The following is a 56331-nucleotide window of genomic DNA, read 5'->3' on the forward strand; positions in this document are numbered from 1 at the left end:
GAGGAAGTGCGCGACATCCCCGAAGACGAGCTGCCCGAGGAAGGGGCCACCGCCGAAATCGAGTTCTCCGGCTCCGGCGTGACACAGAAATGCGCCGAGACCGATACGGTTCTGGCGGTTGCCCGTCAGGCGGGGCTGAATATTCCTTCGGGCTGCACCTTCGGCGTCTGCGGCACCTGCAAGATCAAGAAGGTCTCGGGCGAGGTGCATATGGTCCATAATGGCGGCATCACCGAAGACGATATTGCCGAAGGCTACATTCTCGCCTGCTGCTCCAATCCGCGCGGGCATGTCATTGTTGACGCCTGAAGGCCTGAGGGCCTGAGCAACGGCAGATCAACCTGTCAGGCCGTGCGGCAGTGCCGTGCGGCCATTTCACGTGAATCATCGCAGAAAATGCGACGCCGCGCCCAAAAGATCATCAGCCACGATCACAATTTTCCTTCCGGTCCGGCGAAAACTTGCCACCTGCCCCGAATTTTTGCTACCTTCTGCTTATACCAAAAGACGATAACAAAACGGACCCGCAGATCTGCCATGCGCGTGGCAGAGATTTCGGCATCATGCCCTGCGCAATCCGTTATCAGGCACGAAGCAACCAGTGAGGCGTTCCATGAACGGACGGACGCTTGCGCGCGGCATTCTTTTGCCCGCGATCATATTCGGGATCATGGCTGCTCCTTTCGGGGCGACAGCCAGCGAGGCCGATTGGCCGACGGCGCGCGAAACCTCTGTCGCGCTTGCGGGATTGCAGAAGATGCGTCAGGACAGGCTTCTGGCGCGCCAGCCCAATGTGCTGGATTTCATGTTTGAAAACAGCAAGGACCGGATCTTCGATGCCCATCTGACCGATGATCTCGGCACTCTGAAATTCAATACCGCCAAGGGGCGGCGCAGCTGGGCGGTGGTCGAGTCCAACTGGACCCGCAGCGATGAGACCGCGTTGCAATACAGCTTTGTCGCCTTTGGCGGGCATACCAAGCTGAACGAGCAGATCTATGTCGGCGCGATGGCCCAGCTGGATGCGGCAGAGCGCCGTATCGATGATGGGGCCTCGGGCGAAGGCTATGGCTTTCTGGTCGGCCCCTATCTGGCGGGCAAGGTGCCACAGACCGAGCTGGACTGGTCGATGCGGCTGCTGCACGGGGCCACCAACAACCAATTCGCGCCCGACGGTTCGATCCAGCGCCGTGCCCGCGCCGAACGCACGCTGTTTCAGGCCCGTATGGAAGGCCGCTTTGAAATGGGCACAACAGAATTGACGCCGAATATTTTCGCCAGCCATGTCAATGAGGTGGCCCACCAGTTCAAGATTGCCAGCGGTGCGCTGGTGGATGGTGACCGGCTGTCCCTGTCACAGCTTTCGGCTGGGGTGGAGTTCTCGCATCCGCTCGAAAGCAACTGGGCCAAGATGGGGCTGACCGGACAATTCGCGCTTGTGGCCCAGCACAGTGTCGGCACCGGTCTGCTGGACGAGGCCTACCCCTCGACCGACTGGTTTACCTCGCGCGTCGAGCTGGGGCTGGATCTGGACCGCAAGGGGCTGGGCAATCTGAGCACCCGCATCGGGCTGGACGGGGTCGAGGGGGATCTGACCGACCAGATCCACCTCTCGCTGAAATTCGAGCGCAAGCTGTAATCAGATCCCGATCGGGATCAGGTGGTTATCCCATGCCACATCCGAGCGCTTGAGCGGCACGATACCCTGAGCGGTGATCTGCGACACAAGCCCCGCGCCATCGGTTGCGGTGAACCCGCCCTGCTTGCAGACCCCAAGGCCGCAGACATCGGCACGGCGCACCGACCAAAGCGCCTCGCCTTCCGCCGAATAGGCCTGCACCATGCCGCCACGCGGGCTGGTGATCGCCACCTCGCGCCCGCCCTGCCCGAAAGCCACCGATCCGGCATAGCCCTTCATGGCAAATTCCTCGCCCGGCAGGGGGGCGGCCAGAACCACCTGCTGGCCGCGGTCATGCAGGCCCAGCAAAGGCACCGGCTCCATCAGATCGCCCTGCCACTGCATGCAGAACGCCACCCGCCCGTCACCACGCACCGACAGGTGGCGGATCGAGTTCTGCCACAGCTCGGGCGCAAGCTCGACGACCTCCAGCACCTCCCCCTCGGGCGAAAGATAGCTCAGGTTCGGGCGCATCGTGTCGATATTCAGCGGCGTGCGGTCGCTGGGGTCGGTCTGGATCCCGCCATTGGCCACCACCAGAACCTCTTGGCCGGGAAGGCGCAGGATTTCATGCGGGCCGATCCCGTTCGAGGCGAACTCCCCCACCCGCACATAGCCGCGCGCCACATCCCAGATGCCGATCCGTCCTTCGGAGCCTTCGGCCACCACCTCGGAGGTATAAAGCCGCGCCCCATCCCCCGAAAACGCCCCATGACCGTTGAACTGACGCCCCTCGGGCGGGGTCAGCCGCGCCACAAGCCCGCCCGTCACACAGTCGATCACCAGCGCGAAGGTTCCCGGACGGCGGGCAAACGCCACGGCCTCGGGGCGGTCGGGATGGGCGGTGGCGGCATGACCACGACCGGGCAGCGGTTGCGTGAAAAGCGGTGCGCCTTCTGCCGTCAGCCCCCAGATCGCATAGCTGCCATCGGGCGATTTCGCGGCGGCCAGAAAGGCGGGGCTGCCCGCATCGGCCCAGCTCAGACGTGGAACGCTCACCGCTGCGGCAAGGCTTGCAAGAAAATGACGCCGTTTCATCTTAGTCTCCATCCGCTGCGTTAAAGCCCACATTCACCCCCAGCAAAGGCCCCAGCTCGGCCTGCATGGCATCGACCGTCAGCCCGATCTGCTGTTGCACGATCTCGACCTTCAGCCGCGTCATCGGGTCGGCCACTCCGGCGAAAACCGGATCATCCAGATCCTGCGCCAGCTCGATCGCCCTTGCGAAGGCCGCATCGGTCTTGGGGGTCTCGCCCATGCCCTGCGCCAGTTTATCGGCAAAGCCTTTGAGCGCCTCCAGCGACAGGATCACATTGCGCAAAGACCGCCCCGAGGCCAGCATCTCGGCCCGTTCGGGGCGCGGATGCTCGAAGCTGCCCAAAGGACGCCCCAAGCGGATATCCTTGTCAAATTCGAGCCCCGTCACAAGCTGGGTATAAAGCGCCTGCCGCGCCTCGGATTCGGTCAGATACAGGCTGTGCCCCTCGGCACCGGGGGTAAGCAGTTCGTCGGCAAAGCCGTTCTGCCAGCCGACCTCGGTGTCAATCGCCATCTGCGCCAGATCGGCGGCCATCGCGGCGCGCAGCTTGCAGGTATACGCCTCATCGCTTGCCAAGGGGCCATAAAGCAGATGTTCCAACCCGAAGAACCCCCGCACCCCGATCGAGGCCTTGCCCAAGGCGGTGGCATCGGTGAATTGCGGATCCTGCGCCTTGATCAGCGCCGAAAGCTGGCGGCGGCCCGTGGCTTTGGCATCGGGCCAGAACGCAAAAGCCAGCGCCCGCCCCTGCTCTTCCACCGGCCCCAGACGCAGGAAACTGACCCCCATCCATGCATCGAAGGCCGTGTTCCAGAGCGGTTGCATCGCCGCAATCGAGCAATCCGCCTCGGCCCCTTTCTGCAGGGCAACCGCCGCATCCGACAGCGCGGCATATGCGGGCAGCACATCATCGGTAACCGTCGCGCGCACATCGGCCACAGCAGGCAGCGCCAAGGCAAGAAACGGCAGGGAAAGCAGGACAGAACGCATTACAGGGTCTCCAGAAAACGGATCAGGTCGGCGCGGGATGCGGCAGGCAGCGCCAGATATCTATCACGGGCAGCCCCTGCCTCGCCACCATGCCAGCGGATTGCCTCGTCCAATGTGGCCGCACGGCCATCATGCAGAAAGCGCGGCGCATGGCCGGTATTTTCCTGTGTCAGCCCGATCCCCCAAAGCGGGGCCGTGCGCCATTCGTGCCCCGAGGCCACCCCTTCGGGGCGGTGATCGGCCAGCCCCTCGCCCATGTCATGCAACAGCAGGTCACTATAGGGCCAGATGAGCTGATGAGAGGTCACCGGATCCTCGCTGGTCGCGGTGACGAATTTCGGCACATGGCAGGCATGGCATTGCGCCTGATAGAAGGCCTGCTTGCCGCGCAGCACCTGCGGGTCCGCCACATCGCGGCGCTTGGGCACCCCCAGCCAAGTCACGTAATCAGTGACCGCTTGCAGCGCCTCGGTGGAGACTTCGGCATTGTCGCGCAGCCCCACATCGATGCCATCGGGCAGCTCCAGACAGTCCGTCTGCGTCAGGGTGCAATCGCCCGAGCCTTCGGCGAAAAGCACGCTCGACAGGCCCATATCCTGACTGAACGCCTGCGCCGTCATATCCACCAGCCGCGCCATGCCTGCCTTATGCCCGAACCGCCCCAACCGGACCGCACCATCGGGGCCAGGGGCATATTGCGCCCGCCCCGAGATCCCGTCGCCATCGGCATCCTCGGGGTCGGCATGCATTAGAATATCCGCCTCGGGGATCGCCTCCAGCAGCCCCAAGCCGATGATCTGCGGTGCCACCCGCAGCGAGGTCAGCACCTCGGGCGGCAGATCAATGCGCGGCGCGGGATAGCGCAGGCCGTGGGCCTCGATCCACTCCAGCTCCAGCCGCCCCTCGGGCTGCAGCGATGGCACCGCCCGATCCTGCAACTGCCAGCCGAAGTCATAATCGGGGATCATCCCGTGCCAGCCCTCGACCCCGAAGGCCCCGTCTTCCGCGCGGTAACGCCGCGAGAGTTTCAGCACCATGCCCGAAATCCCCTGCCCGTCCTCGGGGCGGCCCCGCCCGTTGCCCGGATGGCAGTTGGCACAGGCGCGGGCATTGAACAGCGGCCCCAGCCCGTCCGAGGCGCGCGTGCTGGAGGGTGCGGGCACCCAGAGCTTTTCAAACAGCGCCTCGCCCAAGGTGAAGGTCATGCGCTGCGCAGCGGGCAGACTGGCTGCAGGCCTGTCAAAACGGCGGGTCGCAAGGCTGCCCGCCCCGCCCGGATTGGCCTCGTAACGCTCGGCGGTCGTGAACTGGCGGGCAGGCTGCACAACCGATATCGCCTCCGTCCCGCCCGCACAGGCGGCCACCGGCAGACACAGAACGGGCACAAGCACGGCCGGTGCAATAAAAGCGGACAACAAAGACCTGATCATGACCCTCACATCACAAAAGCCCGCGGCATCGCTGCCGCGGGACATTCAGGACCGTGATGCCGGAAAATATGGGCCTATCTTCCGGCAACCCTGCCCTTTTACTGGAACACCGCATCGGGATTATCGAGACTGTCCGACCCTTCGATCTCGACCTCGGCCCCCAGCACCGTCACCGCCCGTTCGATGGTACGGGTCTGGGCAACCAGCGCATCCACTAGGCCGGTCACCAATGCCGCCCCCTCGTCATTGCCCAGAGCGATCATCTGGTCATAGGCCATGCCGCTTTCGGCTTTGGCCTTGATCGCGGCAGCGGCCGCCACCGACGCATCAAGATCCTTGGTCAGCTGCGCATCCACATCCGCATCCTTGGCCGCAACCAGCCCCGAAAGCGATGCCCCTTCCACAACCGAACCATCCACGCGGGTATACTGGCCGGTATAGACGTTACGAATCCCGACAGCATCATAGTAATGCGACAGATGGGTCATATCCGAGAAGCAATCATGCTCTTCTTCCGGATCATGCAGCATCAGGCCCAGCTTGGTCCGCTCGCCCGCCAACTCGCCATAAGACAGCGACCCCATGCCGGTCAGAATCGTCGTGATCCCCGCCTCGGCATCGTCGGTCAGGGCCTTGCGCGCCGCCCCGTCCTCGTCCCAATGACCGACCATCTCTTTCAGATCCGCGACCAGCAAGACGGAAGCGGCCTGCAGATAATCGGCACGGCGGTCGCAATTCCCCCCCGTGCAACCCTCGCCCTGAACATAGTCGGTATAGGGGCGCGCACCGGCCCCTGCCTCGGTGCCGTTCAGATCCTGCCCCCAAAGCAGGAATTCGATGGCGTGATAGCCGGTGGCCACATTGGCCTCGACGCCCTCGGCCTCCTGCAGGGTCTCGGCCAGAAATTCGGGCGAGATCGTGCCGGCATCCACCGGCTGCCCGCCAATGGTCAGCGATTTATTTGCAATCACATTGGCCAGCGCCAGATCGTTTTCCTCGTTATTGGCGGCGGAATCCTCATCGACATAATCAATCAGCCCCTCGTCCAGCGGCCAGGCGTTCACACGGCCCTCCCAGTCATCCACCAGCGCATTACCGAAACGGAAGGCCTCGGTCTGCTGATAGGGCTTACGGGCGGCGATCCACGCCTCTTTCGCGGCGCTCAGATGCGCCTCCGTGGGGGCCTTGACCAGCGTGTCCACAGCCGCTTCCAATGCCTGAGCCGTCGACAGACTGTCTTCATAGCCCGCCTGTGCGATATCGGCATAGGTCTTGATCACCGCCTCCGCGCTTGGCGCGTCCGCATAGGCCGTCACCGGAGCCATAAGAGGGGCCACAACAAGAGCAGTACTGGTGATCAGCGCGTGCAGACGACAGGACATAGGATTCCTCATATCAGTGAAACTTCTACTTCACGCATAAGTGACCTATTTTGTCAGCTTTGTAAATCCGATTATTTTACTCGGGAAGCGCCAGCACCTCCGGACGGAATGTGCCTGCCGCCCGAGGTCGTGCCTCGTAGGGCGTGGCATGGCCCAGCCCCGCCGCCACAATCCGCCGTCCCAAAGCCTAGCCCAGCCAACGCGGCAGCCCCCTCCCCATGAACCACTCCGAAGGATCATAGGCACGGCCAAACCCCTCCAGTTCCCGCGGAATATAGGGTCGCTGCTCGGCCTCACTCACTGCAAATTCTCACGGCGCAGGCAGCACATCCAGCACCTGATGCACGAAAAGCTGCGCCAGCCCTTCGCTCACCAGAGCTTCCTCCAGACTGCGGCCATAGCTCGGACCGTCCCCGCGCAGGACGTGGTGATATTCACGCAAGAGCACCCGCAAAAGATCGCCCCGCAAGGCCGCAGGATCCTGTAACACTTGGGGATGCAGATAGACCTCGATCAGACCGGACGCCGGAGCAAAGCCACTGCAACGGAATCGCTCCGGCAGCCAGTCAACCACACGCATGACGACATCCGCCGAAGAAACCGGCCGCATGGTGCCAGAAGCGCCTCGGCCTGCACCAGCGCCGATAGAATCGGCTCCCGCGCCGCGCCACACGCATCACGGGCATCCAGAAAATGGGGCGCAAAGGCGTCGGGCATCCTGCCAGACTGGACCAAAGGCCCGCCCCCGCAAGACCCCGCCCCGCCAAACAGCAAAAAGCCGCCCGAGGGCGGCCTTCGCTTCGTCAGAAAGACAGATCTTACTTGATCTTGCCTTCTTTATATTCGACGTGCTTACGCACAACCGGGTCGTATTTCTTCACGACCATTTTCTCGGTCATGGTACGGGCATTCTTCTTGGTCACATAGAAGTGCCCGGTGCCCGCCGTCGAGGTCAGACGGATCTTTTGCGTCGTCGGCTTCGCCATGTTTCATCTCCTGAGCCAGGCAGCCAGCATCGCGCGACCACCATCGAAATCCTTGAAGCCCGCCTTTTAGTCAGACTCACCCCAGAGTCAACAGCCAAATGCGCGATCTTCCCGAAATTCGACATAACACATCCCCAAAGCCGCTCTCTCACGACATGCCCCCTCTGGCAGACGGCGGAAAAGGGCAGAATTTGCGCAGGCGGTCTATAAGCCGGATTCTGTTCAGGGGTTACCCCCGTCGATGACCATTCCTCTAGGCCTGCAGTTGCCTGCAGGCTCAAGCTGCCAACCCGGATCACTCGGGGCGAAGCTCCCCTACCGTCAGACAGATGCCTGCGGCACGCGATCCCTATTCGGCGTTGCTCCCGGTGGGGCTTGCCATGCCGGTCCTGTTACCAGTCCCGCGGTGGGCTCTTACCCCACCGTTTCACCCTTACCCGTGCCAAAGCAGGGCGGTCTGTTCTCTGTGGCGCTTTCCCTGGGGTTGCCCCCGCCGGGCGTTACCCGGCACCGTCACTTCATGGAGTCCGGACTTTCCTCGGCGATCCGGCTGTCTGCAGATACAGAGCTACGTAATCGCCGCGGTCATCCGACCCCCTGCGCAAGCCCGCCATATGCCGGATCGCGCAACAGCGTCAAGCAAAACCGCCTGCATTCCAGCTGCCCGAAATATCCTGGGGTGAATTCGACGCAGTCGAAGAGGGGCAAAGCCCCTTGCCCCGCCCCCTATCGCCGCGCGGCAAAGAATGCACGCAACAGCGCCTCTGCCGGCGCCGCCGAAATCCCGTCATAAACCTCGGGCGCATGATGGCATTGCGGATGCGAGAACACCCGCGCGCCCTGCGCCACCCCGCCTGATTTCACATCCGCCGCACCATAATACAGCCGCCCGACCCGCGCCGCCGCAATCGCCGCCGCACACATCGGGCAGGGTTCCAGCGTGACATAGAGATCATACCCCACCAGCCGCTCCGACCCAACGGCATGACAGGCCGCGCGCAAAGCCAGAATCTCGGCATGGGCGGTAGGGTCACAGAGTTCGCGCGTGCGGTTTCCGGCGCGCGCCACCACCTCGCCCGCAGGCGAAACGATCACGGCCCCCACCGGAACCTCGCCACGCAAAGCCGCCGCCCGCGCCTCTTCCAGCGCCTGATCCATGAAACTTCTGAACATATCTCCTCTTGGACGCGAAGCTTCTTATATGCAAGGCTCTTCCCACAGGAGATAAGACACTATAGAGAGGCGCCTTCAAGACCGCCTCGGGAGCCGCCTGCCATGACCAATGATTCCAACAATACGCCGAAACCGGACAATACGCCCTCTGCCGCAAGCTCTGGGGGCGAGCGTATTGCCAAGGTCATCGCACGTTCGGGCGTCGCCTCGCGCCGTGATGCCGAAAAACTGATCCTTGCAGGCCGTGTGGCGGTCAATGGCAAACAGGCCGCATCTCCGGCGCTGGATGTCACCCCCAAAGACAAGGTCACCATCGACGGCACGCCGATCGATGCACCGCAGGAAACCCGCGTCTGGCTCTATTACAAGCCGCTGGGTCTGGTGACCACCGAGAAAGACGAGCAGGGCCGCCGCACCATCTTTGACGAGATGCCCGAAGGCATGCCGCGCGTGCTGAATGTCGGCCGCCTCGATCTCAACTCCGAAGGCCTGCTGCTGCTGACCAATGACGGGGCGCTCAAACGTCGCCTCGAACTGCCCGAAACCGGCTGGCTGCGCAAATACCGCGTGCGGGTCAATGGCCGCCCCACGCCCGACACCTTCAACCCGCTGCGCGCGGGGATCACCATCGACGGCACCGAATTCCAGCCGATGGACATCACGCTTGACCGCCAGCAAGGCGCGAATGCATGGCTGACCGTCGGCCTGCGCGAAGGCAAGAACCGCGAGATCCGCCGCGCCATGGCCGAAATCGGCCTGACGGTGAACCGCCTGATCCGCGTCAGCTACGGCCCCTTCCGCCTCAACGAAATGCAGCCCGGCGATGTGATGGAAATCAAACGCCGCGTCCTGCATGACCAGCTGGGCAGCCTGCTGGAAGATACGCCCGGCGCACAACCTGCCGACCGCAACAAGCCCGCAGGCCGCCGCGACGACGGCGAGCGCCCGCGTGGCCGGTTCGGGGAGCGGGGGGATCGCGGGGAACGGGGTGGCAAACCCTTCGACCGTGCACCGCGGGACAACGAAGACGGGCGCGGCGACGGGCGCGGCAAACCCGAACGCAGCTTTGGTCGCCAGAAAGATTTCAGCGCCCGTGGGGACCGCCCCGAGCGCGGCGACCGTTTCGAACGCGCGGACCGTGGCCCGCGCGCCGAAGGGGAAGACCGTCCCCGCAAGCAGCGCTGGTCTCCCGACAAGCGGCAGGAAGAGCGGAACGCACCGCGCGAAGACCGCGCCGACCGCCCGCGCCGCGACGGCGATGATCGCAAGTTCGGCGAGCGCAAGTTTGGCGACAAGAAATTCGGGGACAAGAAATTCGGGGATCGCCCGCGCCGCGACGGAGGCGAAGGCCGCAGCTTCGGCGAGAAGAAATTCGGCGAGCGCAGCGAACGCGGCGAGCGTGGGGACAGAAAATTCGGGGATCGCAAGTTCGGCGAGCGCGACGACCGCGGCGGACGGACCTTCGGCGACAAGAAGTTCGGCGAGCGCAAGTTTGGCGACAAGAAGTTTGAGGATCGTGGCCCGCGCGGCGATGGCAAAAGCTTTGGCAAGCCGCGTCGCGAAGAAGGCGAGGCCCGTTTCGGGGACAAGCCCCGCAAACCGCGTTTCGACAACGGCGACGACCGTGGTCCGCGCCGTGACGGCAACCGCGATGGTGGCAACAAGCCGCGCAGCTTCGGCGGCGGCGACAACGAGCGCGGCGGCTTCAAAGGCGGCCTCAAACGTGACGGCCAGCGCGGCGAGCGCAACTTCGGTGGCAAGCCGGGCGCAAGCAAATTTGGCAGCAAGTCGGGGGGTGGCTTCAAGGGCGGCCCCAAACGCGACGGCCAGCGCGGCGATGGCCCCAAAGGGCCGCGCAAACCGCGTAGCGAATAATCCTGTTACGGCGCCAAACCCGATTTGGCGCCGTTTCTTTTTGGGCAAAGCGCAGGTTCTTTCGAGGCAAAGCGCTGGGGCCACGCCGCAATGCCGGTTTCTTGCAGCCCCGGTACGCGCTTTTCTGCCACCCCCCTCTGGCAGAGCCGTGCCATTATACCTATTCTTCGCTTAAGATGAGCGTCGCTGATGATCGCTTGACCGAACCTGCTGAACCGAAGAAAAGGGGGCCCTATGTCGCACAAAGCCATTCAGCGCATCGCATTCCTGCTGATGCTGGCGCTGACGCTGAAAATTGCGATGACAGGCAGCGTCTGACGATGGCCCGCCGTTTCTCTGGCAAATACAGCCCCGAAGCCCCGCACCATCCCGACCGTCTGAACGGGCAGGAAGACATTCCGACCGAGCGCCTGCCCAGACCGGAACACCCCTATGAGGGCCGTCCGTTCTGGGTGGCCATCTGCGCCCTGCCCTTTTTGTTCGGGGCATTCGGGGCGGGGCCTGTGGCTCTGGCGCGCGCGATCATGGCATTCGGCCTATGTGCAGGCGCCGCGTTCCTGATCCGCGAAGGGTTACGGGCGCAGGCCGCCTATGAGGCGCGCCGTGTGGCCCGCCGTCCCGCCCTGCCGCGCAAGATCCTTGGCGCGATGGGCATCGGGCTGGGTCTGGCGCTCGGGGCGCAGGAGATGGGCCTGCTGGGTGCGCTTGGCAGCGGCCTTATCGGCACCGCGCTGGGAATCGTGGCTTTCGGGTTGGACCCTTTGAAAAACAAGGGCATGGATGGTATAGACCCGTTCCAGCAGGAACGCGCCGCCGAGGCGGTGGCGATTGGCGAGGAGCATCTGGCGGCCATGCGGGCGGCCATTGCCCGCGCCCATGCCCCCCAGCTTGAGGCCCGTGTGGAAATGTTTGCCACCCGCGCCCGCGATCTGTTCCGTGCGGTCGAGGAAGACCCCAACGATCTGCGCGCCGCACGCCGCTACCTAACCCTTTATCTGGAAGGCGCACGTGATGCGACCATCCGCTTTGCCGATCTCTACGCCCAAAGCCCCGATCCCGCCGCCCGCAGCCGCTACGAGAGCCTGCTCGACGATCTCGAACGCAATTTCACGGCCAAATCGCGCCAGCTGATCGAAAGCGGGCGCGAAGGGTTGGAGATCGAGATCGACGTGCTGCGCGAACGGCTGGAACGCGACGGCATCGCCCCGACCTTTTCCCGACATCATGACTGACGCTATTACGTCCTGCCAAGGAGACCGATAAGATGAGCGACACGACCCGCGAAGCGGCCGCCAAGAATATCAGCGAGATCGAACAGGTTGCGGCCCTGCGCCTCCCCGATCCGCAAGAGGTCGGTCTGGCGCTCGACAAGGCCGAGGCCCCCACCGCCATCGAGATCCGGTCACGGATGAACGAGGTCGACCTGACCGATTCCAACACCATTCTGCGCTTTGGCACCCGCGCCCAGTCGGAGTTGCAGGAGATCAGTCAGGCGATGCTGGTGGATGTGAAAAACAAGGATACCGGCCCTGCCGGTGATAGCCTGCGCCAGATCGTCACCACGTTGCGCGGGTTTTCGGTCAGCGAGCTGGATGTGCGCCGCAAGCAAAGCTGGTGGGAACGGCTGATGGGGCGCGCGGCGCCCTTTGCCTCGTTCCTTGCGCGCTATGAACAGGTGCAAAGCCAGATCGACAAGATCAGCGATGTGCTGCTTTCGCATGAAACGAAGCTGCTCAAGGATGTCAAATCGCTTGATCTGCTTTATACCAAGACGCTGAAATTCTATGATGAACTGGCGCTTTATATCGCGGCCGGGGAAGCCAAGCTGGCCGAGGCCGATGCCACGATCATTCCCGCCAAAGAGGCGGAAGTGGCGCAGGCCGCCGAGGGCGACAAGCTAATCCGTGCCCAGGAGCTGCGCGATATCCGTGCCGCACGCGATGATCTGGAGCGCCGCGTGCATGACCTGAAGCTGACCCGTCAGGTCACCATGCAGTCGCTCCCCTCGATCCGGCTGGTACAGGAAAACGACAAGGCACTGGTCTCCAAGATCAACTCGACCTTGGTCAATACCGTGCCGCTGTGGGAAACCCAACTGGCACAAGCCGTTACGATCCAGCGCTCGGCGGAGGCCGCAGGCGCGGTGAAGGCCGCCAATGACCTCACCAATGACCTGCTGACCGCCAATGCCGAGAACCTGCGTCAGGCCAACCAGACCGTGCGGCAGGAAATGGAACGCGGCGTGTTTGACATTCAGGCCGTGAAACAGGCCAACGAGACCCTGATTGCCACCATCGAGGACAGCCTCTCGATTGCCGATGAGGGCAAGCGCCAGCGCGCCGAGGCCGAACGGGAACTGGTGGAGATGGAGGGGCGTCTGCGTGACACGCTGGCCTCGGCCCGCAGCCCGCGTCCCGCCGCGCAACAGGGAGCGCGTTAAGAATGACCGGCGGCGCAAGCGAGACCTTCCGGCGCGGTGCCCTATCCCGCCTGCCCCATCCGCTCGGGGCGGTGGTCTCTTCGCGCCATAGCCGCATGTTGCGGGCGATGGGTGTAGGGCTTTGCCTGCTGGCCGTCGCCGGATGTTCGACCCTACCCTTTTCCGGCCCTGCCGCGCAGGGCCCGCGCAAGACGCCCCGCCCGCAAACCGCCCCGCAGGACCTGAACGGCGCGAAGGTCGCCCCGCGGTCCCCCGACAGCATCGCGCTGGCCGCTTATTTCCAGCAGGTGCAGGACAATCTGCTGTCACAAGGGCTGATGCGCACCGATGTGGCCCCCCGCGATGCCCCGTTCCACCGCAGGCAGCTGATCGACAATTTTGTCAATATCGCGCTTTATGATGAATACGAGCATCGCAATGGCGCCTTTGTTGCAAAGCAGACCGCCTCGAAGCTGCGCCGCTGGGAAGAACCGGTGCGGATGGATCTGCATTTCGGGGCCTCGATCCCCGAGGCGCAGCGCCAGAAAGACACCGCCACCGTACGCGCCTATGCCGGAAAGCTGGCGCAGATCACCCGCCATCCGATCAGCCTTGTGCCCGATCGGGGCAATTTCTCGGTGCTGGTGCTGAACGAGGACGAACGCGAGGGCTCTGCCGCGCTATTGCGTAAGATGGTGCCGGGCATTGATGACAGTTCGGTCAATGCGATCACCAATCTGCCCACCACCACCTTCTGCGTAGTCTTCGCCTTTTCCGAGGGCGACAAATCCGCCTATTCGCGCGCAGTGGCCATCATCCGCGGCGAACATCCCGATGCGCTGCGCGAGAGCTGCTTTGACGAAGAGCTTGCGCAGGGCCTGGGGCTGGCCAATGACTATCCCCGCGCCCGTCCCTCGATTTTCAATGATGACGAGGAATTTGCACGGCTGACCCATCAGGACGAGCTGATGCTGAAGATGCTTTATGACCCGCGGTTACGACCGGGCATGACACAGGACGAGGCGATGCCCGCCATCCGCGAGATCGCGGCAGAGCTGACCCCGAATGACTGACCTATCGGGGCAGGCCGCCAGCCCGCCCCGTCGATTTTATGAACCGGAGACCGGATAATGGGTATTCTCGATTTCCTCAGCGGCGAATTCATCGATGTCATCTCCTGGGTGGATGACACCCGCGACACGATGGTCTGGCGGTTTGAACGTCAGGGCCATGCCATCAAATATGGTGCCAAGCTGACGGTGCGCGAGGGACAGGCCGCCGTCTTCATCCATGAAGGCCAGCTGGCCGATGTCTTCACCCCCGGTCTCTATCTGCTGGAAACCAACAACCTGCCGATCCTGACCACGCTCCAGCATTGGGATCACGGGTTCAAATCCCCCTTCCAGTCCGAGATCTATTTCGTCAATACGACCCGTTTCACCGATCTGAAATGGGGCACCAAGAACCCTGTCATCACCCGTGATCCCGAATTCGGGCCGGTGCGGCTGCGCGCCTTCGGCACCTATGCCGCCAGAGTGAGCGATCCGGGCAAGTTTATCACCGAGATCGTGGGGACGGATGGCGAATTCACCTCGGACGAGGTGAGCTATCAGCTTCGCAATATCATCGTTCAGGAATTTTCGCGCGCACTTGCGGGGTCCAATATTCCGGTGCTGGACATGGCGGCCAATACGGCGGATCTGGGCCAGCTTGTGGCCGAGGCGATTGCCCCGACCATTGCCGAATACGGGCTGAGCCTGCCCGAGTTCTATGTCGAGAATATCTCGCTGCCGTCCGAAGTGGAGAAGGTGCTCGACAAGCGGACTTCGATGGGCATCGTGGGCGATCTGAACCGTTATATGCAGTTTAATGCGGCCGAGGCGATGGGGCAGCCGGGCTCGGGGGCCGCAAGCGGCATGGGCGCGGCCATGGGGGCGGGCCTTGGCGCGGGAATGGGCATGGCGATGGGCCAGCAACTGGGCAGCCAGCCTTTGGCCGGACCTTGGGGATACGGGCAGGCAGGGCCGCTTCAAGCAGGGCCGGCGCAGACACAAACGGGGCCGTGGGGCCAGATGCCAGTATCGCAGCAAGGGGTTGCGCCCGGGCAAGCCCGCGCGCCCCAGGGCGGAGGCGGCGCGGCTGTCGCCGCGCCGCCTCCGCCCCCACCTCCCGCCGTAGAGAAGGTGTGGCATATGGCCGTCAACGGACAGACACTCGGGCCTTACGGGCGCGGGCAGCTGGCCCAGATGAAAACGGACGGACAATTCTCACGCAGCTCGCTTGTCTGGGCCCCCGGACAGGATGGTTGGAAAACGGCAGAAGAGATCGCCGAACTGGCGCAGCTTTTCACGATCGAGCCGCCACCTCCCCCGCCCGGTCACTGAGCGAACGTCCTGCCAAGAGAAAAGGCCCGAGCCGATGAAACTGCCCCGAGTGGCCCGCGCGACGGCAGACAAGCCGCGTGCAAAGGCCCCCCAGATCTATCCCTGCGAGGCCTGTGGCGCGGATCTGCGCTTCAATCCCGGCGAGACACGGATGGTCTGTGACCATTGTGGCCACATGCAGGACATTCCCGCCATTCTCCATCGCGGGGAGAGCGGTCTTCGTGAGCTCCCGCTGGCACCGGTGCTGGCCAATGGTCTGCCCGAAACCCAAAGCCATGAAAGCCGCCATCTGTCCTGCCCCAACTGCTCGGCCCAGATCGAGCTGGGGCCGGACCAGCACGCCACGGAATGTCCGTTCTGCGCGACCCCGATCGTGACGGATGCCGGCGATATCCGACAATTCCGCCCACAGGGGGTCCTGCCCTTTGCCGTCACCGAAACGGAAGCCCGCGCAGCCCTGACCAAATGGCTGAAGGGGCGCTGGTTTGCCCCCAATGGTCTGGCCGAATTTGCGCGAAAAGGGCGTAAGATGACCGGCGTCTACGCGCCGTTCTGGACCTTCGATGCCCGCACCCGCACCCGTTATTCCGGACAACGCGGCGATTATTATTACGAGACCCGTCTGGTTACCGTCAACGAGAACGGCCAGACCGTGCGCCGCGAGCAACAGGAGCGCCGTATCCGCTGGACACCGGTGGCCGGTCAGGTGGGGCGCGATTTCGACGACGTGCTGGTCTATGCGGCACGCTCCCTGCCCGCCCCGCATGTGGGAAAGCTGATGCCTTGGAACCTCTCGCATGTGGCAGGCTATGATGCGAGCTTTCTGGCGGGGTTTTCTGCCGAGAATTATACCGTCGAAGTGCCGGAAGCGCATCATCAGGCCCAAGCAAAGATGCTGCAGGTGATCCAGAGCGATATCCGTCGCGATATCGGCGGTGACACACAAAGGATCGCGGCAATGGACCCGCAATTCTCTGACGAGACCTTCAAGCATATCCTGTTGCCAATCTGGTCCGCCGCTTACCGGTTCCAAGGCAAAAGCTACCGGTTCATCGTCAATGGCCAAACCGGTTGCGTCTCGGGCGACCGGCCGTGGTCGGTGTGGAAAATCGCGCTTGCGGCCGTCGCGGTTGCAGTGATTGCGGGGCTGGTGCTCTATTTCTCGCGCTAGCCTGTCGCATCCGGCTGCCGAATGCCGCATGCAGGGCACGCGTGACGGCGCGCGCCCTGCAGTATATCCCAGAACACACCTATATGAAGGTCAAACCCATGCGCGCCCTGCTGCAACGTGTCACCCAAGCCAAAGTCGAAGTGGAAGGCCGGATCACCGGCGAAATCGGGGCCGGCCTGCTGGTGCTGGTCTGCGCGATGGAGGGGGACCGCGAAATCCAGGCCGAGAAACTGGCCGCGCGTGTCGCCAAGCTACGGATATTCAAGGACGAGGCGGGCAAAATGAACCGTTCCGTCAGCGATATCGGCGGGGCCTGCCTTGTGGTGAGCCAGTTCACGCTGGCTGCCGATACACGCACAGGCAACCGCCCGGGCTTTTCGACGGCAGCCGCCCCCGACACCGGCAAACATCTGTACGAACATTTCAGCAAGGCACTGCGCGCGTTGGGGCTGCCGGTGGAAAACGGCATCTTTGCCGCCGATATGGCGGTCAGCCTGACAAATGACGGACCCGTTACCATCTGGCTCGACACGGCGGATCGCGGCTGAAACACGCCACACGGGTCACACATCCCTGCAGGGATGTGGCGGGGCCGCGGGGGTTCGATACCCGCGCGGCCCCGCATCCGCCGTCCGGCACCGCCCTGCGTCCTCTTGCCCCGCAGCCCCCACAGGGCTATCCCCCAACTATGGCCAAGCTGTATTTCCATTATTCAACCATGAATGCCGGCAAAAGCACGATGCTGCTGCAGGCCTCCTACAATTATGTCGAACGCGGGATGCAGACGCTCTTGGTAACGGCCAAGCTGGATACCCGCGCGGGTCAGGGCCGCATCGGCAGCCGCATCGGCATCGGCGCGGATGCCGCCTGCTTCACGCCCGAAACCGACATGTTCACCCTGATCCGCGACCGCCTCGAAGAGGGGCCCTGTGCCTGCGTTTTTCTTGACGAAGCGCAGTTTCTTACCCGCGATCAGGTCTGGCAACTGGCCCGCGCCTGCGACGATCTTGACATTCCGGTCATGTGCTACGGACTGCGCGTTGATTTCATGGGGGAGCTTTTCCCGGGCTCGGCTGCGTTGCTGGCTCTGGCCGACGACATGCGCGAGGTCCGGACAATCTGTCATTGCGGGCGCAAGGCGACGATGGTGGTGCGGATGGGACCGGATGGACAAGCGCTGAAGGGCGGCGAGCAGGTACAGGTCGGGGGCAACGAAACCTATGTCTCCCTCTGCCGACGCCACTGGCGCGAAAAGATGGGCCAATAAAACAAACGCCTTCGGCAGGTTGCGCGCGAGCGCGGCGAAGCCGCGCCTCGCGCGCGCGGGCGCGCCGCTTCGCGGCGCGCAACCCTTTGGCAGGCCATGCACTCGAAGCGAAAGATCAGTGGAGACGCCCCCCGAGAGGCACAGCAAGATCCGGCCCGATCAGCACCACGCCGCCCTCCTTATCCGGCACCCCAAGCACCAGCACCTCCGACTTCACCGGACCAATCTGGCGCGGCGGAAAATTGACAACCGCCAGAACCTGCTTCCCGACCAGATCCTGTGGCTCGTAATATTTGGTGATCTGCGCCGAAGACCGTTTTTCCCCGAGCTCTGCCCCGAAATCGATCCAGAGCTTGATCGCGGGCTTGCGGGCCTCGGGGAAAGGCTCCGCGCGGGTAATCTGTCCCACACGGATATCAAGCTTCAGAAAATCGTCGAAGGTCGCGCTCATGCGCCGAGTTCCCGCCCACGGTCGGCAGCGGCTTTGACCGCCCGCTCCAGCAATGCCGGAAACCCCTGCGCCTCGTCCATCAACACAGCCAGAGCCGCCGCCGTCGTACCACCCGGCGAGGTCACATTGACCCGCAACTGGGCCGGATCCTCGGGCGAGTCTTCTGCCAGTTGCCCTGCCCCGCCAACGGTTGCCTTGGCGAGCGTCATGGCCAGCTCCGCCGGAAGCCCTTGCGACACCCCCGCCGCCGCAAGCGTTTCGATCAGATGGAAGACATAGGCCGGACCGGATCCGGACACAGCCGTCACCGCATCCATCTGCCCCTCACTCTCCAGCCGGACGACCTGCCCGATTGCCCCGAGCAACCCTTCGGCAATCCGGAGATCGGCGTCCTGCGTCATCGCATTCCCGCAAATCGCGGTGATCCCCCGCCCGATGGCGGAAGGCGTATTGGGCATCGCCCGCACGATCGGGGTCTTCTCCCCAAGAATCGCCTCATATTTTGCCAAGGTCAGCCCCGCCGCGACCGAGAGAAACAGCGTATGGCCATTTCCCAGCGCGGCCAGTTGCGGCAAGGCCTCACCCATCTTCTGCGGCTTCACCGCCAGCAGCACCACGGCGGGCGCGACCGGCAGCGGCGCATTGATCCGCACACCGGTGCTTTTGACCCAGTCCGAAGGGCGCGGCGCGATTACGGTGACCGATTGCGGATCAAGCCCGCCTTTCAGCCAGCCCGCCAGCATGGCCGACCCCATCTTGCCACAGCCCAGAAGCACCAGACCACGTTCGGAAATATCGGAAAAATCCATTTTGCCCCCTTCTTTATCGGGGCAAAGATTAGGCGCGTCCGTAGGCCTCTGCAATGGCCACCTGAATGGCATCTGCCGCCGTGCGATTGCCCCAGCACCCCAACTGGAAGGCCGGATAGAAACGCTCGGCCGACATCAGCGCGGTGCCGATCATCTCGTCGAGTTGCTGGATCGAGGCGCATTGCCCGCCGGTCAGCACCAGACCATAGCGCCATGCCATCAGACGCTGTTCGGGCCAATAGACAAAGCCCCCCGACCAGACCTGATCATTGGCACGGTTGAGCATGTCGTAAAGCACCGGCAGACGCTCGGCAGGCGGGTCCATCTCGAAGGTCATGATCAGGCGCAGCATCTCGTCCTGATCGGACCATGCCAGCGTCAGCGAATAGCTGCGCCACTGGCCCTCGACGACCATTGCGATCTGGTCATCCGTCACACGATTGAATTCCCAGGCATGGGCCTCGGCCAGATCCTCGACCACATCGATCGGGTGGGCGTCGTCGCCGATATAATCGTCGCTGAGTGCCATATGTCTGGTCCTTCTGCTCTTGTTCATTCCCCTGCGATGAACCGCAACGGGTTGTCGTGCATACTAGAAGCGGCGGGGCCGTTTCCTATTCATACCAGATATCGTGACTTGTGTGAAACAGGGTGTAAACGAGATAGTAGTGGATAACTTCCGCTCCGCCTACGATATCTGGGGATAAAAACCCTTACCCCCCGCATATCTGGACGAATCCCGGTGCGAACCTGTGGATAACTCCACGCGGCCTTCTCCGGAATGTTTCACGGGACTAGGGATCGCCTGACTCGCGGGGGATTCGCAACCACCGAATCGTTTTTTTATGAAACTTCAAAAGCTTGCCGATTCGCCTGTGACGAATCCGCCACCTCTCCGCCTGACGGAACACGCCAGGGTTCCACGCGGCACATCACCAGCACGACACAGGATCAGAGCGCCTGTCACTTTTTCGTGCCCCGTTTGAAACATCGCCCCTTTCGGCTTTGGCCGAACGGGACCCGCCCGATGCACAAGGCCGTAGCACATGCAAAAGCCCCCGAAACCTGTTCGGGGGCTTTCAGAAACATCCATGCGGTCGTTACGCTTACGCGCGGGCGCGCACCTTGTGCAGCAGCGGCATCAGCTCGCCCATATCGGGACCATGATCCATGCCGGTGATCGCCTTGCGCAGCGGCATGAAGAGGCCCTTGCCCTTCCGGCCCGATTTCTCCTTCATCGCGCCGGTCCACTCTTTCCAAGTGGTCTCGGTGAAGGGGCCTTCGGGCAGTTCAGCCAGTGCCTCGGCCACGAACGCGCGATCCTCCTCGGCAATCATCGGCTCGGCACCGTTGAGACACAGATCCGCCCAACCCGCCAGATCGGACAGCTTGTCGATATTCTGCGAGGCGACCTTCCAGAACTGCTCGGCCTGCTCGGCAGGAATGCCCAGCGCAAGGATCTGGTCCTTCACATCCGCAAAGGGCAGTTGCTGATTGCGGGCGCGGGTCAGCGGGATCAGATCGGCGCTGTCGAATTTCGTCGGTGCCGACCCGAAATGGCTCAGATCGAAGCCGTCAATCAGCTCTTCCATCGACATTTTCAACTCGACCGGCTGGCTGGAGCCCAGACGCGCCATCATAGACAGAAGCGCCTCGGGGGCCACACCGGATGCCCGCAGATCGCGGATCGACAGCGCGCCCAGACGCTTGGACAGCTCTTCGCCATGCGGACCGGTCAGCAGCGAGTGGTGCGCGAAATTCGGCGGCGTGCCACCGATGGCACGGATGATCTGGATCTGCGTCGCCGTATTGGTGACGTGGTCGCCCCCGCGCACGATATCGGTGACCTGCATATCGGTGTCATCGACCGAGGATGCGAACGTATAAAGGATCTGCCCCGAGGCCTTGATCAGCACCGGGTCCGAGACCGACGCCGCGTCGATCGACAGATCGCCCAAGATGCCGTCATACCATTCGATGCGTTCCAGATCCAACCGGAAGCGCCAATAGCCTTGGCGGCCCTCGTCACGATAGGCCTGTTTCTCGGCTTCGGTCAGATTCATCGACGCGCGGTCATAAACCGGCGGCTTGCCCATATTGAGCTGCTTCTTACGCTTGAGGTCCAGCTCGGTCGGGCTTTCGAAACATTCGTACAGACGCCCTGCAGCCTTCAGCTCTTCGGCCACGGCATAATAGCGGTCGAAGCGCTTGGACTGGTATTCCTCGCGGTCCCAGGTAAAGCCCAGCCATTCGAGATCTTCTTTCAGACCATCGATATATTCCTGTTTGGACCGTTCCTGATCGGTGTCATCAAGGCGCAGAATGAACGTGCCTCCCTGCTTGCGGGTGATGAGATAGTTCATCAGCGCGGTGCGCAGGTTGCCGACATGGATATAGCCGGTGGGCGACGGGGCGAAACGTGTAACGGTCATTCAAAGTCTCCTGATGCGGCTTCCGTCTTCCATAAAAGTGCGAATTTGTCCATATCCTCAAGACAAACCATAGCTCAAACCCGCCCTGCGCCCCACGCCTTAACAGACATCCAGACCACCCAGGGTTAAGCGCCCCGGAAAGGCTTCGCCTTTTTGAATGCGTCACGCAGGCGTGAGTCGCAATTCAGCGCCGCGCCTCTAAGTTGGTCATGCAACTGGTTTTGAAGGAAAAGACCCATGAGCACCCATTTGACACGCCGCAACGCCTTGCTGACGGTCGCGGTAGCGCCGGTTGTTGGTGCAACACTCACCTCCACAACAGCCTTTGCCCAGACAGACGAGGCCAGCATGCCCAGCCAACCTGCGGCCATTCCGGCCTATCGCCGCTTCGTGATCGGCGATCTGACCGTCACCACGCTTCTGGCGGGCACCAAGCTGCTGCCGGAGCCGCATGGCACCTTCGGCCTGAATGCCTCGGATGGGGAATTCACCGCCCTGTCCGAAGCCAATTTCCTGCCCACGGACCGCGCGCTGAACAGCTTTACGCCGGTCGTGGTGGAAACAGGTGATGCAAAGATCCTGTTTGACACGGGGCTGGACGCCGAGGGCCTGACCGGCGCCATGAAGGCCGCCGGAATTGCACCGCAAAGCATCACCCATGTGGTGATCACGCATATGCATGGCGACCATATCGGCGGGTTGATGGGAGAAGACGGACCGACCTTCCCCGATGCAACCCATATCACCGGTCAGGTCGAATGGGATTACTGGTCGCAGACCAAAAATGCCGGATTTGATGCAAAGCTGCGCCCGCTACAGGATCGCTTCCAGTTCATCAATCCTGACGATGAATTCCTGCCCGGTTTCAAGGCCGTCGACGCCTACGGGCATACGCCCGGAATGCTGGCCTATTGGATCACCAGCGGCGAACAGCAGCTTGTCCTGACGGCGGACACGGCCAATCACTATGTCTGGTCCCTGCAACGCCCCGACTGGGAGGTGCGGTTTGATATGGACAAGGAAAAGGCCAAAGAAACCCGTGACCGGCTGCTCAAACGCGTGGCCGAAGCCCGTGTCCCGTTTATCGGCTATCACATGCCCTTCCCCGGCTTGGGCTTTTTGCACCCCAAGGACGAAGGCTACGAATTCGTACCTGCGAGTTACCAGTTCAACCTGCCGAAAGACGTCTGAACCCGATGGCCTTGGGGGCAGCCTTATGGGCCGGACATCCCCCGCTCGAAAGGTAAGGGGCCCTTCAGGAGCCAATGCGAAAGGCCCGCCAGTCCGGCGGGCCTTCTTTACGTTTTCTCTCAGGCAGCGTCGGTATCGGTGATATCCATACGCACCAGTGTCTGGTTGAGAAGGATATAGGCAATCTCGCCGAAGGTGACCGGACCGGTGAAATTGCCGGTGCGCTGGCCTTCCAGCTCGCCATAGAGATAGTTGAGGATGCAATTACAGGAATACTGCCCCTCTCCCGCATTGCCCGCGCCATCGGCAAAGGCCTGCGCATAGCTGCCAAGCGCATTGGCCATACGGTATTCCACCCCTTCGACCACCGGCGCGTAGAACTTCACCTCGCCGCTTTGCGTATCGACCGACTGGATCGAGACATTGACCATCGCACCGGAATAATTGGCCACCAGAGGCAGACGGGTATCGATTTTATTGTCTTCGATATATTGCGCGAAATCGACCTGCTGACCGTTCACCTCGGCGGTTACCGCCGAGAACCCGTCTTTCTGGAAGCGGAAGGTCAGGTCTTTCTGGTCGCCTTGCGCAAAGATATTGAGGATATCCAGATCGGCCTTGGCATCCGCCGGCAGGCCCACATGCAGCAGCACCGCTCCTTCGTCATAGCCCTTACCCGTCGCACCATCGAAAATCATCGGGGCCTTCTTGCCCAGATCATCCAGATGCACGCCGGTAATCCAGCCCGCCAGAGGCTGGTTGAACAGGTTGTCATAGGTCTGGCCTTCGACGGCAAAGTTCGAATGCGCCACCGAGAAGGCCGGAATCATGATCATCGTGAACCCATTGGGCTTATAGCCTTCGGCAATGGTGTTCAGCCCGTCGACCCCGACATAGCGCACAGCCACTTCGGCGGCGCGATCGAAGGTTGTGCAGAACAGTTTGTCACGCACCACGGCGCCGCCTTGATCGGTGACAAAATACACCGTCGTCCCGCCGATCCAATTCCCCTTGGGCAACTCGCGCAGAAGCTCTTCCGCCCCGGCGATGACCATCGTGGCACCGTCTTCGATCCGTGCGGCAACATCTGCCACAGTCAGCATTTCATTTTTCATGGGAGGCTCCAGCTTCAGAATTTCGCCATATCGGCAGTAGCAAAGGGATTCTTCGCGACGAAATCACGCAGTTCCCCGATTTTGGCCGCCAGAGCAGCGGGACTTGCGGCAACTTCACGACGCAGCCGCGAGACCATCAGACGGGTCGCCAACGAGGTCGCAGACAAATCGGACTCGGAAGTCAGAACGCGCTTCCAGCGCGGGTCATTCGTATCAGGGATCATAACGTCTCTCCTCAACCTTATGCCGCCATGTAAACCACACACTCTTAAGTTTTGCTTTCGCAAGGTAAGCTCAGCTATGAATCGCCCCATTTCCCAGAGGGTTTTCTTGTTTTAAGGTAAACGCTTCAATCATCAGGAAATTGCCATGACCCCGATCCTGACCGTGACGCTTAACCCCACCGTGGATCTGTCCATCGCCACGGCCCATGTGCAATCCGAACGCAAGCTGCGCTGCACCAACCCTGCCGAAGATCCGGGGGGTGGCGGCATCAATGTCAGCCGCGCGATTGCCGCGATGGGCGGCCAGAGCACGGCCTTTGTCGCGCTTGGCGGGGCAACCGGCACGAAGGTCGCCGCGCTTCTGGCGGCACAAGGCATCGGGCTGGTGCCCTTTGCCGCGCCGGGGGAAACGCGCCAGAGCCTAACGGTCACGGATGAAAGCACCGGCGAGCAATACCGCTTTGTCATGCCGGGGCCGGACTGGTCGGCGGCGGATGTGGGGCAGGTGCTGGAACAGATCGCCCGAGCCATGCCCGAGAGCGGCATTATCGTACTGTCGGGCAGCCAGCCGCCGGGCTTTCCCGAGGACTTTCCCGCCCGCCTTGCCTCGCTGGTTGCACCACATCATGCGCGCGTGTTTCTGGACACCTCCGGCCCTGCCCTGCGCCAGCTTCTGGACGGGCGGCATCAGGCAGCGGATCTGCTGCGGATGGATGATCTGGAGGCCGAAGACCTTGCAGGCCACCCCCTTCCCGCCCGCACGGATACCGCAGATTTCGCACAACACCTGGTGGCCAAGGGCTTGGCCCATGCGGTTTTGATTGCCCGTGGTGCAGAGGGCAATGTGCTGGCAACGGCCAGCCATCGCTGGTTTGCCACAGCGCCAAAGGTGCCGGTCGTGTCGAAAGTCGGCGCGGGCGACAGCTTCGTGGCAGGTTTCACCCTTGCGCTATCTCGCGGGGCCCCCCTGCCCGACGCCCTGAGATATGGTGCCGCAGCCGCAGCGGCCGCTGTGATGACCCCTGCAACGGAGCTTTGCCGTGGCACGGATGTCGAGGCGCTTCTGGATCTGGAGGTATCGGCCCTCTAGCGGCCATCCGCCTGCACCGCGCAGCAGACCCGAAGCGGACAGGGCGCGCAGGCGCGCACCCTATCGCCTGCTGTCCGGCGGCTACTGGCCCGACTGGTCGCGCCAGCGGTTGACCATCGGATAGCGGCGGTCGAGCCAGAAGGCTTTGCGCGTCAGCTTGGTGCCAGGCGCTGACTGGAAGCGTTTCCATTCGGAAATATACAGCAGATGCTCGATCCGCTTGACCGTCTCGCGGTCATGGCCTGCCGCCACAATCTCGGCCACGGATTGATCGCCCTCGACCAGACGTTCAAGGATATCATCCAGCACCGGATAGGGTGGCAGGCTGTCTTCATCCTTCTGGTCAGGGCGCAGCTCTGCCGAGGGCGGCTTGTCGATGATGACGGTCGGGATCACCTCGCCCTCGGGTGCCTTCATCCACGGGCGGTGATTGGCATTGCGCCAGCGGCAGGTCTCGAAGACGCGGGTCTTGTAGAGATCCTTGATCGGGTTATAGCCGCCGTTCATATCGCCATAGATCGTGCAATAGCCCACGGCCATCTCGGATTTATTGCCGGTGGTCAGCAGCATGGCACCGAATTTGTTGGAAATCGCCATCAGGATCGTGCCGCGCAGACGCGACTGGATGTTTTCCTCGGTGACATCGGGGGCCATGCCCTCGAACACATGGGCCAGCGCCTTGGTCACGCCGTCCCGCGCGGGTTCGATATGTACGGTGTCAAGCTTCGTGCCCACGCGCCGCGCCAGCTCTGCCGCATCATCCAGAGACCCTTGGCTGGTGTATTCCGAGGGCAGCATCACGCAATGCACATTCTCGGGGCCGAAAGCATCGGCGGCAATCGTCGCCACAATCGCGGAATCGATCCCGCCCGACAGGCCCAGCACCGCCTTTTTAAACCCCGATTTCGCCAGATAATCATGGGTCGCCATCACCATCGCGCGGTAATCCTGCTCCCAAGCGTCGGGCTGCGGGTCAAAGCGGCCCTCGGCGGCGACCCAGCCCGAAGGCGTCTCGGTAAAGGTGATATGGTCGATGATCTCGTCGAAGGGCGCGAATTGCGCCGCCAGCGAGCGGTCGGCATTCAGAACGAATGTCGCCCCGTCAAACACCTGATCGTCCTGCCCGCCAACCGAATTCAGATAGACGAGCGGCAGGCCGGTTTCCACGACCCGCGCCACCATATGGTTCAGCCGCACCTCATGCTTGCCGCGATGATAGGGCGAGCCATTGGGCACGATCAGGATCTGCGCGCCGGTCTCCATCAGCGTCTCGGCGACATCCGCATGCCATGCATCCTCGCAGATCGGCAGGCCGATACGCGCAGGGCCAATCTGCACGGGGCCGGAGATCGGACCCACATCATAGATACGATGCTCGTCAAAGACCTCCTTATGCGGCAGGTCATGTTTGAGAACCCGCGCCGCAACCTTCCCGCCCTTGAGCACCCAATAGGCGTTATAATGGCCGGTCGCGTCCTGATAGGGCGCGCCGATCCCCAGAGCCGGACCATCGGCCAGACGGGCGGCCAGAGCCTCGATCCGCGCCATGCAATCGGCAATGAAGGCGGGCTTCATCACCAGATCCTGCGTCTGGTAGCCGGTCAGGAACATCTCGGGCAGCGCCACGAAATCGGCCCCTGCGGCACGGCCTTCCTCCCAAGCGGCCACGGCCTTGGCGGCATTGGCATCAAGCGCCCCCACCGTTGGGTTCAGCTGGGCAAGGGTCAGACGGAAGGTCGCGGCCATAGGACAGATCCTCATAAAGTACGGGGGATGGTGTATCGGGAAGCGCGCGCAAGGGGAAGAGCATCGGGAAAGAGTATGGGGCAAAATCACAATGGCTTGCAGGCCGCGCCTGCCCTTGTCTCACCATGCACATCCACGTAGTTTGGGCAGGCCGGTCGGGAAACAGACCACCCGAACGCCTATCTTCAGGAGAGCCGCTTCCATGACCCTGCCCCAGCTTCGCAATCTTGCCCTTGTCATCGCGATCGGTCTTGGCACGGCCAGCGTGGTGGTGGCACAGGAAGAGGCAGGCGATGTCGCCACCAAGGAATATGACGATGGCGGCATCTATACGGGGACATTCCGCAACGGCAAACAGGACGGGCACGGAACATATAGCCTGCCCTCGGGCTATGAATATGAAGGCGCGTGGGTGGCCGGCCAGATTCAGGGCGAGGGTCGGGCGCGGTTTCCCAATGGCTCGGTCTATGAAGGCCAGTTCACCGCCGGAAAGCCCGATGGCACCGGCAAGATCACCTTTATTGACGGTGGCACCTATGAGGGCCAGTGGCAGGCAGGCGAGATTACCGGCGAGGGTGTGGCACGCTATGCCAATGGTACAACCTATAAAGGCCGTTTCAGAAATGCCCGCCATGATGGCAAAGGTGTGCTGACCGGCGAGAACGGCTATCGCTACGAGGGCGACTGGGTCAATGGCGTCAAGGAAGGCACCGGCAAGATCACCTATCCCGATGGTGCCACCTATGAGGGCGGCATGAAGGCGGGCCAGCGCGACGGTCAGGGCACGCTGACCATGGCCGACGGGCTGAGCTATTCGGGCATGTGGAAAGCGGGCCAGATGAATGGCACGGGCCATCTGTCACAGGCCAATGGCGATCTCTATGAAGGCGGCATGGAGAACGGGCGGCGCAATGGTCAGGGCAAGGTGACCTATGCCAATGGCGACGTCTACGAGGGGACTTTCGTCATGGACCGCCGTCAGGGCAAAGGGACCTTTCGCGGGACGGATGGCTATGTCTACTCGGGCGATTGGGTCGAGGGCCGGATCGAGGGTCAGGGCCGCGTGACCTATCCCGACGGGTCAGTCTATGAGGGCGCCTTCGTCAATGATCTGCCCGATGGTCAGGGCAAGATCACCTATCCCGACGGGTCCAGCTATGAGGGCCAATGGGCTGCGGGCCAGATCGAGGGCCGTGGTCGCGCCACCTATGCCAACGGGCTGACCTATGAGGGCGATTTCGTCAATGCCCGCAACGAGGGTCAGGGCCGGATGACCTATCCCGACGGCTATGTCTATGAGGGCGCGTGGAAAGGCGGGCAACGGCAGGGCCAAGGCCGCGCGACCTATGCCGACGGCACGGTCTATGAGGGCAACTTCGAGAACGGCCAGCGCTCGGGCAAGGGCCGCCTGACGATGCCGGACGGGTTTACCTATGAGGGCGACTGGCGCGAGGGCGAGATCGACGGCGAAGGTGTGGCAAGCTATGCCAATGGCGATGTCTACACGGGCCATTTCGCGCAAGGAAAGCGTCAGGGCGCGGGCGTGATGAAATATGCCGACGGGCAGACGGCCTCGGGCAGCTGGTCGGATAACACCCTGACCGAAGCCGGCGGCGAGGCCAAAGCGGTGCCGGCCCAGCCCAGCACCCCCGCCGAGGAGGCCCCCGCCCCCGAAATGGCGGCCCCGTCTGCAAATGGCCTGCCAGACTGAGACTGCCGCTGAGCCTCGGGCTGCGATGGTGCGGGGGGGGGCCGCGCGCTCGGGGGCATCGAACCCCCTCGCACGCGGATGGGCGGCCTGCGGCACGCCCATCAACCGCCCGTCCCGCGCAAGCGCCTAATGGAATGCGGGCCACGACGATTGAACCCCCTCCGGCCTCCTCCTATATCTACGCGAGATCAATCGCATAGGGGTGCGGATTTTTGGGTATCTCCGATCTTGCAGACGGGCTGACGCGGCGGATCGAGGGCTTGGGGTCCTCGGTCAGCGAGAGCCTGTTCGAGCCCGTCATCCGCTTGGGGGTGACCGGCCTGTCGCGTGCGGGCAAGACGGTGTTCATCACCTCGCTGGTGGCCAATCTGCTGGACCGTGGAAAGATGCCCGCGCTGACCGGACAGTCCCGCATTCGGGCCGCCTTTCTGCAGCCCCAGCCCGATGATACCCTGCCGCGTTTCGCCTATGAGAGCCATCTGGCCGATCTGACGGGCCAAGACCCGCATTGGCCCGAGGGCACGGGGGCTGTCTCGCAGTTGCGGCTGAGTTTCCGTGTCGCTCCCAGTGGGATGCTGGCGGGGATGCGGGGGATGCGCACCGTGCATCTGGATATTGTCGACTACCCCGGGGAATGGCTGCTGGATCTGGGACTGATGGAAAAGAGCTACCGACAATGGGCGGATGAGGCCTTTAACCGCCTCGCCATGCGCGGAGGCGATGCCTATCTGGCACTGGCCCGTCAGACCGACCCCGACCAGCGCCATGACGAACCTGTGGCCGATGCTTTGGCACGCAGTTTCACGCAGTATCTACATGCGGCGAAAGCTGCGGGCTTTTCCGATTGCTCGCCGGGGCGGTTCCTTCTGCCCGGAGAAAAGGCCGGATCGCCCGCGCTAACCTTCGCGCCGCTGCCGCCCTCGGAAGCGCCACGCGGGTCTTTGGCCCGCGAGATGGAGCGCCGCTATGACGCCTATAAGCGCGAGATCGTGCGCCCCTTCTTCCGCGACCATTTCGCCCGTATCGACCGGCAGGTGGTTCTGGTGGATGTGCTGAGCGCCATCCATGCGGGGCCTGCCGCCTTGGAGGATCTGCGCCAGACCATGGCCGATATTCTGGGCGCTTTCCGTCCGGGCAGGGCCAGTTGGCTGACCAGCCTGATTGGCGGGCATCGGGTGGAGCGTATCCTCTTTGCCGCAACCAAGGCCGACCATCTGCACCACAGCCAGCACGCGCGGCTGAGCCAGATCATGCAGGCGCTCTTGCGCGAGGCCAAGGACCGCGCCGATTTCGCAGGTGCCAAGACGCAGGCGCTTGCCATTGCCGCCCTGCGCGCCACCACCGAGGCCGAGATCCCCCAAGGCGATAGCCTGCTGCCTGCGGTACGCGGGCGGCTGCCCGACGGGCGGAATGTGGCGCTTTATCCGGGGGAGCTGCCTGAAGACCCCGCGCAGCTTCTGTCGGCCGCACGGCGCGGGCGCGAGGACTGGCTGGCGGGCGATTATTCGATCATGAATTTCGCCCCTGCCCCCTTGGCCCTGCGTCCGGGCGATGGCCCGCCCCATATCCGCCTTGACCGCGCCGCCGAATTCCTGCTGGGAGACCGCCTGTGAGAAAACCCGTGATGATCGAGCTGGACGAGGCTCCGCAAAACCCCGCCGATGCACCGCCGGTAACGGATCTGCCCGAAGCCACCACCGAACAGCTGGAAGGTCGCGCGATGCAGATTGCCGCGCGGCTTGCGGCGCGCCCGCCCTCAAAGATCGGGCGCTTTTTCTGGCGCAGCCTCATCGCGCTGATCGGCTTTCTGGCCTCGGTCGCGGCTTGGCGCTTTGTCGAGGGGCTTTTTGCCGCCAATCCGATCCTTGGCTGGGTCGGTGCGGGGCTGTTGGGGCTGTTCGTGCTGGCGGCCCTTCTGGTCGCCATGCGCGAGATCGCCGCATTCTCGCGGCTGAAACGGCTGGATACGGTGCATCACGAGGTCACCCAAAGCCTGCAGGCCGAGGATCTTGCCCGCGCCCGCAAGGTCTCGGCCCGCGTGTCCTCCATTTACGCCGCGCGGAAGGAAATGGACTGGTCGCGCGCGCGTCTGGCCGAACAGGCACCCGACCAGCTGGATGTGCAGACCCTTCTGGGCCTGACCGAGACGACCCTGATGGAGCCTCTGGACCAAGCCGTGCGTCTGGAGATCGAGGCCGCCTCGCGCACGGTGGCCGCCACCACGGCGCTGGTGCCGCTGGCCTTGGCCGATGTGGGCTCGGCACTGATTGCCAATGTGCGGATGATCCGCCGCATTGCCGAGATTTACGGGGGCCGCGCGGGCAGTCTGGGATCCATCCGGCTGGCGCGGTCGGTGATGACCCATCTGGTGGCCACGGGCGCTGTGGCCGCAGGCGATGACCTGATCGAGACGGTGGCAGGCGGGCATCTGGCCGCGAAACTCTCGCGCCGCTTTGGCGAGGGCGTGGTCAATGGCGCGCTGACCGCCCGCGTCGGCATTGCCGCGATGGAGGTCTGCCGCCCGATGCCCTTCACCGTTTTGCGCAAACCCAAGGTGACCAATATCCTCTCGCGCAGCCTTGCGGGGCTGTTTTCCCGCGAAAAGAGCTAAAGCGGGCGGATCAGGCGCGCGGGATTGCCCGCCACCAGCGCGTTCGGTGCCACGTCGCGGGTCACGACAGCCCCCGCCGCCACAACGGCATTCTCGCCAATGGTCATCCCCGGACAGAGGATTGCCCCGCCCCCGATCCAGACACCATCGTGAATGCGGACCGGCTTCGACATTTCCAGCATCGCGCGACGCGGCGCGGCCTCTAACGGATGGGTCGCGGCAAAGATCTGCACATACGGGCCAATCAGCACCTCCTCGCCAATCCTGACGGGCGCACAATCCAGAATGGTGCAGTTGTAATTCACAAAACTCCGCGCGCCCAAGCGGATATGCTGGCCATAATCGCAGCGGAAGGGCGGCTTGATCTGCGCCCCCTCGCCCAAGCCCCCAACAAAGGCGCAAGCAGCTCGTCACAGGCGTCGGCATCAATCCGTGCTGAACGCCGCCAGCACCATATCCGCCTGCAATTCGGGATCATCAGCGCGATACAGCTCTCCCGCCAGCATCTTCTGTTTCTCGCGTCTCACCGCAGCTTCGGGATACCGCCCGGCAGCTTCTCGCGGTCCACCACACCCGCCCGCAGGCTGGTGCCGATCCGGTGCGCCAGCGCCGACCAGCCAGCCGCCGCCAGCGGGTCCAGCTCGCGCCTGAGCGTATCATCAAACAGCCCCAACCAGACAGGAAACATGCCAGGTCTGACATCTCCGGCCTGCCGATGGGCGCGCATGGGGGACCCGTCATAGCCATCTTCGTGCAGAATGGACCCCTTCCAGAACGCCGCCACCTTGGCCTCATGCTCGGGCCAGTCGGTGACATGGGCGGCAAAGACCGGACCCAGCATGTGGTGGTCGCGCACACGGGCGTAAAAGGCCGCCACAACGCGGTCGATCTCGGGGCCGGTGATCGGGAAACGGGCTAAAGGTTCGGTCATCAGTGCCTCATTCGAACATATCGCTTTGCGCGGGCGGGGCGACCTGCGGCTCGGCCAGCCCCAGATGACGCCACGCACGGTGCCCCAGCATCCGCCCGCGCGGCGTGCGCTGGATCAGCCCCTGCTGCAGAAGGTAGGGCTCGATCACCTCTTCAATCGCATCACGGCTTTCCGACAGCGCCGCCGAAAGCGTCTCTACGCCCACCGGACCACCACCGTAATGTTCCGCCATCAGCATCATGTAACGCCTGTCCGCCCCGTCCAAACCAAGGTTATCCACCCCCAGCCGCGTCAAGGCACCATCGGCAATCTCGCGGGTCAAACGGCCATCGCCCTCGACCAAAGCGAAATCCACCACGCGGCGCAAAAGACGCCCCGCAATCCGCGGCGTGCCACGGGCGCGTTTGGCAATCTCGCGCGTGCCCTCGGGATCGGAGGGGATACCCAACAGCCGCGAGCCCCGCGTCACGATCTGGTCCAGCTCGTCCTCGGTATAGAATTGCAGCCGCGTCGGAATGCCGAAGCGGTCACGCAAAGGCGTGGTCAAAAGACCCAACCGCGTCGTGGCACCAACCAGCGTGAAGGGCTGCAACTCGATCCGAACGGTACGCGCAGCAGGCCCCTCGCCGATCACCAGATCCAGCTCGAAATCCTCCATCGCGGGGTAAAGCACTTCTTCCACCGCCGGATTAAGCCGGTGGATCTCGTCGATAAACAACACATCCCGCGCTTCCAGATTGGTCAGGATCGCCGCCAGATCCCCCGCCTTGGCCAGCACGGGGCCAGAGGTCATCTTGAAATTCACCCCCAACTCGCGCGCCATGATCTGCGCAAGCGTGGTCTTCCCCAAACCGGGCGGGCCATGAAACAACGTATGATCCATCGCCTGCTGACGCATCCTGGCCGAGGCGATAAACACCCGCAAATTGGCCCGCGCCTCGGCTTGGCCGACAAATTCATCAAGCCCCTGCGGCCGCAAAGCGCGATCCGCATCCTCGGGCAGACGGTCGGGGCGTAGGGTGGGATCTGGATCACTCATTTCGTCATTCTCGCGCAACCTCGGAGGTCTGTCCATGGGCGGCCCCGCCGCCCGCGATGCGAAGGGGGCTCAATGCCCGCAAGCATCGCACGCCCCTCAATCTTTCGGGGCCAGAAGACGCAGCGCAAGACGGATCAGCTTGGCGGTATCCACCGCCGCCGGATCCTCCGACGCCTGTGCCACAGCCCCTGCCGCCTCGGTCGGCGAGTAGCCCAGATTGGTCAGCGCTGACAAAGCCTCCGCGGTGAAATTCACCTTGGGCTTGGCCGCAGGCGCAGGGCGCTTGGCCCGAAACCCCGCCTCCGGCGCGGCAGGTTCCACAACCTCCGGATCAGGCCCCAGATCGGGTGCCGCCTCCACCGTCAGATCCCCGCCCATCGCCATAATCGAAGGCGCCTTGTCGCGCAGCTCGTTCACCACCCGCTGGGCAATCTTCGGACCGACACCGGGGGCGGCCTTCACCGCAGACCAATCCCCCAAAGCAATCGAGCGCCCCAAAGCTTCCGGCCCCAAGGTCCCCAAAATCGCCAAAGCCGCTTTCGAGCCGATCCCCTGCACGGAAATCAGCAAACGGTACCACTCTTTCTCCAGCAGGCTTGAAAACCCGAACAGCTGCAACAGATCCTCGCGCACCAGAAGATCGGTATAAAGCGCGCAGGGCTCGCCCACACGCGGCAGGCTCTGGGAGGTCAGCGCGCTGACATGCACCACATAGCCCACGCCGCGCACATCGATCATCACCTGATCCAACCCGCGATGGATGATGGTTCCGGCCAAACGTCCGATCATGACACACTCCTTTTGATCCGCCCGCCCGTTGTGGCGGCCCGGGACAGCTGCGCCGCCGTCATGCGGCGCGCCGATTGCAGATGCAAGGCATGACAGATCGCAATCGCCAAAGCATCCGCCGCATCGGGACTGTCAAAGCTGACCCCCGGAAGCTGGTGCTTCACCATATGCTGCACCTGAACCTTATCGGCATGGCCAACGCCCACAACCGTCTTCTTGACTGCATTGGGGGCATATTCGCCCACCTCCAGCCCCGCCTGCGCCGGAACCAGCAGCGCAATCCCCCGCGCCTGCCCCAGTTTCAGCGTGGCCACCGCGTCCTTATTGACGAAGGTCTGCTCGACGGCGGCGGCTTCGGGGGAATGGATCTCGAAGACCCGCGTCAGCCCCGCATGCAACTCCATCAACCGGCGCGCAAGCGAATCACCCGCCGAATGCAGCGTACCATTGGCCAGATGGCGCAGGCGCGACCCGTCCACCTCAATCACGCCCCAACCGAGATTCCGCAATCCCGGATCGATTCCGATCACCCGCATGGCCTGCCCTTTTACCATTCTTTTACACTTCCTAGCACGAAACAGGAACATCCGGAAGGGCTTGCGCGCCGTAACGCAATAAATGGCAAGAAATAAAGCCTACAAAGAAGGATTCCTGCCATGCAAAAATCGCATGACGGGACTGCCAAAGCTACGTTTGTTTTCGCAAACCGCCCACATTATGTGCATCCTCGTAAGAGAAAAGATCAACAACTAGCACGAAAAGAAAAGGTGACCCATGTCGCTGCAATCCACCAACCGTATCGAACTGCGCACCGTCCGTCCGGGCTTCTTCCAACAGATCATTGATCTGGTCGCAAACTGGAATGACCGCCGCATGACCCGTATCGCACTGTCGAAACTGACCGACCGTGAACTGAACGATATCGGCCTGACCCGCATCGATATCTCGAATATCCGCTGAGAATGGCCGCTCGGGTGCTCCCCCTCCCGCCGGTCGCCAGCGATACAGAAAGACAAGCCGTGCAACGCTGAGTGCACGGCTTTTTTCTTTGTACCACGGTGGAATAGCCCTGCAGGCCATCAGGCACGCCATTGGCAGAACCTGTACAAACACTGTCTGTGAAACAAGCGCCCCGCGCCCGCAATGCTTAGCGCAGAACCTGCGCGAGAAGCCCCGAGAGGTTGCGGCTGATCACATCGGGTTCCATCAGCACCGCCACCGCGGCATCAATCCCCCCATCCATCCGCAAATGCGTCAGACGCAGGGCATAGCCATCGGCCCCCGCCTGCATCATCAACGCGGCCTTGAACAGGAAAAAGCCCAGAAGCAGGAACAGGCTGGCCTGTAGCGGAAAAGCCAAACGGCGATGGACCGGCGGTTTGGCGTGGTCCAGCCGCCCCAGAGCGCCTGCGGCCTCGAACCCGCCACCGGCTTTATGGCGGCGGGCGATACGACCGAGGCGATCCTCGAACTCTTTCGAAACATGCGATGCCACGACGCGCTCCATAACCGGCCAAGCGGCGCTGTGCCGCTAAGTCAGTTATGAAGATTGTGTTAAAGCATTGCGAGCATTTTTAGAGAAATGCGCCTTAAATTCTTGGCAATTAGCTCTTCTTCAGAACCAATGTCGTCCAGTCGCCATGTTCGTTTCGATGCTGCAAACCGAAGCCCTCGGCCTCATAGGCCGCGATCACATCATCGGCTTGTTCATGCAGGATACCACTCAGGATGGCATAGCCCGATTCGGCACAGCTCCGCCCCATATCGGGTGCCAGAGCCAGAAGCGGCCCTTTGAGGATATTGGCGAAGATCAGGTCGAAAGGGGCCGCCTGCGCCAAGCTCGGATTGCCGAAACCAGCCGCCTCTAGGCAGACCACCCGTCCGGCAAGATCATTGCTGTCGACATTGGCCTGCGCCGTTTCGACCGCGATCGGGTCGATATCAGAGGCCAGAACCGTCTCCGGCCAGATCTTGGCAGCCGCCATAGCCAGCACCGCTGTGCCGCAGCCGATATCAACGGTGTTCTTGGCATGGAACCCCGCCTTTTCCAGCGCATCCAGCGCCAGCAGGCAGCCCAGCGTCGTGCCATGATGGCCCGTGCCGAAGGCCATCGCCGCATCGATCTTCAGGGCAATCGCCTCCGCGGGCACCTTATCGGCATCATGGCTGCCATAGACGAAGAACCGTCCCGCCGCGACCGGCGCAAGCTCGCGGCGCACATGCGCCACCCAGTCCTGATCGGGCAATTCGGAAACCGCGAAATCCTGCGCGCCATGCACAGCCGCCAGAATGGCCAGCGCGACCTCGTTGGGTTTTTCAGTGAAATAGGCCCCGATCTCGTAGCGGCCCGACCCGTCCTCGATCTCGAAAACCCCTGTCCCATAGGGCGCGGGATCGATCTCGGCCACATGCGCCTCAAGTGCATCGGCCTCGGCACGGTCGGCCAGCGTGGTGAAAGCGGTATATGTCGGCATGGCTGTCTCCTTTCGACCCCTTGCGGGTTTTGTCCTGCTTTGGCGGGGTTTGCGGCCTCCGTCAAGCGCAGGCTCCGCAGGGCCCGCACGAAAGCGCCAAAGAAAAAGGGCGCCCGCGCGCCCCTCCCGTTGCGATCCTATGGCCGGATCAGACCGCCAGACCGATCGGGCAACTGACACCGGTGCCGCCAATGCCACAATAGCCGCGCGGATTCTTGGCCAGATATTGCTGGTGGTAGCCCTCGGCATAGAAGAAGGACGGCGCGGGATAGATTTCTGTGGTGATCGCGCCATAGCCCGCTTTGGCAAGGCGCGCGGCATAAACCGTGCGGCTCTCTTCGGCGGCCTGCGCCTGTTCGTTCGAGAACGTATAGATCCCCGACCGGTATTGCGTGCCACGGTCATTGCCCTGCCGCATCCCCTGCGTCGGATCATGCCCCTCCCAGAACACCCGCAGCAGCTCTTCATAGGAAATCTTGTCCGGATCGAAGATCAGCCGCACGACCTCGTTATGGCCGGTCATGCCGGTGCAGACCTCGTCATAGGTCGGGTTGGGCGTATGGCCGCCCGCATAGCCGACCATCGTCAACCAGACACCGTCCAACTGCCAGAACAGACGCTCGACTCCCCAGAAACACCCCATCCCGAACATGGCGACTTTCATCCCCTCGGGGCGCTGCGCTTCGAGATTGCGGCCCGTGAGGAAATGCGGCTCGGTGACCGGCATCGGCATCTCCCGACCGGGCAGGGCCTCGTTGACGGATGGTATGCGGCTAAGCTTCATGTCTGGTTCCTCCCCTTCTGGTCGCGCTGCAAAGATAGGCATCCTCCCCCCATTTGCCAGCCCTAGCTCACAGTAAGGTTAGCACGCAACGCAACGTCGGGCCAGCTTCCGCCATATCGGTCAAACCGCGCCCAGACCATCACGGCGCTTGCAAGGGCACGCGGGCCTCGCTAGGGAAAGCGCCATGCCCAGATATGCACTCAAGATCGAATATGACGGAAAGCCCTTCGCGGGCTGGCAACGACAGGCCGACCAGCCTTCGGTGCAAGGCACCATCGAGGCCGCGCTGGCCAAGCTGGAAAAGCGCGACCATACCATCGCCGCCGCAGGGCGCACCGATGCGGGCGTGCATGGCACGGCGCAGGTGGCGACCTTCGATCTGGAGAAGGACTGGGACCCTTTCCGCCTGTCCGAGGCGCTGAATTTCCATATGAAACCCGCACCTGTGGCCATCCTCAAGGCCGCGCGGGTGGCGGATGATTTCCACGCCCGTTTCAGTGCAATCGAACGGCGCTATCTCTTCCGGCTGGTGGTGCGCCGTGCGCCGATGACCCATGAGGCGGGTCAGGTCTGGCGCGTGCTGAACCCGCTGGATCTGGAGGCCATGCGCGAGGGCGCCTCCCATCTGATCGGCCTGCATGATTTCACCACCTTCCGCAGCTCGATCTGTCAGGCGAAATCTCCGGTGAAAACCATCGACGAGATCACCATCGAGGAAATCGCCATCCCCCACGGGCAGGAGTTCCGCTTTTTCCTGCGCGCCCGCAGCTTCCTGCATAATCAGGTGCGCTCGATTGTCGGGACATTGGAAAAGGTCGGCAGCGGCGCATGGGAGCCTTCGCGTGTGAAAGAGGCGCTGGAGGCCTGCGACCGCGCGGCCTGCGGGCCGGTCTGCCCGCCGCAGGGGCTGTATCTGTGCGGCGTAGGCTATCCGCAGGACCCGTTCGAGGATTAACCACACGCCGCCCGGGCTCTGACCTGTTCGAGGGCCCGCGCAGGCGGAATGCCTGCTGGCTCAAGAGGAACGAGGGACCGCATCCCGGCAGGTTTCACGCTATCACGCCAGTCCGGTTCGCGCTCGGTCGCATCCGGCGATTACTCCGCAGGCGTATCGCCCGAGCGCTCCTGACGCTTGTCGCGAAGCTGGCGTGCCAAGCGGAGCTGTAGCGCATCCTCGGGCAGGCTGCGCGGAACATAATCGGGCACCGCCTTCAGGATCACCTCCAGCACAGCCGCCGTATCGCCCATATCCACCGCATCGCGCAAATCGCGCAGGGCGGCGGCCATTTCCAGCTCCGAGAGCATATCCTCGCGCACACGGATAATCTTGGGGTGGTCGGTGGTCTGCGCACCTTTGCGCACCATCAACTCCTCATGCAGCTTTTCGCCCGGACGCAGGCCGGTAAAGGTGATCTCGATATCGCCTTCGGGATTGTCCTCGCTGCGCACGCTGAACCCCGCCGCATTGATCAGCTTGCCCGCCAGATCGACAATCTTCATCGGACGGCCCATATCCAGCACATAGACCTCGCCCCCTTCGGCAAAGGCCCCCGCCGCCAGCACCAGACGGGCCGCCTCGGGGATGGTCATGAAATACCGTGTCATACGCGGGTCGGTCACCGTCACCGGCCCGCCCCGTGCGATCTGCTCCTTGAACAGCGGAATGACCGAGCCAGACGACCCCATCACATTGCCGAAGCGCACGATGGAATAGATCGTGCCCTGCGACCGTCCGGCCAGATCCTGCACCGTCAGCTCGGCAAACCGCTTGGATGCCCCCATCAGGTTGCTGGGCCGCACCGCCTTGTCGGTAGAGACCAGAACAAAACGCCGCACCCCGCAATCGCGCGCGGCCCGTGCCAGCACCGCCGTCCCCAGCGCGTTATTCGAGATCCCGACCCGCGCATTGCCTTCCACCAGCGGCACATGCTTGTAGGCGGCGGCATGCAGCACGACCTCCACCCCATAGCGCGACAGCGTCTCGGTCACATGCACGGAATCACAGACGGACCCCAGCACCGGCACGATCTCGCAGCCGATCGCCTCGCCCAGAACCCGCATCTCGGCCTCGGCCAGATAAAGCGCGTATTCCGATAGCTCGAACAGCACCAGCTTGGCAGGGCGGCTGGTCATCACCTGACGGCAGAGTTCGATCCCGATCGACCCGCCCGCGCCGGAAATCATCACCGTGCGCCCCCGATAGGCGGTATGGCTGTTGCTGATCTTCTTTTCCAGATTCTCGCGCGGCAAAAGCGCCGCCGTCCCGGCGGGCATCAGCTTGTTCAGAAGGTTGGTCTCGCCACTCAGACGGGCGAATGCCGGCAGGGTCTCGACATCAACCCCGAACCGCGCCAGACGCTTGGAGATAAAGGTCTGCTTCTGCACCGACACCGACGGCATCGCCAGAATGACCTTGTTGATCTTGTAACGGTCCAGCACGCGGTCGGCATGCACCCCCGAAAAGATCGGCACACCATTGAGGTTCATCCCGTCCAGCGTGCCATTATCGTCAAGAAACGCATAGACCATCATGCCGGGACGGTTGCGCAGCTCATGCGCAAGCGCCATGCCGGTGCGCCCGGCCCCGTAGATGGCGATGCGACTGACCACATTGGATTGGCGGTAGATCTGCACCAGCAGATAATACAGCCCCTGCCGCATCCCCAGCGTGCCGATAAAATGGGTGATGGCAAAGAGGATATGCAGCCGCAACCCGCTATCGGCATGGGAAATCAGCGACAGCAGATAGGAACTGACCCCGAGTGCGGCAGAAATGGCGAGGCTGCGCAGCACCGCCTCGCCGTCATAATCCTTGAGCTTGCGGTTGAACATGCCCAGCACAGAACCAAGCCCCACACTGACCATCAGCAGGAAAGGCAGATAGATCAGCGTCAGCTTGAAAGTCACGGCCGCCTGATCGACACCAAAGCGCAGCAGCAGCGCGACCCAGAAGGTCAGCGGGACCATCAGCAGATCGATCACTGCCAGAATGCAGAATTTAGTCTTTTGATCCAGCGCCACGAGGCGCCGAGTGAAAGAAGCCATGCTTGTCTCAGGGTCGCTTTGTGGTAATTTCTACCAATAGCCCTGCCTTTGCACAACAATGTAAGACACGCAGAGGTTAGCTCAACACTTTTTTGATGGTGTCCCATACCAGTTTTGCATCAAAACAGACAGATTGATGGCGCTGATACATCAGATCGAGCCTGGCTTTGGCCGGAATGCAGGTCTCGCAATAGACACGGTCGGTCTGTTCCGGCGTATCACATTGCGCCAGCAGCCATTCTTCGTGACGATGATAATAGAGCGAGGCCAGCCCCGTCGCACCGGGGCGCGATTTGAGAACCTCGCCATAGAGTTCGGGGAACCGCTCCACATATTCCCGCAAGGGCGCACGTGGCCCGACGAAACTGAGATCGCCCTTCAGGATATTCCACAGTTGCGGCAACTCGTCGCCACGGGTCTTGCGCAGGATACGCCCGATGCGCGTCACCCGCGCCGCCTTGTTCCCGCCCGAGACCCCGCTATCGGCGGCGACCACGCTCATGGTGCGGAATTTCCACAGCCGGAAACTCTGCGTGGGAGTTTTCATCCGCTCGGCAACGTAGAAATAGGGGCGCCCCTCGGTGAAAGCCAGCGTCACCAGCACCACAAGGATCAGGGTCAGCAGGATGGGTGCCAGACACAGCGCCAGCCCCAGATCGAAAAGACGTTTGCCAAAGGTCATGACAGTTCTCCGCGCAGTTGGATCACCTCGCCCACCAGACGGTCGGCACGCACGGGCCGCTCGGGGACCAGCCCCAAAGCCAGAGCCCGCGACACATCCAGCTCGACCCGCGCGATCGCCGTGTCGGGGGCCGGACGGGTCTGATAGGAAATCCCGGCTGCGGCCAGCAGGGCCGCCATATCGACCACGCCCGCCTCGGCCAGATTGATCACCTGCGGCACGGAGGCCCCTGCCGCCATGAAACGCGCCAGCCGCAAAATGGCCTGCGCCAGCGTCACGGGGCCGATATAGCTGCGCAAAGGCCCGTGCAGGGCCTCCCCTTCTGCGAAGACATCCAGCACCCGACCGCCTTCCGGCGCGGCATGCCCCAACAGCGCGTCCGCCCCTGCAACATTGCCGATACGCAGGCAACAGCAGGCCGGATAGTCCTGCGCCATCCGTTCCATCGCCTGCTTGGCGCGCCCGTATTCCGAGATCGGAGCCAGTGGCGCGGCCTCCGGAAAAGGCCGTCCGGCCAGCGGCGCCTCGGTGGACGGGCGCCCATAGACCGAAGCCGACGAGGCCAGAATGACAGGCTTGCCCGCCTGTTGGGCCGCCGCACAAAAAGCCTGCGCCAAGGTGACATTCAGCGCCATATCCTCGGCAGATCCTGCCGTCACACCGGCCAGCCCCAGCACCACATCGGCAGCCCCGACCGCCCGTTGCAGGGCGTCCGGCTCGGCCAGCGGGTCAAAGACCACATCGCCGCCCCGCCCTTCACGACGGGCCTGCACCACCAGCTCGACCGCCGCAGCCTGCCCGAATTCCGTCCGCCGCCAGACCGGAACCAGCACCCGACCCAGTCGGCCTGTCGCACCGATGGCCAAAAGCCGGAGCGGGCGTTGAGAAAGCGGGGCTCGTGTCAGTGCCAACTTGTAAATCCCTTTCAGAAAGGCCATTAAAGGCCATGCTCGCCTCTAGCGATTGAAGTCTGCCAAAGCCTTAGCATCCGCCAAGACGATGCGAAACGGGGGAACTGTATGAGTTCGAAAAGTCGTCGCGCTGTAATCATGGTTACAGCCCTCTTTGCCCTTGGTGCCTGCTCGCTCCCAAGAGGCGCTGCGATGCGTTCGGAAATCCTGAAGAACGAAGACAGCGCGAACGCGCAATTTGCCCATTATGCCATTGACCGCGCCCATCTGGCGCAGATCCAGAGCTGGCCTGCCGGTGCCCATGCGCTGCCGCCACGGGCATGGCTGCGCGGCGGTGCCAGCGCACAGGCCGGCACGTTGAGCGCGGGCGACATGGTCGGGCTGGCCGTCTGGGAAAACGGCGACAACAAGCTGCTGACCTCGGAAGGCGCGCCTTCGGTGGCGCTTCAGGCCACACAGATCAATGATGACGGCACGCTCTTCGTCCCCTATGCCGGACCGGTGCATGTGGCCGGCCTGTCCATCGAAACCGCGCGCCAGCGGGTGCAGGATGCGCTGACCGCCCTGCTGCCTGCCGCGCAGGTCCAGCTCTCGCGCCAGCCGGGGATGCGCAATACCGCCGATCTGGTCAGCGGCGTTGCCTCGCCCCGCTCGATCGACCTGTCCCAACGCCCGATGACCGTGCTGAGCGCGATCACCGAAGGGGGCGGCGTATCGACCGCGCTGAAAAACCCGCAAGTGCGGCTGATGCGCGGCAAGACGGTCTACGAGATCTCGATGAAACGGCTGACGGATGATCCGACGCTCGATACCGGCATCCGTCGCGGCGACAAGCTGATCATCACCGAAGATCCGCGCTACTTCCTGTCGCTCGGGGCGGCAGGCCGCGAGGAAATCGTGCCCTTCCCGCGCGACAAGGTGACAGCCCTCGAGGCCATCACCCTTGCAGGCGGGGTCAATGACAGCCGCGCCGACCCCAAGGGCATCCTGATCCTGCGCGAATATCCGTCAACGGCTGTCGGCCCCAATGGTCCGACCCATACGCGGGTGATCTTCTCGATCGATCTGACCACGACCGACGGCCTCTTCTCGGCGCAGAACTTCTATCTGCAGCCGCAAGATGTCGTGCTGGCCACCGAAAGCCCCGTCGTCAAGGCCCAGACGCTGTTCGGCCTGTTCAATACGACGGTCTCCTCGGCCTATCGCGTCTCGAACCTCTAAACGCCCGCAAACCGTCCGGTCATGTATCGGTCTGGGGTATCTGTCTGGGGCCTCTGCCCCGGACAGAGGCGCAAGACAGATACATGACGGATCGGCAGACAAATTTTACGCCCGCCCGCTCTGGACCTTTCCCGCGCGGGGTGATTGCTTGGGCCCGAAGTTTGGAGACATAGAGACATGGCATTCGGGAAGAATATCCGCACCTGGTTTGAAGGCGCATGGCAGGATGGCGACGCGATGGTGATGCGGGCCGCCGATCACGGTCTGTGGCAGGGGTCCAACGTCTTTGACGGCGCGCGGCTGTTTAACGGGCTGGTCCCCGATCTGGATGCGCATTGCGCCCGCCTGAACCGCTCGGCCGAGGCGCTGATGATCACGCCCACGATGGATGCGGGCGAGATGGTCGACATCGTGCGCGAGGGGCTCAAGTCCTATGGGCGCAACACCGCCGTCTATATCCGCCCGATGTATTGGGCGGTGAACGGGTCCGAGCTGGGCGTCGCCCCCGCCCCCAATTCCACGGGCTTCGCGATCAGCCTCGAAGAAGTGCCGATGCCGGGCGAGGATGCCGCCACCACGCTGACCACCACGCAATTCCGCCGCCCCGTGCTGGCCGATAACGTCTGCAATGCGAAAGCGGGCTGCCTCTATCCCAATAACGCGCGGATGCTGGTCGAGGCCCAGCGTAAGGGCTTTGGCAATGCGCTGGTGCAGGATGCGCTTGGCAATGTGGCCGAGACCGCTTCGGCCAATGTCTGGATGGTCAAGGACGGCGAATTCTTCACCCCCGTCGCCAATGGCACCTTCCTTGCAGGGCTGACCCGCAAACGCCATATGAAGAACCTGCGCGAGGCGGGCTATACCGTGAATGAGGCCGTCCTCACGCTGGAGGATTTCCGTCGCGCCGATGAGGTCTTCCTGACCGGCAATTTCTCGAAGGTGCAATATGTGAAGGCCTTCGACGATGTGACCTATGACTATGGCCCGCTGACCCGCAAGGCGCGCGAAATCTATATGGATTGGGCCACAAGCTGCCCGCTCTGACACTGGCGGTTGCAAAGACAGGGCAGGCGGGCAATCATGCACCCGCCTGCTTTACCGGCCAAGCCCGAGAGCTTTCGGCCCAACCTTTCGGAGCCTTCATGCGCAAATTCCTTGTCGTTCTTGATGACACCCGCGAATGCCTGAACGCGATGCGCTTCGCGGCCATGCGCGCCAGCCATACCGGCGGCGGCGTGACCATTATCTCGGTCATCCCCCCCGAGGAATACCAGCACTGGATGGGCGTCGCAGAGCTGATGCGCGAGGAAGCCCGCGAACGGATCGAGGCCCATTTCGAGGTCTTCGCCAAATGGATGCGCGACCGTCAGGGGGTGAATCCCGAACTGGTGATCCGCGAGGGCGAGCCGGTGAAAGAGATCTTCAAGCTGGTCGAGGAAGATCCCGAGATCGGCGTGCTCGTGCTGGGCGCGGGGGCAGGCAAGGGCGGCCCCGGCCCGCTGGTGACGCAGATGGTCAAGAATTCGGGCTCCCTGCCCTTCCCGCTGACCATTGTTCCGGGCGATATGTCGAAAGAGAAGCTCGAACAGATTACCTGAACCGTAAAGATTCATATGAAACATTTTACAACCGCGCTGGCCCTCGGGCTAACGGTTCTGGCTGCGGGTTGCAGCACTGTCGAGTTGCCGCCCGAAGGCACGCCTTATTTCGAGATGTCGGTCGCCGGAGACAACCTCTACCCGCTGCAGCGCACCACCTATTATGAACACGGCAGCGTCGTCTATTCCGAGGCCAAGCACAGCTACAACAACAATCGCGGCGCGCTGAGGTCGCATCAGGAGCCCGGGCTCTATGCGCGGATGATGCAGGCATGGAAACATCCCACGCCGGCAGATCGCGCCAATGCCCCCGCACAGCTGTCTCTGGAAGAGCTGATGTCCTGCGCCCATTGCCCGATCTACAGTTTCACGTGGTTTGACGGGCAAACCGGCCAAAGCGTGCCGGCTTATGCTTTCACGCCCGCGCTCACCCGAAGCGTTATGGAATAACCGCCGATGAAGGCGAACGCGCTGTTCTTCGCAGCGGCGCTATCGGCCTGCGCACATGCGGCGATGGCCATTGTCCCTTCGAGCCATTGTCCCTTCGAGATTGACATTCTTGCCTCGCCCGAGGCGGAGATAGCACCCGAAGCCTCTCCCTGCCCGAAGCTCTATCAGCAGCTGAAGGAGGCCCTGCCGGACCTCGGGCAGACACCGCAGCCGTCGCGCCCCGATGATTATGGCGTCATAAGCGACGACGACCGGTTTGACGGGCGGCAGAAGCCCCTCTGCCCGAAGGGTTCATCCGCGCATATAGCCCCGCAGATTAGAACCGTTCTAAACATTGACATTTGGCCGATCAGGGCGCATATCAGGTGCCCAAGCGAAGGAGCACGCCCATGTTCATCCAGACCGAGACGACACCGAACCCCGCAACCCTGAAATTCCTGCCCGGCCAGACCGTGCTGGAGATGGGAACGGCGGATTTCCCCTCAGCCGAGGCGGCGGCGAAATCGCCTCTGGCAAAGCGCATTTTCATGGTTTCCGGTGTGACCGGCGTCTTCTTCGGGTCGGATTTCGTCACCGTCACCAAAGATGATGCGACCGATTGGGATCATGCAAAACCCGCGATCCTTGGCTCGATCATGGAGCATTTCCAATCCGGCGCGCCGGTGATGGAGGGCGAAGGCGCCTCTTCGGGCGGCCATGCCGAACATACGGGCGATGCCGAAGACGGGGCGATTGTCGCGCAGATCAAGGACCTGCTGGACACCCGCGTGCGTCCGGCTGTGGCGCAGGATGGCGGCGACATCACCTTCCACGGCTTTGAGCGCGGTGTGGTCTATCTGCATATGCAGGGTGCCTGCGCGGGCTGCCCCTCCTCGACGCTGACCCTGAAGATGGGCATCGAGAATCTGCTGCGCCATTACATCCCCGAAGTGACCGAGGTCCGCCCCGTTGCCGGCTGAGCCTTTGATCCTGTCTTTCGACACATCGGCCGCGCATTGCGCGGCCGCTTTGCTGCGCGGCGACACCCTATTGGGCGCGCGCATCGAAGAGATGTCGCGCGGTCAGGCCGAACGCCTGATGCCAATCCTCGAAGAACTGCTGGCAGATCACGGCGCAAGCTGGGCCGATCTGGACGCCTTGGGCGTTGGCATCGGTCCGGGAAATTTCACCGGCATCCGCATTTCGGTCTCGGCGGCGCGCGGGCTGGCTCTGGCGCGCAAGATCCCTGCGATCGGCGTGTCGAATTTCGAGATCCTGCGCGAAGGCCAGACGCCGCTGCGCGAGCTGGTTTCGGTCGCGGCCCCGCGCGATCAGGCCTATCTGCAACTCTTCGATCAGGGCGCGCCTGCGGCCAAACCCGTGCATTTCGATCCGGCCAACCCCGACACCGGCCTCGCCGTACTGGGGGCCCAACGGGTGCTCGGTGCGCATGCCGAAAAGATTGCGGCCCTTCTGGGGATTGCGCAGGCACAGCCCTGCGAGATGGCGCAGATACCGGAACGTATCGCCCGTATTGCGGCGCGCAAACTGGCCACCCTGCCCGAGCATGAGCGCCCCGCGCCCCTGTATATCCGCGCCGCCGATGCCGCACCGCCTTCGGATGCGCCGCCCAAGATCCTCGATTAAGGTAGCCCCAGATGACGCCCGCCCAGATGGCCGCGATCCATAAACAATGTTTCACGACCCCGCGCCCGTGGCGGGCGGAAGAATTCGCCGAGACGCTGGCCAAAAAATTCTATTTTCTCCTGCATGAAGAGCAGGGCTTCCTGATTGGCCGTGTGATCGCAGGCGAGGCAGAGCTGACCACCATTGCGGTGGCGCCCGCGGCGCGCAGACAGGGCATTGCCCGCCGCCTGATGGCGCGCTTCGATACCGAGATGGTGGCGCGCAAGGCCGAGATCGCCCATCTGGAAGTCGCGCTGGACAATCACGCCGCCCATGCGCTCTATCTGGCAAGCGGTTGGCAAGACAGCTGTATCCGCGACAATTACTACCGCCATCCCGATGGTCACCGTAGCGATGCCGTGCTGATGATGCGCGACTACGGACCGGATATTTTCTGACCAAACATTCGAAAAATGCCATAGCGACCCTTATCGGCGGGAAATCCTGCTTGACGGCTCCAATCGAGTCCGGTCTGAATTGATCACGGGAGCGGGTGGTTTCCACCCCTTTCCCGGCCCTTAGGGGCCGGTCAGACATTTGACCGGGAGTCAGCCATGAGCCTTATGAAATCCATCTTCGGCGCCACGACAGCCCTCGCGCTGACCGCAGGTGGCAGCTTTGCCGATCCGGCGCTAATCTATGATCTGGGCGGAAAATTCGACAAGAGCTTCAACGAGGCGGCCTATAATGGCGCAAAGCGCTGGGTCGATGAAACCGGCGGCAGCTACAAAGAACTGGAGATGCAATCCGAAGCGCAACGCGAACAGGCGCTGCGCCGTCTGGCCGAATCCGGTGCGAACCCGATTGTCACCACGGGCTTTGCCTTCGCGGATACGCTGCAAACCGTCGCCCCCGATTACCCCGACACGAAATTCGCGATCATCGACTCGGTGGTTGACCTGCCCAATGTGCGCTCGGTCGTGTTCAAGGAAGAACAAGGCTCCTATCTGGTGGGGATGCTGGCGGCAGAGGCCTCGAAATCGGATACAATCGGCTTTATCGGCGGCATGGACATCCCGCTGATCCGCAAATTCGCCTGTGGCTATGTGCAAGGGGCCAAGGCCGCCAAACCCGAAATCAAGGTCGTGCAGGCCATGACAGGAACGACGCCTGCGGCATGGAATGACCCCGTGAAGGGGGCGGAACTGGCCAAGGCGCAGATCGCCCAAGGCGCGGATGTGATCTATGCGGCCGCAGGCGCGACCGGTATCGGCATCCTGCAAGCCGCCGCGGACGAGAAAATCCTGTCGATCGGCGTCGATAGCAACCAGAACATGCTGCATCCCGGTCAGGTGCTGACCTCGATGGTCAAGCGCGTCGACAATGCTGTCTACGATATGTTCAAGGCTGGCCCCGATATGCAGACCGGCACCGTCGTGCTGGGTCTGGCCGAGGATGGCGTGGGCTATGCGATGGACGACAATAACGCCGATCTGGTCACCGCCGAAATGCGCGCGCCGGTGGATGACGCGGCCAAAAAGATCGCCTCCGGCGAAATCGCGGTGCATGATTTCACCACGGATAGCACCTGTCCGGTCGAGTAACGCGATGAGCGGTCCGACCCAGAATGCAACGCGGCAGGCCCCTGCCGCGATTGCGTCCCCGCAGGGCGGTGCTGTGCCCGCAATCGAACTGCGCGGAATCTCCAAGGCCTTCGGGCCTGTGCAGGCGAATAAGGACATCTCCATCAAGGTCATGCCCGGCACGATCCACGGCATCATCGGCGAGAACGGCGCGGGCAAATCCACGCTGATGTCGATCCTCTACGGCTTCTACAAGGCCGACCGTGGCGAGATCGTGATCAACGGGCGCGAGACCGCCATCCCCGACAGTCAGGCCGCAATCCGCGCGGGCATCGGCATGGTGTTCCAGCATTTCAAGCTGGTGCCGAATTTCACCGTAGTCGAGAATGTGATCCTTGGGGCCGAGGATGGCCGCCTGCTGCGCCCCTCTATCGCCAAGGCGCGGCGCGAGCTGAAGCGGCTGGCCGAAGACTACGAGATGGATGTGGACCCCGACGAGCTGGTCGAGAACCTGAGCGTGGGTCACCAGCAGCGGGTCGAGATCCTCAAGGCGCTCTACCGTCAGGCCGAGATCCTGATCCTCGACGAGCCGACCGGCGTGCTGACCCCTGCCGAGGCCGACCATCTGTTCCGCATCCTTGATACGCTGCGTGCCGAGGGCAAGACGATCCTGCTGATCACCCATAAGTTGCGCGAGATCATGATGGCGACCGATACCGTCTCGGTGATGCGGCGCGGCGAGATGACGGCGACGGTGAAAACCTCCGAGACCTCGCCCACCGAGCTGGCCGAGCTGATGGTGGGCCGCAAGGTTCTGCTGAATGTCGAAAAAACCAAGGCCCAGCCCGGCAAACCGATCCTTGAGGTCCGCGACCTTCGGGTGACGGATGAGGCAGGCGTCGCCCGTCTGAAAGGCGTCGATCTTGAGATCCGCGCGGGCGAAATTCTGGGGATTGCCGGTGTGGCGGGCAATGGCCAGACCGAGCTGTTGGAAGTCTTAGGCGGCTATCAGGTAGCCAAGGGCCAGATTAAGGTTAATGGTAAGGTGCTGGACCTTACGGGCCGTGCGGATGCGCAAAGCCGCCGCCGCGATGGCATCGCCCATGTGCCCGAAGACCGCCACCACCACGGGCTGATCCTTGATTTCCCCGCGTGGGAGAATTTCATCTTCGGCTATCACAGCGCGCCCGAATACCAGAAGAACGCGCTTCTGATGGATAACGCGGGCATCGTGAAGGCGACCGAAGGCGCGATGGAGCGTTTCGACGTCCGCCCGCCGATCCCGTCTCTGGCCGCCAAGAATTTCTCGGGCGGCAACCAGCAGAAAATCGTGCTGGCCCGCGAGATCGAGCGTAACCCCGCCCTTCTGCTGATCGGGCAACCGACGCGGGGCGTGGATATCGGCGCGATCGAGTTTATCCACAAGCGCATCATCGAGCTGCGCGATGCGGGGGCGGCGATCCTGCTGGTCTCGGTCGAGCTTGACGAGATCAGGTCTTTGTCGGACCGCATCGCTGTGATGTTCGATGGCGAGATCATGGGCTTCCGCGACCCTGCCACCACCGATGAAAAAGACCTCGGGCTGTTGATGGCGGGGATGCGCGACCCGAGCCCTGATGCCCATGAAGATCTGGCCCATGAAGACAGTGAAGCCGATGATGACGGCGGAGAAGGCTGATGAAGAAACTACCGACATGGGCCGATCTGGTTCTTGTGCCGCTGATCTCGATCCTGCTGGCGGCGATCATTTCGGCCATCGTGGTGCTAGCGATTGGCGGCAATCCGGTCGAGGTGATCTCGGTGATGTTCGATGGCGCTTTAGGCAGCGCCTATGGCTGGGGCTATACGCTGTATTACACCACCAGTTTCATCTTCACCGGCCTTGCCGTGACGGTTGCCTATCACGCCAGCCAGTTCAACATCGGCGCCGAAGGTCAGGCGCAGCTGGGGGGATTGGGCGTGGCGCTCGTCTGCCTTGCACTGCCTTGGCCTGCATGGTGGCTGGCGCTGCCTGCGGCGATGATGGGGGCGGCACTTTTCGGGGCCGCATGGGCCGCCATTCCGGGCTGGCTTGCGGCCAAACGCGGCAGCCATATCGTGATCACCACGATCATGTTCAACTATATCGCCTATAGCCTGCTGCAATATCTGCTGGTCACCGTCCTGCGCCCCGAGGGCCAGATGGATCCGGCAACCGCGCGCTTTCCCAAGGGTGCCAGCCTGCCGACCTTCCACGATATTCCGGGGCTCTCGGGGCTGTTCAGCCCCTCGGTTCCGGCCAATGTCACCTTCTTCGTGGCTCTGGCGGCCTGTGTGCTGGTCTGGGTGCTGCTGTGGAAGACCAAATTCGGCTATGAAATCCGCGCTTTCGGGTTGAACGAAAAGGCCGCAAGCTATGCCGGTATCTCGCGCACCAAGATCATTCTGGGGTCTATGCTGATTTCCGGCGCGCTGGCGGGGCTGATGTCCATCAACAACGTCATGGGCGAGGCCGAGCGTCTGTTGCAGAACTCTGCCGAAGGGGCGGGCTTTATCGGGATTGCGGTCGCGCTTATGGGCCGCAACCATCCGCTGGGCGTGTTTCTGGCGGCGTTTCTCTTTGGCTTTCTGTACCAAGGCGGGGCCGAGATGGGGCTTTGGACCTCGATCCCGATCGAGCTGCGGCTGCTGATCCAAGGTCTGGTCGTGCTGTTCACCGGCGCGCTTGACGGGATGGTGCGGATGATGCTCATGCCCTTCTTCCGTGTGAAACAGGGGGCCAAGTGATGGAGTACGCAACCCTTATCGCCATTCTGGATTCCACCCTGCGGCTGGCGACGCCGCTGCTTCTGGCCTGTCTGGCAGGGCTTTATTCCGAACGCTCCGGCGTGTTCGACATCGGGCTAGAGGGCAAGATGCTGATGGCCGCCATGACCTCGGGCGCTGTGGCCTATATGACCGGCAATGTCTGGCTGGGCTGTCTGGCAGGCATTGCCGCCTCGATCCTGTTTTCGCTCCTGCATGGGCTGGCCTCGATCACCTTCCGTGGCAATCAGCTGATTTCGGGCGTCGCGCTCAACTTCCTTGCCTCGGGGATGACAGTGCTGATTGCCCAATCGCTCTTCCACCAAGGCGGGCGCACACCTGCCCTTACAGGCACTGCACGCTTCAACGAACTCCACCTGCCCTTCGAGGCCGCCCTCCGCAAGGTCCCCATCATCGGGCCGCTTTATTCGGATGTGCTCTCGGGCCATTCCATTCTGGTCTATGTGGCGCTGATGGCGGTGCCTGTGACATGGTGGGTGCTCTACCGCACCCGCTTCGGGCTGCGGCTGCGGGCGGTGGGCGAAAACCCCGAATCCGTTGATACCGCAGGAATTTCCGTCATTGGTCTGCGCTATGGCGCGGTGACCATCACCGGACTTCTTTGCGGGCTGGCGGGGGCCTATATGGCCACCGGTCTTCAGGCAGGCTTTGGCCGCGAGATGGTCGCAGGGCGTGGCTATATCGCCCTTGCGGCGCTGATCTTCGCGAATTGGAAACCGTGGTCGGCGCTTTGGGCGACCCTGCTTTTCGGTTTCCTGCAGGCACTGGCGCTGCGTCCCGATGTGCTGCAGAATACGCTGCATATGTCGGTTCCGGGGGCGCTTCTGGATGCGCTGCCCTATATCCTGACCGTGATCGTGCTGGCGGGCGTCGTCGGCAAACCCCATCCCCCGAAGGCCGGAGGCCAACCCTATGTCAAAGAGCGCTGAACTGGCCCAAGTCATCCGAAAGCGGGCGGGCGATACGCCGCTTGCTTTCGGGCTGGTGCTGGGGTCGGGTCTGGGCCATCTGGCCGAAGAGATCGACGGTGTGGCGATCCCCTATTCCGACCTGCCCGGCTTTCCGCATGCGGGCGTCTCGGGCCATAACCCGAAGCTGGTGATCGGAGACCTTGAAGGGGTGCGCGTTGCCGTCTTCGGGGGCCGCGTGCATTACTATGAACATGGCAACCCCGCCGAGATGCGCCTGCCGCTGGAGATCCTGCGCGAACTGGGCTGCGAGCGGCTGATCCTGACCAATGCGGCAGGCTCGCTGCGCCCCGACATCCCGCCGGGGGGGCTGATGATGCTGGAAGACCACATCAATTTCGCGGGCCATAACCCGCTGATCGGCGAGCCAACGGACGCGCGTTTTGTCCCGATGACCGACGCCCATGATGCCCAGATGCGCGACGGGCTGATGGCGGCGGCCAAGGCCGAGGGGATCGAATTGCCCGCGGGCGTTTACTGCTGGTTCTCGGGGCCGTCTTTCGAGACCCCCGCCGAAATCCGCGCCGCCCGCATTCTTGGCGCCGATGCGGTGGGCATGTCTACCGTGCCCGAGGTCATCCTTGCGCGGTTTCTCGGGCTGAGAGTGGCCGCGATTTCGGTGATCACCAATATGGGCGCGGGCATGAAAGCCGACGAACAGATCAGCCATGCCCAGACCAAGGCAATGGCACCGCTAGGGGCGGAAAAGCTTGAAAAGATCCTGCGACGATATCTGCAAGCCCGATGACGCCCGCCTGAGTTGGGGTTTGACAGCCCACGCCAAGGCGCTCACATTAAGTCACTGACAGCGCGCGGAAGCCCATGCAAATTTACCTGCCCATCGCCGAAGTCTCGGTCAATTTTTTCGTCCTCTTCGGCATCGGCGGGGTGGTCGGCATCCTGTCGGGGCTGTTCGGGGTGGGGGGCGGTTTTCTGATCACCCCGCTTCTGTTCTTCATCGGCATTCCGCCCACCGTTGCCGTGGCCACGGGCGCCAATCAGGTTGTGGCCTCTTCGGTTTCGGGGGTGCTGAGCCAGCTCAAACGCAAGGCGGTCGATGTGCCTATGGGGTTCATCCTGCTGGTGGGCGGGCTTGCCGGTTCGGTCGCGGGGATCTCGATCTTCAACTACCTGCAGGCCTTGGGCCAGATCGATCTCGCCGTGCAGCTATGCTATGTCGTCTTCCTTGGCGGCGTGGGCCTGCTGATGTTTCTCGAAAGCCTGCGGGCGTTGGGGCGCAGCCGCCGACCCGCCGCCAAGCGCAGCAAACGTCACAGCCACGGCTGGGTCCACAGGCTGCCGCTCAAGATGAAATTCCGTGCCTCGGGTCTTTATATCTCGGTGATCCCGCCCATTCTGGTCGGGTTCTGTGTGGGGGTTCTGGGCGCGGTCATGGGTGTGGGCGGCGGGTTCATCATGGTGCCCGCAATGATCTATCTGCTGGGCATGCCCACCAAAGTGGTGATCGGCACCTCGCTGTTCCAGATCCTGTTCACCTCGGCCTTCACCACGATGATGCATGCCATTACCAACCAGTCGGTGGATGTGATGCTGGCCATCATGCTGATCTTGGGCGGCGTGATCGGGGCACAGATCGGCTCGATCCTCGGGGGGCGGCTCAAAGCCGAACAACTGCGCATCCTGCTGGCCTCTCTGGTGCTTCTCGTGGCGCTCAAGCTTGGCTATGATCTGGTGGTCCGGCCAAGCGAGCTTTACTCGATCAGTCTGGGGGCCAAAGGATGATCCTACGCCTCCTTGCCTGTCTGTTCGTTCTCTTGGCCCTGCCGGCACAGGCGGCGGAAAAAGTCGTGGCGGGGCTCTCGCGCGAGAGCATCGGGATCACGGCCTCCTTTGACGGGTCCGAAATCCTGATCTTCGGCGCGGTCAAACGCTATGCCCCCGAACCGGAGGGCCCGCTGGATGTCATCGTGACGCTCGAAGGGCCGCAAGGCCCCGTGACGGTGCGTCGCAAGTCGCGGCAGATGGGGATCTGGATCAATACCGGCTCGGTCGAGATCCCGTCGGCCCCCAGCTACTATGCCGTGGCCACCACCCGCCCCGAACGGGATTTCCTTGCCCATGAGGTCGACGAGATCTACCGCATCACCATCCCGCAGGCCTTGCGCAACTACACCAACGCCACAGAGCGGGCCAATGCCGCCCCCTATGCCGAGGCGTTGCAGCGCATCCGTGTGAGCCACGGCCTTTACAAGGACAATCCGGGCGATGTGAAGCTGCTGGATGACACGCTCTTCCGCGCCGATTTCTCGCTGCCTGCCAACCTGATCGAAGGCGATTACACGGTCCGCATCTTCTTGGTGCGCAAATACCGCGTGATCGACGAATATTCCGCCCCTGTCACGGTGCGCAAAGTCGGGCTGGAACGCTGGCTTTTCATGCTGTCACAGACCTATCCGCCGCTTTACGGCATCATGTCGCTGGCGCTTGCGGTGTTGGCGGGCTGGGCGGCCAATGCGCTGTTCCGGCGCTTCCTCAGCTGATCCACTGCCCCGCGCGATCAGCCCTCGGGCTGGTCCTGCATTTCCAGCTTGAGCGCCTGCGCCGCGCCTTTTGGCAGATCCTCCACCCCAAGCGGACCGCTGGGCCGCGCCAGCCGCGCCCGCGTCACCCATAGCAGGCGATGCTCGGCACGGGTGATCGCCACATAGGCCAGACGTTTCCACAGCGCAATCCCCGCCTCGACCCGCCCTGCCCTTGCGGCAGCATAGATGTCGGGCGCGAAAACCTGCACATCGCGCCATTGCGAGCCTTGCGCCTTATGGATGGTAACCGCCGCCCCATGCAAAAAGGTGGCCCCCATGCGGGCGGCAAAGGGGATGAAGGGCTCTTCTTCATCCGGCAGCTCGATCTTGACGATCGAGGCCGCAGACAGGCGCGGGTCTTCGGACCCGATCACATGCAGCCGCGAGAAACCGGGCTTCTTGCCCGGACCAAGGTAAATCACCTGCGCGCCCTTGATCAGCCCCCGGGCTTCCAGATCGATCCGGCGCTTGCGATGCTTGGCGGGCAGTTCGATCCCGTCGCAGATCAGCGGCTCGCCGGGCAGAAGCTCGTCCACCGGCGCGCTGAACGCCCCGCGGAAGGCATGGATCAGCCGGATGCGCGTGGCATTGCGCCAGACCAGCACCGGAGAGCGCGCCATCAGGTCGGCCTCGACCCGCCCTGCCCACACCACGCGGTCATCATTGGCCGCGCGATCTTCGATCATCCGTTCGAACCGGTCGAAGGTCAGCGCCTCATCGGCCAGCGCATGGGCCAGATCGAGGATCGGGTTGTCCTGCGTCTGGCGGTGGATGCGGTGGAGCACATGTTTACGCTCATCAGGCAGCTTTTCAAAGCTCATCTGCCCCGACTGGTTCACAGGCGCCAACTGCGCCGGATCGCCAAAGAGGACCAGCGTCGGGAAAATCTCGCGCAGGTCGGCGAACTGGCGTTCGTCCAGCATCGAGGCCTCATCGACAAAGCCGATATCCAGCGGGTCCTCGCGCCGTTTCCAGCCCTGAATGAAATCGGACCCCCGCAGCCCTGCCGAGGCCAGCGCCGCCGGCACGGATTTATGCAGGTCGAAAAACGCCTTGGCACGGTCGAGCATCTCTTCCGTCAGCCCGTCGACCTTCAGGATCTCAAGGTTCGGGCGCTCGCCCTGCCCGCTCAGCCATTCGGCAATCCGCTCGTATTCGGGGTCATAGACGGGGGTGTAAAGGATGCGGTGGATGGTCGTTGCAGGCACCCCGCGCGACCGTAGCACCGAGGCCGCCTTATTGGTCGGCGCAAGGATCGCCAGCGTGCGGCGTTCTTTCTTCTTCTTGCCCTCGTAATCGCCCGAGACGACCTCGACGCCCGCTTCTTCCAGCGCCTTATACAGCGCGGACAGCAGCATGGTTTTACCCGACCCCGCCTTGCCGATCACCGAATGCACTTGAGCGGTGCTGGTTTCGGGCATGACCATACCGTCATCCACATCGACCCCTGCCTTACGCAGGGCTTCGGCTACGGCATCCCAGGCCTCGGCCTGATCTTCGGAAAACTGGATTGCGGGCGTATCAGTCATGCGCGCGACCATAAAGAAGCGCGCTGTCTGGCGGAAGAGCGAAAGCCTCCCGCCAGCATTTATTCACCCCAATCTGGTGTCACAGCGGCATCGGGTCATGCCGCCGCATCATCGGGGGCAGCAAGGCCCACGATATCCATCATGATGCGATTGAGTTCGAAGTCCTTGGGCGTATAGACCCGCGCAACCCCGTACCCCAG

General features: G+C 62.9%; 59 protein-coding genes and 1 other RNA gene (2 of these 60 running past the window's edge). 31 read left to right on the forward strand and 29 right to left on the reverse strand.

Features of this window, described 5'->3' with window-relative positions; all coding sequences use genetic code 11:
- Both WDB88_RS12215 and WDB88_RS12220 read left to right on the forward strand, forming a co-directional pair.
- Window positions 1-309: the 3' portion of a hybrid-cluster NAD(P)-dependent oxidoreductase gene (locus WDB88_RS12215; RefSeq protein WP_339107949.1), read on the forward strand. It extends 762 nt beyond the left edge of the window; only the last 309 of its 1071 coding nucleotides appear in the window; its start codon lies off the left edge, out of view; it ends in the stop codon at window positions 307-309.
- Window positions 310-613: 304 nt separating this feature from the next.
- Window positions 614-1639: an autotransporter domain-containing protein gene (locus WDB88_RS12220; protein ID WP_339107950.1), complete on the forward strand. Its 1026-nt coding sequence runs from the start codon at window positions 614-616 to the stop codon at window positions 1637-1639.
- Here WDB88_RS12220 and WDB88_RS12225 read toward each other — a convergent pair whose 3' ends face one another.
- The 8 genes from WDB88_RS12225 to WDB88_RS12260 all read right to left on the reverse strand — a co-directional run bounded on the left by WDB88_RS12225 (window position 1640) and on the right by WDB88_RS12260 (window position 8678).
- The gene (locus WDB88_RS12225; protein WP_339107951.1) at window positions 1640-2716 is read right to left on the reverse strand and encodes a DUF1513 domain-containing protein; all 1077 of its coding nucleotides are present in this window, start codon (window positions 2714-2716) and stop codon (window positions 1640-1642) included. It abuts the gene before it with no gap.
- A 1-nt stretch (window position 2717) separates the two neighbouring features.
- Entirely contained in the window at window positions 2718-3707 is a 990-nt protein-coding gene (locus WDB88_RS12230) for an imelysin family protein (protein WP_339107952.1), read from the reverse strand.
- Window positions 3707-5122 carry a di-heme oxidoredictase family protein gene (locus WDB88_RS12235; protein ID WP_339107953.1) on the reverse strand — a complete coding sequence of 472 codons (1416 nt, stop codon included), beginning with the start codon at window positions 5120-5122 and terminating at the stop codon, window positions 3707-3709. Before WDB88_RS12235 ends, WDB88_RS12230 begins: the two co-directional genes overlap by 1 nt.
- A 113-nt stretch (window positions 5123-5235) precedes the next feature.
- Window positions 5236-6462, reverse strand: coding sequence for an imelysin family protein (locus WDB88_RS12240; RefSeq protein ID WP_339109533.1), 1227 nt, complete (start codon window positions 6460-6462; stop codon window positions 5236-5238).
- Between the two features lie 367 nt (window positions 6463-6829).
- On the reverse strand, window positions 6830-7099 hold the full coding sequence (locus tag WDB88_RS12245) for a DUF2268 domain-containing putative Zn-dependent protease (RefSeq protein WP_339107954.1): 270 nt from the start codon (window positions 7097-7099) through the stop codon (window positions 6830-6832).
- Window positions 7100-7337: 238 nt separating this feature from the next.
- Window positions 7338-7505, reverse strand: a complete 168-nt coding sequence (gene rpmG, locus WDB88_RS12250) for a 50S ribosomal protein L33 (RefSeq protein ID WP_339107955.1) — start codon at window positions 7503-7505, stop codon at window positions 7338-7340.
- Window positions 7506-7696: 191 nt separating this feature from the next.
- An RNA gene (gene rnpB, locus WDB88_RS12255) (RNase P RNA component class A) lies at window positions 7697-8106 on the reverse strand.
- Window positions 8107-8231: 125 nt separating this feature from the next.
- On the reverse strand, window positions 8232-8678 hold the full coding sequence (locus WDB88_RS12260) for a nucleoside deaminase (RefSeq protein WP_339107956.1): 447 nt from the start codon (window positions 8676-8678) through the stop codon (window positions 8232-8234).
- Window positions 8679-8780: 102 nt separating this feature from the next.
- On the opposite strand from WDB88_RS12260, the gene WDB88_RS12265 reads away from it, so the two are divergent.
- The 8 genes from WDB88_RS12265 (at window position 8781) to WDB88_RS12300 (ending at window position 17794) form a co-directional block, all read left to right on the forward strand.
- Window positions 8781-10553 carry a pseudouridine synthase gene (locus WDB88_RS12265; protein WP_339107957.1) on the forward strand — a complete coding sequence of 591 codons (1773 nt, stop codon included), beginning with the start codon at window positions 8781-8783 and terminating at the stop codon, window positions 10551-10553.
- A 320-nt stretch (window positions 10554-10873) separates the two neighbouring features.
- Complete coding sequence (locus WDB88_RS12270; RefSeq protein ID WP_339107958.1) at window positions 10874-11785, forward strand: 5-bromo-4-chloroindolyl phosphate hydrolysis family protein; 912 nt, start codon at window positions 10874-10876, stop codon at window positions 11783-11785.
- 32 nt (window positions 11786-11817) lie between these two features.
- Window positions 11818-12993 carry a toxic anion resistance protein gene (locus tag WDB88_RS12275; protein WP_339107959.1) on the forward strand — a complete coding sequence of 392 codons (1176 nt, stop codon included), beginning with the start codon at window positions 11818-11820 and terminating at the stop codon, window positions 12991-12993.
- A 2-nt stretch (window positions 12994-12995) separates the two neighbouring features.
- Complete coding sequence (locus WDB88_RS12280; protein WP_339107960.1) at window positions 12996-14045, forward strand: DUF2927 domain-containing protein; 1050 nt, start codon at window positions 12996-12998, stop codon at window positions 14043-14045.
- A gap of 57 nt (window positions 14046-14102) precedes the next feature.
- Window positions 14103-15356, forward strand: a complete 1254-nt coding sequence (locus WDB88_RS12285) for an SPFH domain-containing protein (protein WP_339107961.1) — start codon at window positions 14103-14105, stop codon at window positions 15354-15356.
- Between the two features lie 34 nt (window positions 15357-15390).
- Entirely contained in the window at window positions 15391-16527 is a 1137-nt protein-coding gene (locus WDB88_RS12290; RefSeq protein ID WP_339107962.1) for a primosomal protein N' (replication factor Y) - superfamily II helicase, read from the forward strand.
- 98 nt (window positions 16528-16625) lie between these two features.
- Window positions 16626-17075, forward strand: coding sequence for a D-aminoacyl-tRNA deacylase (gene dtd / locus WDB88_RS12295; protein WP_339109534.1), 450 nt, complete (start codon window positions 16626-16628; stop codon window positions 17073-17075).
- A gap of 140 nt (window positions 17076-17215) precedes the next feature.
- Window positions 17216-17794 carry a thymidine kinase gene (locus tag WDB88_RS12300; protein WP_339109535.1) on the forward strand — a complete coding sequence of 193 codons (579 nt, stop codon included), beginning with the start codon at window positions 17216-17218 and terminating at the stop codon, window positions 17792-17794.
- 115 nt (window positions 17795-17909) lie between these two features.
- Here WDB88_RS12300 and WDB88_RS12305 read toward each other — a convergent pair whose 3' ends face one another.
- From WDB88_RS12305 to gltX, 4 genes are all read right to left on the reverse strand, one after another.
- Window positions 17910-18245, reverse strand: coding sequence for a tRNA-binding protein (locus WDB88_RS12305; RefSeq protein WP_339107963.1), 336 nt, complete (start codon window positions 18243-18245; stop codon window positions 17910-17912).
- A complete protein-coding gene (gene proC / locus WDB88_RS12310) occupies window positions 18242-19054 on the reverse strand; it encodes a pyrroline-5-carboxylate reductase (RefSeq protein WP_339107964.1) in 813 nt (270 codons plus the stop codon). Before proC ends, WDB88_RS12305 begins: the two co-directional genes overlap by 4 nt.
- Before the next feature lie 28 nt (window positions 19055-19082).
- A complete protein-coding gene (locus WDB88_RS12315) occupies window positions 19083-19583 on the reverse strand; it encodes a YbjN domain-containing protein (protein WP_339107965.1) in 501 nt (166 codons plus the stop codon).
- A 577-nt stretch (window positions 19584-20160) separates the two neighbouring features.
- Complete coding sequence (gene gltX / locus WDB88_RS12320; protein WP_339107966.1) at window positions 20161-21486, reverse strand: glutamate--tRNA ligase; 1326 nt, start codon at window positions 21484-21486, stop codon at window positions 20161-20163.
- Window positions 21487-21723: 237 nt separating this feature from the next.
- Between gltX and WDB88_RS12325 the strand changes: the two genes are divergently transcribed.
- A complete protein-coding gene (locus tag WDB88_RS12325) occupies window positions 21724-22677 on the forward strand; it encodes an MBL fold metallo-hydrolase (protein ID WP_339107967.1) in 954 nt (317 codons plus the stop codon).
- Between the two features lie 119 nt (window positions 22678-22796).
- Here the strand turns inward: WDB88_RS12325 and WDB88_RS12330 are convergent, their stop codons facing one another.
- Window positions 22797-23792 (reverse strand): hypothetical protein, encoded by a 996-nt coding sequence (locus tag WDB88_RS12330; RefSeq protein WP_339107968.1) that lies wholly within the window; start codon window positions 23790-23792, stop codon window positions 22797-22799.
- 14 nt (window positions 23793-23806) lie between these two features.
- Entirely contained in the window at window positions 23807-24016 is a 210-nt protein-coding gene (locus WDB88_RS12335) for a hypothetical protein (protein WP_339107969.1), read from the reverse strand.
- Window positions 24017-24161: 145 nt separating this feature from the next.
- Here WDB88_RS12335 and WDB88_RS12340 point away from each other — a divergent pair, with 145 nt between their 5' ends.
- Window positions 24162-25106, forward strand: coding sequence for a 1-phosphofructokinase family hexose kinase (locus WDB88_RS12340; protein ID WP_339107970.1), 945 nt, complete (start codon window positions 24162-24164; stop codon window positions 25104-25106).
- An 81-nt stretch (window positions 25107-25187) separates the two neighbouring features.
- Here WDB88_RS12340 and WDB88_RS12345 read toward each other — a convergent pair whose 3' ends face one another.
- Window positions 25188-26852, reverse strand: coding sequence for an NAD+ synthase (locus WDB88_RS12345; protein WP_339107971.1), 1665 nt, complete (start codon window positions 26850-26852; stop codon window positions 25188-25190).
- A 202-nt stretch (window positions 26853-27054) separates the two neighbouring features.
- Here WDB88_RS12345 and WDB88_RS12350 point away from each other — a divergent pair, with 202 nt between their 5' ends.
- The 3 genes from WDB88_RS12350 (at window position 27055) to WDB88_RS12360 (ending at window position 31174) form a co-directional block, all read left to right on the forward strand.
- Window positions 27055-28563: a 2-isopropylmalate synthase gene (locus tag WDB88_RS12350; RefSeq protein ID WP_339107972.1), complete on the forward strand. Its 1509-nt coding sequence runs from the start codon at window positions 27055-27057 to the stop codon at window positions 28561-28563.
- Between the two features lie 212 nt (window positions 28564-28775).
- Window positions 28776-30176 (forward strand): YcjX family protein, encoded by a 1401-nt coding sequence (locus WDB88_RS12355; RefSeq protein ID WP_339107973.1) that lies wholly within the window; start codon window positions 28776-28778, stop codon window positions 30174-30176.
- Window positions 30173-31174: a TIGR01620 family protein gene (locus tag WDB88_RS12360; RefSeq protein ID WP_339107974.1), complete on the forward strand. Its 1002-nt coding sequence runs from the start codon at window positions 30173-30175 to the stop codon at window positions 31172-31174. The genes WDB88_RS12355 and WDB88_RS12360 overlap by 4 nt, the downstream gene beginning before the upstream one ends.
- Here WDB88_RS12360 and WDB88_RS12365 read toward each other — a convergent pair.
- From WDB88_RS12365 to ruvC, 6 genes are all read right to left on the reverse strand, one after another.
- Entirely contained in the window at window positions 31171-31557 is a 387-nt protein-coding gene (locus tag WDB88_RS12365) for a sugar O-acetyltransferase (RefSeq protein WP_339107975.1), read from the reverse strand. The genes WDB88_RS12360 and WDB88_RS12365 overlap by 4 nt on opposite strands.
- 42 nt (window positions 31558-31599) lie before the next feature.
- On the reverse strand, window positions 31600-31701 hold the full coding sequence (locus WDB88_RS12370) for a maltose acetyltransferase domain-containing protein (RefSeq protein WP_339107976.1): 102 nt from the start codon (window positions 31699-31701) through the stop codon (window positions 31600-31602).
- Window positions 31698-32105 (reverse strand): group III truncated hemoglobin, encoded by a 408-nt coding sequence (locus WDB88_RS12375; protein WP_339107977.1) that lies wholly within the window; start codon window positions 32103-32105, stop codon window positions 31698-31700. Before WDB88_RS12375 ends, WDB88_RS12370 begins: the two co-directional genes overlap by 4 nt.
- A 7-nt stretch (window positions 32106-32112) precedes the next feature.
- Window positions 32113-33144: a Holliday junction branch migration DNA helicase RuvB gene (gene ruvB / locus WDB88_RS12380; protein ID WP_339107978.1), complete on the reverse strand. Its 1032-nt coding sequence runs from the start codon at window positions 33142-33144 to the stop codon at window positions 32113-32115.
- A 96-nt stretch (window positions 33145-33240) separates the two neighbouring features.
- Window positions 33241-33933 carry a Holliday junction branch migration protein RuvA gene (gene ruvA, locus WDB88_RS12385; RefSeq protein ID WP_339107979.1) on the reverse strand — a complete coding sequence of 231 codons (693 nt, stop codon included), beginning with the start codon at window positions 33931-33933 and terminating at the stop codon, window positions 33241-33243.
- Window positions 33930-34469 (reverse strand): crossover junction endodeoxyribonuclease RuvC, encoded by a 540-nt coding sequence (gene ruvC / locus WDB88_RS12390; protein WP_339107980.1) that lies wholly within the window; start codon window positions 34467-34469, stop codon window positions 33930-33932. Before ruvC ends, ruvA begins: the two co-directional genes overlap by 4 nt.
- 238 nt (window positions 34470-34707) lie before the next feature.
- Here ruvC and WDB88_RS12395 point away from each other — a divergent pair, with 238 nt between their 5' ends.
- A complete protein-coding gene (locus WDB88_RS12395) occupies window positions 34708-34893 on the forward strand; it encodes a DUF1127 domain-containing protein (protein WP_339107981.1) in 186 nt (61 codons plus the stop codon).
- 187 nt (window positions 34894-35080) lie between these two features.
- Here the strand turns inward: WDB88_RS12395 and WDB88_RS12400 are convergent, their stop codons facing one another.
- The 3 genes from WDB88_RS12400 to msrA all read right to left on the reverse strand — a co-directional run bounded on the left by WDB88_RS12400 (window position 35081) and on the right by msrA (window position 37191).
- Window positions 35081-35428, reverse strand: coding sequence for a hypothetical protein (locus WDB88_RS12400; protein ID WP_339107983.1), 348 nt, complete (start codon window positions 35426-35428; stop codon window positions 35081-35083).
- 109 nt (window positions 35429-35537) lie between these two features.
- Complete coding sequence (locus WDB88_RS12405; protein ID WP_339107984.1) at window positions 35538-36407, reverse strand: 50S ribosomal protein L11 methyltransferase; 870 nt, start codon at window positions 36405-36407, stop codon at window positions 35538-35540.
- 148 nt (window positions 36408-36555) lie between these two features.
- A complete protein-coding gene (gene msrA, locus WDB88_RS12410) occupies window positions 36556-37191 on the reverse strand; it encodes a peptide-methionine (S)-S-oxide reductase MsrA (RefSeq protein WP_339107985.1) in 636 nt (211 codons plus the stop codon).
- A 184-nt stretch (window positions 37192-37375) separates the two neighbouring features.
- Here msrA and truA point away from each other — a divergent pair, with 184 nt between their 5' ends.
- Window positions 37376-38146, forward strand: a complete 771-nt coding sequence (gene truA, locus WDB88_RS12415) for a tRNA pseudouridine(38-40) synthase TruA (RefSeq protein WP_339107986.1) — start codon at window positions 37376-37378, stop codon at window positions 38144-38146.
- A 140-nt stretch (window positions 38147-38286) separates the two neighbouring features.
- On the opposite strand, the gene WDB88_RS12420 is transcribed toward truA, so the two are convergent.
- From WDB88_RS12420 to WDB88_RS12430, 3 genes are all read right to left on the reverse strand, one after another.
- Window positions 38287-40236: a nucleoside-diphosphate sugar epimerase/dehydratase gene (locus WDB88_RS12420; RefSeq protein WP_339107987.1), complete on the reverse strand. Its 1950-nt coding sequence runs from the start codon at window positions 40234-40236 to the stop codon at window positions 38287-38289.
- Window positions 40237-40312: 76 nt separating this feature from the next.
- Window positions 40313-40918, reverse strand: coding sequence for a sugar transferase (locus WDB88_RS12425; RefSeq protein WP_339107988.1), 606 nt, complete (start codon window positions 40916-40918; stop codon window positions 40313-40315).
- Window positions 40915-41829, reverse strand: coding sequence for an NAD(P)-dependent oxidoreductase (locus tag WDB88_RS12430; protein ID WP_339107989.1), 915 nt, complete (start codon window positions 41827-41829; stop codon window positions 40915-40917). The genes WDB88_RS12425 and WDB88_RS12430 overlap by 4 nt, the downstream gene beginning before the upstream one ends.
- Window positions 41830-42021: 192 nt before the next feature.
- Here WDB88_RS12430 and WDB88_RS12435 point away from each other — a divergent pair, with 192 nt between their 5' ends.
- The 14 genes from WDB88_RS12435 to WDB88_RS12500 all read left to right on the forward strand — a co-directional run bounded on the left by WDB88_RS12435 (window position 42022) and on the right by WDB88_RS12500 (window position 54560).
- Window positions 42022-43050: a polysaccharide biosynthesis/export family protein gene (locus tag WDB88_RS12435; RefSeq protein ID WP_339107990.1), complete on the forward strand. Its 1029-nt coding sequence runs from the start codon at window positions 42022-42024 to the stop codon at window positions 43048-43050.
- Window positions 43051-43227: 177 nt separating this feature from the next.
- The gene (locus WDB88_RS12440) at window positions 43228-44094 is read left to right on the forward strand and encodes a branched-chain amino acid aminotransferase (RefSeq protein WP_339107991.1); all 867 of its coding nucleotides are present in this window, start codon (window positions 43228-43230) and stop codon (window positions 44092-44094) included.
- Between the two features lie 98 nt (window positions 44095-44192).
- Complete coding sequence (locus WDB88_RS12445; RefSeq protein ID WP_339107992.1) at window positions 44193-44648, forward strand: universal stress protein; 456 nt, start codon at window positions 44193-44195, stop codon at window positions 44646-44648.
- Window positions 44649-44663: 15 nt separating this feature from the next.
- Entirely contained in the window at window positions 44664-45098 is a 435-nt protein-coding gene (locus tag WDB88_RS12450) for a hypothetical protein (RefSeq protein ID WP_339107993.1), read from the forward strand.
- Between the two features lie 389 nt (window positions 45099-45487).
- Window positions 45488-46057 (forward strand): NifU family protein, encoded by a 570-nt coding sequence (locus tag WDB88_RS12455; RefSeq protein ID WP_339107994.1) that lies wholly within the window; start codon window positions 45488-45490, stop codon window positions 46055-46057.
- Entirely contained in the window at window positions 46047-46724 is a 678-nt protein-coding gene (gene tsaB, locus WDB88_RS12460) for a tRNA (adenosine(37)-N6)-threonylcarbamoyltransferase complex dimerization subunit type 1 TsaB (RefSeq protein WP_339107995.1), read from the forward strand. The genes WDB88_RS12455 and tsaB overlap by 11 nt, the downstream gene beginning before the upstream one ends.
- Window positions 46725-46735: 11 nt before the next feature.
- Window positions 46736-47161 (forward strand): GNAT family N-acetyltransferase, encoded by a 426-nt coding sequence (locus tag WDB88_RS12465; RefSeq protein WP_339107996.1) that lies wholly within the window; start codon window positions 46736-46738, stop codon window positions 47159-47161.
- 156 nt (window positions 47162-47317) lie between these two features.
- Window positions 47318-48307 carry a BMP family ABC transporter substrate-binding protein gene (locus WDB88_RS12470; protein WP_339107997.1) on the forward strand — a complete coding sequence of 330 codons (990 nt, stop codon included), beginning with the start codon at window positions 47318-47320 and terminating at the stop codon, window positions 48305-48307.
- 4 nt (window positions 48308-48311) lie between these two features.
- Window positions 48312-49964 (forward strand): ABC transporter ATP-binding protein, encoded by a 1653-nt coding sequence (locus tag WDB88_RS12475; RefSeq protein WP_339107998.1) that lies wholly within the window; start codon window positions 48312-48314, stop codon window positions 49962-49964.
- Window positions 49964-51052 carry an ABC transporter permease gene (locus WDB88_RS12480; protein WP_339107999.1) on the forward strand — a complete coding sequence of 363 codons (1089 nt, stop codon included), beginning with the start codon at window positions 49964-49966 and terminating at the stop codon, window positions 51050-51052. Before WDB88_RS12475 ends, WDB88_RS12480 begins: the two co-directional genes overlap by 1 nt.
- Window positions 51052-52020, forward strand: coding sequence for an ABC transporter permease (locus WDB88_RS12485; RefSeq protein ID WP_339108000.1), 969 nt, complete (start codon window positions 51052-51054; stop codon window positions 52018-52020). The genes WDB88_RS12480 and WDB88_RS12485 overlap by 1 nt, the downstream gene beginning before the upstream one ends.
- Window positions 52004-52807 (forward strand): purine-nucleoside phosphorylase, encoded by an 804-nt coding sequence (locus WDB88_RS12490; protein ID WP_339108001.1) that lies wholly within the window; start codon window positions 52004-52006, stop codon window positions 52805-52807. Before WDB88_RS12485 ends, WDB88_RS12490 begins: the two co-directional genes overlap by 17 nt.
- Window positions 52808-52881: 74 nt before the next feature.
- Complete coding sequence (locus WDB88_RS12495) at window positions 52882-53802, forward strand: sulfite exporter TauE/SafE family protein (protein WP_339108002.1); 921 nt, start codon at window positions 52882-52884, stop codon at window positions 53800-53802.
- On the forward strand, window positions 53799-54560 hold the full coding sequence (locus WDB88_RS12500; protein ID WP_339108003.1) for a TIGR02186 family protein: 762 nt from the start codon (window positions 53799-53801) through the stop codon (window positions 54558-54560). Before WDB88_RS12495 ends, WDB88_RS12500 begins: the two co-directional genes overlap by 4 nt.
- Before the next feature lie 17 nt (window positions 54561-54577).
- Here the strand turns inward: WDB88_RS12500 and WDB88_RS12505 are convergent, their stop codons facing one another.
- A complete protein-coding gene (locus WDB88_RS12505) occupies window positions 54578-56131 on the reverse strand; it encodes an AAA family ATPase (RefSeq protein ID WP_339108004.1) in 1554 nt (517 codons plus the stop codon).
- Between the two features lie 95 nt (window positions 56132-56226).
- Window positions 56227-56331, reverse strand: the final stretch of a protein-coding gene (locus tag WDB88_RS12510; protein WP_339108005.1) for a protein meaA. The gene runs 1896 nt beyond the window's last position; 105 of the gene's 2001 nt are visible here — the last part of the coding sequence; its start codon lies off the right edge, out of view — the gene reads right to left on this strand; its stop codon occupies window positions 56227-56229.

The sequence above is a fragment of the Thioclava sp. GXIMD4216 genome, from assembly GCF_037949285.1.
Taxonomy (GTDB): domain Bacteria; phylum Pseudomonadota; class Alphaproteobacteria; order Rhodobacterales; family Rhodobacteraceae; genus Thioclava; species Thioclava litoralis.

Coding starts and splice junctions, on each gene's coding strand:
- WDB88_RS12220 (WP_339107950.1), top strand. CDS start 614: ATGAACGGACGGACGCTTGCGCGCGGCATTCTTTTGCCCGCGATCATA.
- WDB88_RS12225 (WP_339107951.1), bottom strand. CDS start 2,716: ATGAAACGGCGTCATTTTCTTGCAAGCCTTGCCGCAGCGGTGAGCGTT.
- WDB88_RS12230 (WP_339107952.1), bottom strand. CDS start 3,707: ATGCGTTCTGTCCTGCTTTCCCTGCCGTTTCTTGCCTTGGCGCTGCCT.
- WDB88_RS12240 (WP_339109533.1), bottom strand. CDS start 6,462: ATGGCTCCGGTGACGGCCTATGCGGACGCGCCAAGCGCGGAGGCGGTG.
- WDB88_RS12245 (WP_339107954.1), bottom strand. CDS start 7,099: ATGCGTGTGGTTGACTGGCTGCCGGAGCGATTCCGTTGCAGTGGCTTT.
- rpmG (WP_339107955.1), bottom strand. CDS start 7,505: ATGGCGAAGCCGACGACGCAAAAGATCCGTCTGACCTCGACGGCGGGC.
- WDB88_RS12260 (WP_339107956.1), bottom strand. CDS start 8,678: ATGTTCAGAAGTTTCATGGATCAGGCGCTGGAAGAGGCGCGGGCGGCG.
- WDB88_RS12265 (WP_339107957.1), top strand. CDS start 8,781: ATGACCAATGATTCCAACAATACGCCGAAACCGGACAATACGCCCTCT.
- WDB88_RS12270 (WP_339107958.1), top strand. CDS start 10,874: ATGGCCCGCCGTTTCTCTGGCAAATACAGCCCCGAAGCCCCGCACCAT.
- WDB88_RS12275 (WP_339107959.1), top strand. CDS start 11,818: ATGAGCGACACGACCCGCGAAGCGGCCGCCAAGAATATCAGCGAGATC.
- WDB88_RS12280 (WP_339107960.1), top strand. CDS start 12,996: ATGACCGGCGGCGCAAGCGAGACCTTCCGGCGCGGTGCCCTATCCCGC.
- WDB88_RS12285 (WP_339107961.1), top strand. CDS start 14,103: ATGGGTATTCTCGATTTCCTCAGCGGCGAATTCATCGATGTCATCTCC.
- WDB88_RS12290 (WP_339107962.1), top strand. CDS start 15,391: ATGAAACTGCCCCGAGTGGCCCGCGCGACGGCAGACAAGCCGCGTGCA.
- dtd (WP_339109534.1), top strand. CDS start 16,626: ATGCGCGCCCTGCTGCAACGTGTCACCCAAGCCAAAGTCGAAGTGGAA.
- WDB88_RS12300 (WP_339109535.1), top strand. CDS start 17,216: ATGGCCAAGCTGTATTTCCATTATTCAACCATGAATGCCGGCAAAAGC.
- WDB88_RS12305 (WP_339107963.1), bottom strand. CDS start 18,245: ATGAGCGCGACCTTCGACGATTTTCTGAAGCTTGATATCCGTGTGGGA.
- proC (WP_339107964.1), bottom strand. CDS start 19,054: ATGGATTTTTCCGATATTTCCGAACGTGGTCTGGTGCTTCTGGGCTGT.
- WDB88_RS12315 (WP_339107965.1), bottom strand. CDS start 19,583: ATGGCACTCAGCGACGATTATATCGGCGACGACGCCCACCCGATCGAT.
- gltX (WP_339107966.1), bottom strand. CDS start 21,486: ATGACCGTTACACGTTTCGCCCCGTCGCCCACCGGCTATATCCATGTC.
- WDB88_RS12325 (WP_339107967.1), top strand. CDS start 21,724: ATGAGCACCCATTTGACACGCCGCAACGCCTTGCTGACGGTCGCGGTA.
- WDB88_RS12330 (WP_339107968.1), bottom strand. CDS start 23,792: ATGAAAAATGAAATGCTGACTGTGGCAGATGTTGCCGCACGGATCGAA.
- WDB88_RS12335 (WP_339107969.1), bottom strand. CDS start 24,016: ATGATCCCTGATACGAATGACCCGCGCTGGAAGCGCGTTCTGACTTCC.
- WDB88_RS12340 (WP_339107970.1), top strand. CDS start 24,162: ATGACCCCGATCCTGACCGTGACGCTTAACCCCACCGTGGATCTGTCC.
- WDB88_RS12345 (WP_339107971.1), bottom strand. CDS start 26,852: ATGGCCGCGACCTTCCGTCTGACCCTTGCCCAGCTGAACCCAACGGTG.
- WDB88_RS12350 (WP_339107972.1), top strand. CDS start 27,055: ATGACCCTGCCCCAGCTTCGCAATCTTGCCCTTGTCATCGCGATCGGT.
- WDB88_RS12375 (WP_339107977.1), bottom strand. CDS start 32,105: ATGACCGAACCTTTAGCCCGTTTCCCGATCACCGGCCCCGAGATCGAC.
- ruvB (WP_339107978.1), bottom strand. CDS start 33,144: ATGAGTGATCCAGATCCCACCCTACGCCCCGACCGTCTGCCCGAGGAT.
- ruvA (WP_339107979.1), bottom strand. CDS start 33,933: ATGATCGGACGTTTGGCCGGAACCATCATCCATCGCGGGTTGGATCAG.
- ruvC (WP_339107980.1), bottom strand. CDS start 34,469: ATGCGGGTGATCGGAATCGATCCGGGATTGCGGAATCTCGGTTGGGGC.
- WDB88_RS12395 (WP_339107981.1), top strand. CDS start 34,708: ATGTCGCTGCAATCCACCAACCGTATCGAACTGCGCACCGTCCGTCCG.
- WDB88_RS12405 (WP_339107984.1), bottom strand. CDS start 36,407: ATGCCGACATATACCGCTTTCACCACGCTGGCCGACCGTGCCGAGGCC.
- msrA (WP_339107985.1), bottom strand. CDS start 37,191: ATGAAGCTTAGCCGCATACCATCCGTCAACGAGGCCCTGCCCGGTCGG.
- truA (WP_339107986.1), top strand. CDS start 37,376: ATGCCCAGATATGCACTCAAGATCGAATATGACGGAAAGCCCTTCGCG.
- WDB88_RS12420 (WP_339107987.1), bottom strand. CDS start 40,236: ATGGCTTCTTTCACTCGGCGCCTCGTGGCGCTGGATCAAAAGACTAAA.
- WDB88_RS12425 (WP_339107988.1), bottom strand. CDS start 40,918: ATGACCTTTGGCAAACGTCTTTTCGATCTGGGGCTGGCGCTGTGTCTG.
- WDB88_RS12435 (WP_339107990.1), top strand. CDS start 42,022: ATGCGTTCGGAAATCCTGAAGAACGAAGACAGCGCGAACGCGCAATTT.
- WDB88_RS12440 (WP_339107991.1), top strand. CDS start 43,228: ATGGCATTCGGGAAGAATATCCGCACCTGGTTTGAAGGCGCATGGCAG.
- WDB88_RS12445 (WP_339107992.1), top strand. CDS start 44,193: ATGCGCAAATTCCTTGTCGTTCTTGATGACACCCGCGAATGCCTGAAC.
- WDB88_RS12450 (WP_339107993.1), top strand. CDS start 44,664: ATGAAACATTTTACAACCGCGCTGGCCCTCGGGCTAACGGTTCTGGCT.
- WDB88_RS12455 (WP_339107994.1), top strand. CDS start 45,488: ATGTTCATCCAGACCGAGACGACACCGAACCCCGCAACCCTGAAATTC.
- WDB88_RS12465 (WP_339107996.1), top strand. CDS start 46,736: ATGACGCCCGCCCAGATGGCCGCGATCCATAAACAATGTTTCACGACC.
- WDB88_RS12470 (WP_339107997.1), top strand. CDS start 47,318: ATGAGCCTTATGAAATCCATCTTCGGCGCCACGACAGCCCTCGCGCTG.
- WDB88_RS12475 (WP_339107998.1), top strand. CDS start 48,312: ATGAGCGGTCCGACCCAGAATGCAACGCGGCAGGCCCCTGCCGCGATT.
- WDB88_RS12480 (WP_339107999.1), top strand. CDS start 49,964: ATGAAGAAACTACCGACATGGGCCGATCTGGTTCTTGTGCCGCTGATC.
- WDB88_RS12485 (WP_339108000.1), top strand. CDS start 51,052: ATGGAGTACGCAACCCTTATCGCCATTCTGGATTCCACCCTGCGGCTG.
- WDB88_RS12490 (WP_339108001.1), top strand. CDS start 52,004: ATGTCAAAGAGCGCTGAACTGGCCCAAGTCATCCGAAAGCGGGCGGGC.
- WDB88_RS12495 (WP_339108002.1), top strand. CDS start 52,882: ATGCAAATTTACCTGCCCATCGCCGAAGTCTCGGTCAATTTTTTCGTC.
- WDB88_RS12500 (WP_339108003.1), top strand. CDS start 53,799: ATGATCCTACGCCTCCTTGCCTGTCTGTTCGTTCTCTTGGCCCTGCCG.
- WDB88_RS12505 (WP_339108004.1), bottom strand. CDS start 56,131: ATGACTGATACGCCCGCAATCCAGTTTTCCGAAGATCAGGCCGAGGCC.